Genomic DNA, 53980 nt, shown 5'->3' with positions numbered 1-53980 from the left:
TGTCGGCTCCGCGAGAAACCGCCGCAATGCAACGACGTATTCGTCATCGGTGTTGAGCGACTGGCGCAGCGGTCGGGGGTACGCCGTCTGACGGCCCAGTAGCTCCTCTGCGAGACGGGCCTCCAGTCGTGCTGTACCGGTCGTCGCGATGAGCGTCCCGATCAGTATCGGGATGCCAACAATCGTGAACGCGAGCCCCACCCCGAGAGAGGATACAGTGGTGAACGCGACGAAGTACACCATCGCCTGTACCGTAATGGCACGATTGTCGTCGACAACGGGGTGATCCAGACGGTGCGGCCGTCCGGACCCGAGGACGCCGATAAAGCCGCCGAGACTGTCACCGACGGAAGCGGTCGGCTCGTCATGCCAGGGCTGGTCAACGCCCACACGCCAACAGTTCATCACGTACAAAGCCGAGCGCGCTGGTATCCGTGTCGAGACGGTCGATGCGTACCATACCAGCCAGCGGTGTTCGGCCTGTGGTTCGATGGGAACCCGTGATGGCGACCACTTTGTGTGTTCGGAGTGCGGTCGTGGGCGACACTTCGATCTGAACGCTTCGGAGAATATCTCACAACGGGAGGGAGAACCATGTACGGCGTAACAGTTCGGCTGACGCGACCCGTGTACCTCACGGGCTGAAGAACCGGTCGTCGTTGACGCCCGCTGTATGCGGGGAGGAAGGCCCCATTGACAGGGCTACATGCGGTTTAAAACACATCGTTGGTCACAACTCGGTGGCGACCTTCGACGTTCCACGCGAAAGCGTACCTGAGAACCGAGGAAACGCGCAACCTGAATATCCCGTTCGGAATCCTCGCGCTTTAGCGTGGGGAGGATGAAACCGAGTATAGCTATCGCTGGGAGATCGAAAGTGGCTACAAATCAATCAAGCGATTCATAGTCGCAACGACGTTGAGGAACCGGGCGCGTTGCTCGGGTCGGACGACGACTACGCCCGACGACACGCGGGCTCGCTCCGTCCCGACGAGACGATTCCGTATCGCGATGAGGACGTCTGAACAGTGCGTATCGGACCGACCCCGCGCTCTCTCAACTGAACAATTACACTCGTCGTGGAACATGCCCTGAGCCACGGCTTCGATTCAGGGATGAGAAGCGGGGACGTCGAAACGAGGTGCACGCGTTCGTACCGGGAGCCCTCGTCAAACTCCCCGCTTCGGCAGTGCCGGGGCGGAACCCGTCACCGACTGACTTAGACGGCTCCTCCCGGGCGGAACCGACCCATCTGAACCCACCGACTTAGCTCCCATTCCCGCTCCGTTCTCTGAGCGTCTCGTCCCACTCCTCAAACAGCCCGCGTTCGCGCATCTCTGTCATTCCGGCGAGCGCAAGCCGAAGCTGAATACCGATGAGCGGCACTTCAGCGACGGTCACGATAACGTCGGCCGCGAGGACGGCCCCATCGCGAAGGAGCACGTCCACGAGCTCCACCACTTGCCCGGGTGATTTCGTCGGTTCCATACTACTCGGTGAACTCTGGGGTGAAGGAGTATGGCGGCCATGGACCGGTAAATTCGACGGCAATACCCGGTTCCGAGGCGATATCGTCGAGCTTCGCCCCGATGGACTCCTCGTCGGCGTTGCTCGCTAACAACGCCATCCGTGCCACCCACTCCTTCTGTTCATCGCCGCGCTGATCGATCGCCTGTACGCTCGGCGCTGCGGCATGCTGTTCTATCTCGCGTACGGCGTCGCGTAACTCCGTCCGCAGTCGGTCCCGCAGATCGGTTTTACGCGCGTGTAGCACGTCGTCTAAACGCTGCTCATAGCGCTTATCGAGTAAGAACTGTGTCCCTTCACCGCTTTCGTTTCGCTGCGCTTCTATCTCCGCCAATCGCTCGTCGGCCGCGCTGGCGACCGACTCGATAGCCGACCGGTCCCACGTAACGTGGGCTCGGTACTCCCACAGTCCGCGAAACCTATCGAGCGCTTCCCGGATTCGCGTCTCGTTGTCGGCGATCCACTGCTTGACGGTCTCCTCGCCGCCCCGTAAAATCACGTCGAACTGAAACGGCAGCGGCGTACCGAACGCCGATCCAACGACGTCAACTACCTGCTGATGCGTGACGAGCCACTGTCGTATCTGCGTGGCCTCCTCGGAATCGTACAACTGGTCACACTCATGAGTAACTGCTCCGATGTCGTCATATGTAATAAATGAGATTTGATTATTATCGATTCCATCGACCGCCAGTTCCGGGTCGGTGTCCTCTGAAACATCAACGAGACAGTAGATGTAGCGGCCATCAGAGAGAGTCTCGTCCTGCCCCGACGGACTCGCGTTACTCATCTGTATAAGCCGTATGCTGGAGTTGAGTGAGCGCGTCCGCGACGAGGTCGTCGAGTTCACCTCGGAACGCATTCACGTTTTCATCAATTCCCTCTTCTCGTTTGAGCCGGTCTATCTCCTCGTTAAGCCGTTTGAGTTGCTTGCCGAGCCGCTCTACCTCTTCGTCACTGAGATTTCCAGACTGCATCCGCCTGACCGCTTCCTGTTCAAGCGCATCGTCGACGATCTCAACGAGCGAGACGGCGAGCGTGAGTAGTCCCTCGTGGACACCGCCTCCCTCATCGTCTAAGTTAATCTCTGTGCTCATTATTCCGTATGCTCGCCGGCGTTTACCGATTCATGTTCTGTCGCCGCCTGTCTGCTCTCTTTTTCAGCTTCAGGCGGCGTCGGACGGTCGCTCGCGCGCGTCGTTTCCCCGCCAGTCGTAGCAGGTGTCACTCCGGCCTCCTCATTCACCATTTCCATGTCCGTGCCCGAGGGAAACTCCAATCCGTACTGTGCGGCGGTTTCGAATGACGCCAGTGCCGCCCTGAGCTTGATCCCGAGCAACTCGGTGTCGCCGACCGTTACTGCGATATCGGCATTGATCACGACGCCCTTGTCAAGCAGCGTCTCCAACAGCTCCGCCAGATCGCCCTGTGATCTAGTTGGTTTAGCATCACTCATCAGTTGACTCCGGTGTTACGTCATCCTGCCGTTGGCTGATATCGTCACTTTGCGACTCCGTCGTCTCTGTTGATGTGGACATGCTATCAGTTGTGACGCGATGGAGCCGCTGACCGTATAGACGATCGGAGGCCACAATAGTCGAATACTTCGGTGTTTCCGGAACTGTTGAGTGCGAATTTCGTACTGCGTTTTGTGCGTTTGACTTTTGTGGCGGCATCGTCGAGTATGCGGTCGGATTCTCTTGGGACTTCATGCTCTCACGCCGCTCCTCCGATTGCTCTCGATTAGCTTTTCGACGCTTAGCTAGCTTCTTCCGCTGTCGAAGCAGCTTCTGTCGCGCTTCGTTCCGATTGATCTGTGCTTTCGTCTGTGCTTGCCTCGCTTTCCGATCATGAGTCGATTGGTTATCATTCATGATTGGCTCCGTCATCTGTTGTTCCTTCGTCTCGTAGCTCCACTCGTAATATGTGATTATTAAAGCTCACGTCGGTGACTTTCATCGATGGGTGTTCGATCGGAACTTGTCTAATCTGCGTCTGTCCCCGCCAGATCGTCAGTTCTCCCGCCTCGGCGTCGAACGTAACGTCGAACTCTGTGTCGGAAACTCTTGGAAGGTCGGCAATCACGACGCGCTCTGTCTCTGACACGTCCCGCACTTCGACCGACCGCGACGGCGTCGTATCGGTTGCCCTGTCCACGTTATCGGCCGTGGGCTTCCCCTCATCTGAAAACACACCGTCGTCCCCATCGAGCACGTCGAGCCCTACCGACACGGAGTATTCGTAATCGACCCGTGTTCGGTCGGTGCTGACGTGTCCCGTTCGCCGTTGTGTCCCGTCGGTGTCCGCGTCGGCGAGCGTTCGAAGCAGGCGCACGAGTCGGGCGATCGCCCCGGTACCTCCCTCGGAGCGGTCATCGCCCGGGAACGAATCGAACGGGTCGTCGTTCGCCGGCATCAGCTTTTCACCTCTATTCGGTCTCCCATCTGGGACTTGATCTGCTCGGCCATCTCGAGTCGGAGCTCCAACTCCTGCTTCCGCTCCTCATACTCCGCCTGCGAGCGTTCACCCACCTCGTATAACAGCTGGTTCTCTTTTAGTTCGTCACGGGTCTCGGCCGTGTCGTACAGTTCGTTGAGCGCCATCGTGTGTAAGATATCGAGAATCGAGGTGAACGGTTTCACGAGGATGTCATCGAGAATAAACATCGATCACCGCCCTCCGCGCTGTTTCTCAGCGCCGATGTGGATGTCAACGAAGTTATACGGCGGCCACGGGCCGGTGTACTGTACGGTGAACCGTTCGTCATAGCTTTCTTGGATCTCATCGATCGCGTCGTCGAATGCCCCCCGCTCCGACCGGGGCACGAGGTACGACTTGTTCAGGATCAGTCTGTCACTGAACAATTCGTTCCCAGTCTCGTTGATACTGACCGCCGAGAGAGTCTCAGTGACATCCGATTGTACGTCCTGGGACCGCCTCTCACCGCCCGTTGAGATCACCTTGACGCCAAGTTCGACCGTCCCCCCGATGTCATTTAGCGTGCTCTGTAGCGCCGGGCGCGCCCCCCGAAGGACCCCCTTGAGCGTTCGCGTATTCTTGAACGCCATCCCAAAACTCATCGGGATTATCGTTCGTCCGCCGTCGTACTCGAGGACCCGCTGGAGAACGTCATTGTGCGCCTCGACGTCCTCGTCGGTTCGGTCCGGATCGGTGGTGTCGATATCCGAGACCACGGCCGCGAGCGAGCGATACTCGACGGTATAAACCTCGGTGGCGTCTTTGACACCAGCGACGTCGAGCGTGATGTCTTCCTGTTCAACGATGCCGTACGTGTAAACGTTCTCACTCATATGTATCGTCCGTTGCTCTGTCGCTTTTCCCACACTCCACTAACAGCGACCGTAACGTCGCTGAAAAGACGAGCAGGCGGTCTATCTTCGACCGGGTCTCGTCGCATATTGCCTCCTCGTCAGATATCGAGTAGACCTTCCGCTTCGGCAGGTTCGATACCTCGAGGATGCCCTCGTCCGCGAGTTCAGACAGTCGCGGGTAGACCGTTCCCGGACTGAACGCGGTTCCGAACATACGATTGAGGTCGTCGCTGAGCTCCTTTCCGATCGCTTCCTCTCGGACGGCGATCAGGAGCAGGAGGATCTCGTCGAGTTCGGCGAGAACGTGGTCGTCGCTGATACTCCGTAACGCGCCGTCGCCGACCCACCCGTCACAGCACCGCGCGGCGCTGTCGTCGATCTCGGTCTCGACGTACTTGTGGGGCGGTTCCGGCTCGGGGCTCTCTGAGCTCGTTCTGTTCTTCATCTCACCCGCCTCTGACGGAGTGATCGTTACTTCGGTATCGACGTCGATCTCCTCGCACACCTGTTCGAGTTCTCTGATCATACCATTTCGATTAGGTTAACGGTCGGGAAGGAGCCCGACCTGTCGATGCCGATTCCCAGTAACGGCGTCAGGGGATTTTCGCCGTACAATACCACCGCCTTGCCTAATCGCTCGAGTTTCATGTGCATATCTGCCACCCGATCGGTTCGTTTTCTGAATTCGGCCCCAGGGTTCGTCAACAACACGGCGAGGTCGTTATACAGGGCGATGTAGTTGGCAAACGCACCGAGGCGTTTCTTGAACGTGCTCCGTATGCTATCCATGTTGATGACGTGCAACAACGGTCCGTCGCTCTGAGCACGGATGCTATCGCAGTGCGCTATATACTGATCGTATTCGAGGTCCCTGATCGGAACCGGCGGCCGGAGCGTTCGAGCGTCGTCTTCCCCTCCACGCTCGCTCCGCGTGCCGACCCGCGGATTGGAGCGCTGACCTGGTGGCAGTCGGTCCGTCCGCGTCGAGAGGGGCTGCCACGCGTCTCCATCGCCCGCGTCTCCATCGCCCGCGTCTCCGTCGCCCTCGAACTCGGTTCGGTCGTCCTGGCGCGTGCGAACCTGTTCTTTCGCGCCTAGCACGTGACTGTACTCCTCGACGTTATCGGTGTCCACGACCGACGTGAGATCGCTCTGAATCAGTCCGGGACTTCCACCTTTCGGCGGAATAACCGTCGCGCACATCTCGTTCGCCACGAAGTTCCGGATCGTCGGGAGCGTCAAGACGCTCCAGACGTCGCGCGACAGGTCGCTTCCGAGGTCTAAGTGCACGACGCTCCCGCGGTCATACCCGCCATCGAGTATCGGGTCGAAGTCGCCGATTCCGGTCGAAAAGGTCGTCTTCGAGTTCGGTAACGGGTCCCACGCTGCCTTCGTTTCGGTCGTCTGCGCCGACGTGAGTTCGATCGACGGGATCGCTTGGAACGTCCCGTCGGTGAGGGTGAACGGCTGTAGCCGATTTTCGATCCGAACACCGCGCAGCTTCTCAAGCTTCAGATTCCGCCGCGTTCGACCCCGCTGATCCGTGGACACCTGCGGAGAGACGACCCCGTCGACGGTGTATTTCAACGCGGATGGGTCCCGCTTTTCCGAGACTAGTAACACCTCGATCTGGTCTTCACGAGCGAGGGCCGCGAGTTGAGTGGTCATCGCCGTAATGCTCTGCGGATTCTCGTGTTGCGCGGCGAGATACCGGTGGACGAGGTCCCAACTGTCGAACGCAATGGTCAGGTTATCGGTCACCCTGTTGATCGACTGAATCCACTCGAGCAGCGAGTCGAGGTTCAGCTTCGGGAACGGGATGTCGATGGTGACCGGGAGTTCGTACGGACCCTGCGAGAGGTCGACGATGTTCGTCTCATCGAGCGACGAGGCGTCGTCGAGATACATCCCGCAGACGGTGCTCTGATCGATACGAGAAGAAACGTACAGCACCTCGCTCTGCGGCCGCACGACGTCGAGTACCCGGAGGGTAAATAGCGTCTTTCCGGTCCCGGGGGCGCCTTGTACCAGTAACGTATGTCCCGCGTCCTCGGCGAAGAACCGACTGATCTCGCGAGGAAATAACGATAACACGTGTTGTCTCATGTCAGTGCGTCGGAGTTGGCCTCCGCTGATACCCCTTGGTCATTGCCTGCGACTGAACTACAGCATCTAATAGGGTACATGATGAACCAAGCTGTTCATTGGAGACCGGATTGTTATTTAATCAACAAATATAAAATAGTTTGCTATAGTACATTTGATAATCTGTGACACAATTACTTACAACCCGGCACTCATCTTCAATTGCATTCCGCCAATGGCACAACCAGATTCCTCAAGCTTGGCAGAAGTGTTGGACCGTGTACTTGACAAAGGCGTCGTCGTCGACGCCTTCGCGCGAATCTCGCTCGTCGGAATCGAGATTCTCACCGTTGAGGCGCGCGTCGTCGTCGCGTCGGTGGATACCTTCCTCCACTACGCGGAAGAGATCGCGAAAATCGAACAGGCAGAGCTTACCGCCGGGACTGAGGCCGCGCCTGCGCCCGAAGCGTAAGGCGTCCGCAGTTCCGACCCAAGCACTGTCGCGCGATCAGATGCCAACACACTTTATCCATAACACATGAGCGTTAACCAGAAAGTCGAGGCAATGAGAGAGGCACGTGGACAGTTTTCCGACAAGCAGGCCGAGTTCGAGGCGTACGCCGCCGAGTTCGCCGCAGGTGTCGATGCGAAGCGGGACACCAGTGAGCTCTCCGAGGCGAGAGCCTCATTCCAGGCGGAGCTGGAGCGGACGGACGGCGAGTTCCGCGCGTACGCCGACGAGTTCGACGACGAACTCGCTCGGTTCGACGCTGCCGTCGACGAGCGAGTTGAGGCAATCGACGCCGTTCGCGATCGCTTCGCGGCGTACTCCGAGACGTTCGAGTCAGACGTTCACGCGATCCAGGACGTCGACGGTCTCCTCGACGCGATCGCCGAACTCGGCGCCGAGATGGCCGCGACCGAGACGATGTTCGACGAGTACGCGGACCGCTTCGCCGACGACGTCGTCGCCATACAGGACATCTCCGAGCTGGTGACTGCCATCGAGGCGCTCCGAACGGAGTTCGCGGACGTCAGTGCTGCCTTCGAAGGCTACGCCGAGACGTTCAACGGCAACGTGAGCGATTTTAATGCCGATATCGCTGACCAGAGCGACGCGTTCGCGGCAGCGGCCGAGGCGTTCGCGGAGTACGGCGAATCGTTTCACGAGATGAAGGTGCAGCCGATGGTCGGGGATATTGACGCGTTCTGCGCGGAGTTTTCCGACACGGAGGCCGAGTTCCGGTCGTTCGTCAAGGAGTTCTACGGTGGAGACGAGACGGCGAACGACACTTCCGCCGACACGACCGACGTCGCAGAGACGGGGACGACCGTTCCGGTCAACGACCCGTCCACCGCGTCGGACGACGCAGGCGACACCGACGGCGGGAGCCCGGACGAGGAGAGCGCGGACACTGAGTCCTCGGGTGACGCGGCCGTGCAGACGACGGCGGATTCGGGCGAAGACGACTCCGCCGGCGATTCGACCGCCGTGGACGTCGATCCGGTCTCCGAGGGGATGGTCCGGTGTCTCATCTGCGACGAGTACTACCAGGCGATCACCGAGCCGCACTTACAGACGCACGATATGTCTATCCAAGATTACCGCAAGGAATACGGCGAAGAAGTGCCGCTTCGACCGGAGAACAAAGAATGAGCGACCGCTCGCGCGAACGGAAAGTCCGCGGTTCGCGAATCCAGTCGTCACGCGATGAGAAGCGGGAGACACAGCACAAAGAGCGCGAGAGCGCCGATACTCGCCAGACGATCCGGACCGGCACGGACGTCTCCGACCAGTTCGTCCCGGACGAGCAAACGTTCGTCGAGACCGACGCCGTCAGACGGATGAAACGGCGACTCGAGCGCTGGATGGACGTCGGGCGTCCGGTGCATCTCATCGGACCTACCGGCTGCGGTAAAACCGCGCTCGCGATGCAAACCGCCAGGGACCGTGATCGACCCGTCGTCTGGATAAACGGCGACGCCGACCTGACGACCAGCGACTTGGTCGGCGAGTACGGCGAGACCGAGCGAATCTCGGAGCGAGATAAGTACATTCATAACGTCGTCAAGAGCAAGGACATCATTCGCGACCGCTGGGTCGACAACCCGCTGACGCTCGCGGTCAAGGAGGGGGCGACGCTCGTGTACAACGAGTTCTCGCGGACCAAACCCATCGCGAACAACGTCTTGCTGTCCGTGCTCGAAGAGGGCATGCTCGAACTCCCGGGCCAGCGCGGCGAGTCGCGATACGTCGACGTCCACCCCGAGTTTCGGGCTATCTTGACGTCGAACTCCGTCGAGTATGCTGGCGTTCATGAGCCGCAGGACGCGCTTTTGGACCGCCTCGTCGGGATCCACATGGACTTCTACGATCACGAGACAGAGGCCGCGATCGTCCGCTCGAACGTCGACGAGGCCGACCAAGCACAGGTCGACCAGACGGTGACGCTGGTGCGACGCCTGCGCGATCGACTCGAGATCAACGTCGGGACGCGCGCGGCGATCATGGCTGTCGAGGGCACGAGACCGGTGGACGAGCTCGACGAGCAGACGTTCGGCGATATCTGCGTCGACGTGTTGGCGTCGAAGGTCTCATCCTTGGACGACATCGCCGGACTCCGCGAGGAAGTCGAGGCCGCGATCCGAGAGACTAAGTTACCGTTTGTCGACCAGTGACCCGTTAGCTACTACAATGCCATCAGACACAGACGAGCACGCTGACGACGACAGTCGGGACCCGCTTTCTGACGACCCAGCGGTAGAGGTCGACGACGCGCCCTCCTCGTCAGAACCGTCTACCGACCGCCCGACGGACCCCTCAGACGGACCATCTACTGTCGGACTACTCACCGTACAAGAAAACGCTCGCGACGCGGCGAAGCAGCTTCTCGACAGCGATTTCGAGGGAATTATCGAGGTATCGATGAAGGACGACGAGGAGTGGCGAGCGCTCGTCGAAGTCGTTGAGCGTCGCGCGGTGCCGGACACGCAAGATATTCTCGGTCGATACGAACTCACGCTGACCGGCGCCGGCGACGTGATAGGGTATGAACTCCGCGAGCGGTACCAACGCAGTGATGTCAAGGAAGAACTGTGAATGTCTGGGAGGCGTCTCGACGCGCCCCGCTCGCCCGTCGGTAAGTGACCACGTTGGAAGTCGAGTCGCGTTCGGTATGGCCGACGGGGGAGCGGACAGTCGCCCGAGATATGGAGGTGCGCCGACCCGCTCCCGTCACGCTCAATGCGAACCACGCCGACGCTACACTTCTTGACGGGCCGACAATCTCCGCTAGGTCGCTTCGTCCGTCACGGGCCACGCCCGGGATGAGCGCGTCACGACGAGCGTGTCGACTCTTGAGGGAAGACCGACGACGCCTCCCCTAGTGCTGTCAGCGATTTCGAGCCAACGATTCCACGCTATTGGGAGTGGCAGGGAAACTGGATTACGAGTTTGAACCGGATGACGACGTAGAGCAGCGAATTCGACAACTCGTCGCAGAACACGGGATCAACGACGACCTGTCCAGTGACTGGGAAATTACTGACCTAACCATGTGAGATTAGAGGTACTCACCTGAGCAAAAAAGATGTATGTCTACTGAATCGACAGAATCGCACATCTCACATCGCAGGAGAGACGCTACGAAGTTTCAAAACGCTTCAAGCCGGGAAAGACAAACCGCCAGAGTGGGTCGAGTTCTCTGGTGCTTCGGAGTATCAGCTAATTTAGCTCTCCCAAATATTTTATTTATAGACCAAAACTATGATGTATCATGGCTTATTCAATAAATGTCCTCCATATCGATACCGAGCCGAACAATGGAGGTCTGACCGCGGCAGCTCTCAACCGCGAAGTTGATCATGTTGTCGTTGAGACGGCTACGAGCGCCACCGAGGGACTTGACATAATCGTGAACCGCTCCCCGGACTGCGTCCTCTCTACCCCCGATATACTCAGTCAAAATGGCACCGATTTTATACAACAGGTCCGTAATGAAGACCCCGAGTTGCCGTTTATTCTGCTCACCACTGATGTTGGTACTGAGGTTGTCAACGAGGCTGTCTCCGCCGGTGTAACCGATTACTTCCAGACAACGTCCGAGCCTGAGCAGTATCAGCTCCTCATAAATCGTATCGAAAATATCGTTCAATCGCGACAATCAACAGAAAGACTCGCTCATCAAAAAGGGTTGGTGGAGCTGACTGAGCTTACCGCCAGCGTTGGTGGCTGGGAACTTGATCTCGAATCCGACGAACTGAATATAACTACCGGTGCCAGTCAGATCACTGGTCTCCCACAAGATGCCGACCTTTCGCAAGCCGAATCAGTTGGTATCTACCACCCAGATGACCGACCTGAAGTCCAAGCTGCTGTTGACCGCAGCGCTCAGACCGGACAGCAGGTCCAAGACACTTGGCGAATCCAACCAGCAAGTGGGAGCCAACGTGTTATAGATGTGACTATTACTCCCGACATATCCAACGGTGAGGTGACGACACTTCGAGGCACTATTCAAGACGTTACCGAGCGCTATGAGCGCCGCCGAGAGCTAGAGCAGATTGAGACGCTATTCCAGCACACTCAGGGGCCGTTATTCTTAATCGGTGTTGGCGACGAATTCACAGTCAGGCGGGTCAATCAGGCTTGGGAAGACGCGACAGGGGTACCAGCTGATTCAGCTCCCGGACAGACACTGGGTGAGTTACTCGGTGAAGACCAGGGGAGCGAAGTGGAACAACGATACCGGACCTGTGTCCAGCGTGAAGAACCGCTTGAATATGAAGAGCAACTTCAGTTCGACGACGCCCCGACTTACTGGAAGACCAGAATTGCGCCGGTAATGCTCGATGGAGATGTGAAGTATATCGCCGGGTCAACTCAAAACATCACTGAGATTCGAAAGCAGCAGCGAGAGCTCCGCATTTTCCAGCAGGCTATTAACAACACTGAGGTGCCAATCACACTTTCGGACCCGTCACAAGAGGATAATCCACTCGTCTACGTCAACGACGCCTACGAACAATTGACCGGATATTCCGAAAAAGAGGCCCTTGGGCGGAACTGTCGGTTTCTTCAGGGCAAGGATACTGACCCAGAACCAGTTACCGCTCTCCGAACGTCGATTGATGCTCAGGATCCGAACACCGTCGAGTTCCGCAATTATCGTAAGGACGACACCGAATTTTGGAACCGCTTGACCGTCGTCCCAATCTACAACGATGATGGGACTCTTATCAGATATCTCGGCACCCAACAGGACATCACTGAGCGCAAAAAACGCGAAAAGCACTTAGAGCTACTTGAGCGGGTATGGCGGCACAATTTGCGTAATATAATGAACATGGTTCGGGGGTGGGCTGAGGTAATCTGTGCGGAGGCATCAAAATCAGTTACAACGAACGGCAAAAAAATCGTAGAGATGAGCAATGAACTGCTTGAATTGACGGAGAAAGAACGCAAACTGGCCGATGTGCTACGGGGAGAGCCGATTCAAAAACCGCTTGACATTGAGGCAGTTTTAGAGCGGGTCGTCTCGAAGACAACATCTGAATATCCGGAGGCCACGATTGCGACGAAGTGCCCCACTAAAATGACCGTTCGAACGACGGTAGACTTGGAACAAGCGCTCAATGAGCTTGTGACAAACGCCATCGTCCACAATGACTCTGAATCATCTGAGGTTGATGTTACTGCCACTCGGGGTGAGATAGGAGTTCGTATTGAGATTGCTGACAACGGGCCGCAAATCCCGGAGATGGAACGGGGCATACTCACAGACGGGGTGAAAGAGGAGCCACTACGCCACGGAAGCGGGCTGGGGATGTGGCTCGTCAGGGAGAGCATAGTTCAAGTAGGCGGTAGTATTACTGCTGAGACGAGGTCACCGACCGGAAATATCATTACGGTTGTACTTCCGCAGTGAAATCACGTCTGATTCGCTGAATACCCGCTTTCTATCCCACACATTGATTAGTGACAGTATCACACAGCCGATAGCTGATTTATTAAGTCAACTGAGAGCGCCCGGATTAATTGGTCGCGTCACAAAGCGGTCTAAAGTGCTCTGTTGAATAGCGGTGCTTGGGTGGTGAAGGTAGATATGAATCGGTCCGTGAGGTGATGAGCCGCATGGTCCCAAATTCGGTGCCGATAGACAGGTTCTCAACAACCGCTATTCAACAGAGCAATCGAGATCGACACGAAGGACAATCGCGTTCGCTTTCACGTTCGCGCACGGAATTCAGACGACTGCGAATTAGTTGTCTACGGTCTCCGCCGACACCTCGATAAACTACCATCGGATGTAGAACCCCAGATACACCGCGCACTCTCAAACCACAAAATCAAACGATACCCCGAAGGTAGCTATATCGGTGTCTTCGCATCATACGATTTGACCAGTGGCGAGATTCGTGAGCCAGCCGAAGTCCTTTCCGACCCGTACCCACGCAACCTCGAACTTAGCGAATTCCCGCCTGACTCAGGCCAACTCTATAAGTGGTAATGTATCGTCTTTTTTCATAAACAAGTGGATTGTAGCGACTTCGACAGAGCGGCTGGCGTTGAAACATATATTGACCGATCTTGATCCAGATATGTGATTGTTCTATGGCACCGCGCACGATGGCTACTCACGGCCTGCCGTCACCCTGCTGTCCCAGAATAGTACTTTCGCCCCGCTCGCCCGAAGTATAAGTCACAGAGTCTCAAATGTTGAGGAGAGGGAGCACCGCTGAGTCGGTTCCAACAACCAGATCAGCTCCAAAACAGTGTCACACGCTCCCTCTCCCCCTCGAAGGAGCCCGTGAACTCGTGAGAATGACTTCTAATGACCCAGAGACGGTCCGTGGCGACTGCTCGTTCTGCGGCGAGACAGTCACGGATCGGCACGCGATCATCCACTATGAGACCACTGGCGGCGACACAGGCGTGTGGGCTGAATGCCCTCGCTGTGGCGAAATCGTTGACCCCACCGATGCTCAGTAAACAGTTCATCCAGCAGATCGTCAGGCTCGAACCGTCATCGACAACGCACCACGAGTGCCGTCACTGTGGGTACAGCGTGGAGAAAGACGTCGATGAGTGTCCACAGTGTGGCTCTCAAGAAATTGCGGCCTACGATCTCGAGTAATTGCTGAAGTGGTCACGGTAGGTAGAGAAGGTTCGAAACCTTATGTAGCACCCAAACAATAACATGGCTCGGCTTGTTACATAAGGCATGGAGCAGCCGTCACCACCCACCTCGCTCCCGAAGTATCTCGTAGAGGGGCTCCCGAAACAGGATACGGAGACACTCCATGAGATACAGAACTACGTTGAGGCGCTCATCGAGTATCGCGACCAGTCGGTAGACACCGACGAGCTTCCCGAGACCGCCGAACCCGTTGACGGGTCCGATAGCGCAGGAAGCGGGACCGTCGTCAAAGAGAAAGTCACCTGTGGCGACGACAGCTGTAAGTGCGCAAGCGGGAATGCCGCGCATATGCACGGTCCGTATCTCTATCGCTACTATCGTGAGAACGGGACGATGAAATCGGAGTACGTCGGGAAGCCAAAAAGTGAGTAGTGGTGAGTCGGGACTACCAGAACTTCACCGACGTCGACCAACAGAGATCGGCGATAAATCGACGCTACACCACCAGTGAGTCGCGTTCGACGATACTAGCAAACGCGACGTTCTCTTTGACTTGCTCGATCTCGACCGACAGCTCATCACCTGGTTGTCCACCGGGGACGATCACGACGTAGCCGCGTTCAACCTTCGCAATGCCGTCACCTTGATCACCAGTCGTCTCGATCGTCACGTCGCGGACTTCACCTTCATTTACGGGAGGACCGTCCGAGGTCGGAGTTGGTTCTTGAGCAGTCGACTGGGATTGCTCTTCCTGAGTCTCTTGGCTGGTCGAGGATGCTGATGCCAAGATCGCGACGCGATACGTTTCGTCGGCAGCAAGCGCGTCGTGTTCGATTTCACTCACGGGGACGTCCACAATATATGACCCGTCGCGTTCTTCGATTTGAGCACTAAACACAGAGCGAAGCGAATCAGAAATTTCGATCATCAGGTATCACGAGTGTAGCTAGTCAACGTATCTAAATCTCGCGTTTTGCGCACTCTGAGGTGGTAACCTAGTGTATGCTGAAGAGAACACGAAAATCCCGAACAGAAGCTCCTCGAAAGGCTAGCAGGCCAGATCGCTCAATACAGATGAAGTACGGATGGGTCAGTACAAATCAACAGTAGTTGGTAATACGATCTCGGTACTCAGGCGTATTCATGAAAGCAAATCGTTCGGGAGGTACTGTGAGCAATCAACCGGGATCGCTTTCCATGCTGCCTGAATCGCTTGGTACCCTGTCCAGCCTTCCCCTCGAAGCATCTCGCCACAGGCGTGACAAAACTCCGCTATAGTACACTTCTCCTTGTCTAGTAATAGATACAACAAAAACGTGGGAGCAACTGCCTTCCCAGTTATCTCTTCTGCGTCATCGAATACTCGATTAATAGCCCGACGCCCGTGCGTATCCATCAAAATAGCAAACCGATACAGCTCTGTATGCTGTTCGATCTCCATCTTCACGGACGTCTCCCCAGCATCCTCTCCATGCGGTCGAGGAACACACGGAACCGTCGTAAACGACGTCTCCTCGTCGTCGAACGACTCAAGTGCCTTCTTGCTCCCATCGTGAACCCACCGCTCTCTCGTTCCCTCAGGGGCATACTCAGACATCTCCCGAACGTGACGCTTGAGTTCGTGATAACAGACGTTCGTCGTCGTCAGCTGGATATTGTCCGTAATTCGAGACCAGAGACTCGTGTTCGCGACAGCGATTAGTGCGTCTGTATCGACAATAACTGGGTGGCGGACATCATCGTCCACCATCTTCACTCCTGGAAAACGCCGGTCGTATCAAGCTCTGCAGCCTCCTCAAAAGCCTCTTGCTCCCGCTCAATTTCTTCTAAAGCATCACCAAGAAGGATCTCTACAACGTCTTCAGAAAGCTCTCCCTGCTTGTATCGCTGGTGGAGGGTGATCTTCTCCTCATCCGAGAGAACCTCTCGGAGTTTCTCTTGAAGACCCTGTCGAGCAAGCTCACTGATATTGATCCCACCAAGACGCATCTGATCAACAATCTGAGTCGCCTCCTTCTCAGTTTCTCCCCGGAACTGGATTTTATCGTTGTTTGTGGCCATCTTACTCTTCATTCTCTCTCCACCGCAATAGCTGTTGTGACGTGCCATCCGTGTCAGTACAAATTCTCAGTGGTCAATACGCAAGCGCGTTCTATCGGCTAATTCGGCTGTAGATACACGAAATAAACGTCGCGGCAACTCTTTTACGGCGCCCTGTCCGGATACACTATCTAGCCAGTTCTCGTGGCTAGTCTCTCCTTTCCCATTGGGTACTGTCAGAGAGTTTTCTCTCAGTTTCAGCTGTGACAGTATTCTTCCAAACTCTGGCTATCCACCAGTTGAACGAGTATGATACGATGTCCCGGAGTCAAAACTGGTGAGTTCAGTGATACGCTGCTCCAGTTCTTCGATCTCGGCTTGGAGCTCGGTTGTGTCTTCGTCGGCTCCAGCCAACTGGTCTTTGAGCCCTTGGAGACAGGTTTCTTTCATCCCTTCGTCGATGTCTGCCTGATTGAGATGGTAATATGCTCACCACTTTCGGAGATTTCACGCGAGGCAGACAATCACGCACCACACGTGTTATCGGGAAGAATTCACGAAATGGTGGTGTCCTTAAACGAGCAAAGGCGGTCGCTATGTATCCTGAAATTGCTGAAACGGTGGGGGGGTGTTTATAAATAGACGGAGAGTCGGAAATCACCCACAACAAGACTACGCGTTCAGTCGATCAGCACTGATATGCTCGAAATCGATATCTGTAAATCGAGCCGTATCCTTGAGAACTTCGACAGCGATCTCGGTATCAACTTGGAGCTGATACTCCCAAGCAGGACCACCGATTGAACCCGCCGTCACCTTTTCGCCTTCGGCGATACCTTGCATGTCGAGTTCACGGAGATGATCTTTGAACCGTCGCTGACCGAGTTTGTCGACATCGATTCGTGAGGCGACACTCTTGTACACGCCGTAGATCGGTTTGGCTCGGACGGGAGCATCCCCGGAAAGTTCCAGGGCAGTAAGCGCAGCAAGGGCAAGATGGGCTTGTGTCGTCATTTCACGCATAGCCTCAACGACGGCTTCTCGCTCAACGAGTGCCTGGGCTTCACGGGCGTGCTCCGCACCAACTTGGTCGTCACCGTGCTTATCCGCTAATTCGCCGGCTTTGCGGAGGTATTTGATCGCTTGACGAGCGTCGCCCGTATCTTGTGCCGAGAGTACAGCGACGAGTGGGATCACGTCATCCGTCAGTACACCACTCTGAAACAGATACTCCTGACCGGATTGGTCAATTTCGACGACAGTTCCCTCCGGAACTCCATCGGCGTCGACTTCGTCGATCGGAGTCAGTTTGGTATCACGGAACGCTTTCGCTGCGCGCCGGCGGAGGATCTGCTGGAGCTGCGTCGCATCATATGGTGAGAATAGGACGGAATCATCGTAGAGCGAACTCTTCACCTTCGGACTGAGATTATCCCGCCACTGGAGGTCGTTACTGATGCCGATGATGCTGGGGAAGACGTGGTCCTCAACGTAATCCTGCGCTCGAGCTCGGGGGAGACTGTAGAGAATCCGGTCGTCGTCTCCGAGTGTATCGATTTCGTCGAGGACGATGATGATCGTACCACCGATCTCGTTCATCGCCTCGAACATCATGTCCATCACGACGTCGGTTGCGTAACCAGTCGGCCGGCTGTTGCCGGTAAGTTCCTGATAGATGCGGGAAGCGGCCTTGTATGACGTTGAGAGATCATGCGATTCACAGGAGACATATGCTGTCGTGAGGTCCAGATGATCGGATTCTTCTTCGGCATGTGCCTGTAGTTCAGAGAGTTTGGCTTTCGCAGCGGCAGTTTTCCCTTGACCGGCCTTTCCGTGGAGGAACACGTTGTTGGCACCGACTCCGCGAGCTGCGGGAGCCAGCGACATATGAAGATCTTCCATCTCGTCAGTTCGTTCGGGGAGATTGTCGGGATGATACTCTTCACGAAGGACCTCTTCTCGTTGGAAAATAGGAGAGGTATTCGAGAACTGGGTCATATGCGGGACCATCTGGGCAGGAGACAATAAAACCCCGGTTACAGCAATGTCTTGAATGTCGTCAACCAGTGGTACCAAACAAAATAGACAGACCACACCCCCACCACTGTTTCAGCAATTCTCGCGCCAAAGAGTGGGAACGATCGGTTCTGACGGAAACAGACGTTGTACTACGAAGACGCGGTTCTCAGCCACTTATACTTCTATTTTAGCCGGATCAAGTACACAGCGACTGTACTCATATTATATATCCTTTTCCTTTAGTAGTAGTAAGTGTAGTAGTAAAAGCGTAGATAGAGCAGTTTAAGCAAGTATAGTAACCTATATTTGACGAGTTTATACCAGATATCCTCCGGCGGGACTCGTCTGCGCATTTGACCCGACCTCTAATTCGGGTAAATTGCTGAAACGGTGGTGGGTGTCCTAACGACATCCGTTACTTCATAAGGAGTTCTTGAGAGACGTGTCTAGTCTCTATTCTCCCGAGTTGAAGCTTCTCACGTCTCCAAGTCGAGTTTTAACTACTTTCTTGTTTCGAGTAACGTACTCACTCGAACTTCAGGGAATAGTGTTCGTCCAGCTGAATTAATTCCTGAAACACTGGTGGGTGTCAAGCAGATTTATCTGAGTTCGTGTCTCTCTTGCCCCAGAGCACAACTCGTGAATCTACTTTCTCCAGATTGGTTTACCACTCTCATTCTCCGATACTCTCGCTAAATTCGTGAAACGGTGGTGGGTGTGTCTCCGATAACGGTTACTCAGACTCTTACCAAACGCTTAGAACAGCTTTGTTCGCGACCGCGTCGATGGTTACACTCGAACTAATGGTGAGAGAGTGGCTGGAGCTCAGCGTCGATCTACTAGTGTACAGTCCGATATGTTCTGATATATCCGATGACTGTACGGGGGTCGCGGTCTCTGAAAGGGTGATTATTTTGTTCTTTGCCCTCAGGAGTTGGATCGATCAAACTAGAGACCTCGATCTTTCTCTCTATCAAGAGTCCATCTCTACAGTCTCTCGGTAGCGGTCCTAGACAAAATCTAGACTGACCCGCTCACAATGCTTTCGCGGATTACACAACAGAATGGATAGGCCATGGCCGAGGTCAACTACGACGCAATGGCTCCAGAACCGTTGATTAACGCTGGGCTACAACCTTATGTAGCATTCAATCGCGTTTCACCACCAGTTCGATACATAAGAAATTGACCCCGGTGTGGATTGACTCGAAAAACGCCCGTTGCGGGTTTGTCGTGCTACCGAGTGAGAGAATTAGCGCAATAATCACGGTCAATGTCATAACGAGTGTTAGCGACAAATAGAACGATTATAATGGATACACGTTAGCTGTTGGAACATGAGTGCGTCACAGGGTAAAACCGATCTATCGGCGGACGAGCGTGCGGGTCTTGAATTAGTCCGTGAGACGGGTGGGATTCACCAGAGCGACTTTTGGAAAGAGCTGGATGTCTCTTCGCGAAAAGGAAGCCGAATAGTCGAAGCACTTGAAAATGCCGAGCTGATTCAGCGTGAAGAAGCGGTGTACAAAGGCCAACGGACGTACTATCTCGAACCAACAGCATCTGATCTTGACTTTTCACTGGTGATGGCGGGTGACATGCTCTCGCCATTTATTGGTGAGGAAGACGTCGATCCGCAGTCAGACGCCTTCTCTCAATGGCTGATGAACCTCGCGTACGAGGAAGAGTGACTCTGTTCTTGAGGGCTTCTGACGGCTCTTAGTCACCAAATCTCATACTTTTGTATCAGGGCCTCATAGAATAGTTGGCATACCTCTCTTTTCCCTCTCGAATCATTACAGGAATGTATCTATCGGATAGAGCCAACCTAGTCCACAATTCTCCGTAGTATGTGTTCGACAATCGAATAAGAACTATACAGGTGAGAGCGAATCGAGCAATATGGCTTACCTATCCTCTCTCACTCAGGATCTGACTAAGAAAGACAAGCGGAAGATCGCTACTATCGTTCTGGTTATGACCATCGGACTCCCAGTCTACGTAGCGTTCATGTCTCTCACCGGTGTGATTAATGTGCCAATGACCACGTTCTTTTTCGGACTTACTCCTATTGTCGGGTTTATGATGTCACTGCTCGCGATTATACCAGCCTATCTACTAGGGAACAAAATGACTCCCTGATTGTCTTGAGCTAGGCACGGACACGTTGATCATACGTGCGCTGTGTATCTCGCACAGCTATCGAGTTATCTCCCTGATCTGGCAGAATCCTCGGCACTCAATACGCATGCTCGTCCTGACAGCTAATTCATCGAATCCCAGATGAAATGATACCCTTGCGAATAGTTCTATGGTACCTGTTAATATTCAAATGTAAATATGCTCTCCGCTTCTGTCTCGAACTTTCTATGAGAATCGAATACCCAGAGACGCTGCTCAGTTATCCAGAATTTGTCATCCCACCATCAACGTATAGCGACTCCCCATTAACGTAGGACGCGAGATCGCTCGCTAGATAGAGTGCGGCATCAGCAACATCCTCTGGTTGACCGAGTCGACGTAGCGGGATCGTCTGGCGATAACCCTCTTCGGCTTCCGTCCCGACAATCTCGACGTCGTCTTTGAGCATTGCCGTCTCGATAGCGCCCGGATGAATCGCGTTCACTCGGATGTTCTCAGGCCCCAACTCGTCGGCGAGCGCGTACGTCATCAGTCGGACCGCACCTTTTGACGTACAGTAGGTGACGAAGCCCGCACTTCCTTCAAGACCGGCGTTACTCGACATATTGATAATGCTCCCACCGCCGTTCTCAACCATTTTGCGGGCAGCGTACTGCGCGCCAAAGTAGACTCCCTTGACGTTGATGTCCATCATCTGGTCGAAAGCATCTTCGTCGGTATCGGTGAACGTCTCTTGGCGAAAGATGCCTGCGTTGTTCACCATCACGTCAATGCCACCGAACTCGTCTGCAGCATCGACGGCAGCTTCGAGATCGTCAAGGTTTGTCACGTTACATTCCACATACGTCGCGTCGACATCGTACTCGTCGATAACGAGTTCGTGAGTTGGCGTGCCACCCTCTCGTGGTGCTTCCTGAATATCGGCGACAACGATATTTGCACCCTCCGCGGCGTATGTCTCCGCGATAGAGCGTCCATTGCCGCTCGAACCACCAGTGATCACGGCCGTCTTCCCGTCAATCAGGGGACCAGACATGGTGTACCCAACATGTTCGCCTTTGTGAATAAATGTTCGTGACATACGCTTTTATGATTGGGTTATCTAAATCGAGGGGGATTCTTACGAGACGATATATGACCTATTGCTATCGACACAAGTTTGAATTGATCACAATCGGAGGAACATGTATCGACCACAATTCCTCTATCAAGTGATCGGTCTATTTCTAGAGTCTGATGAGTCCAGTCCAGAGAATCACCAACAGCCATCGTCTCGGACCGTCAAATCTCATGTGGAAAGATAGTTTCACACGCTCTTTCCACCCAATTCAGTAAGTGATTTCTCGTTAAATGGTGTATACCTTGACCACAAATTCGCACGAGTTAGCAAGTCCTAGACTTCCCCGCGAAGGGTGTCATCAACGACATCAGCGAACGCAACGTTCTCACGCACCTGTTGCATCTCGACGGTGACTCGGTCTCCGACGCTCGTTTCGGGAACGATCACGACGTAACCGTGCTCAACTTTCGCGATCCCGTCACCTTGGTCACCGAGGTTCTCGATTTCAACGTCTCGCTGTTCACCTTCCTCGACAGGCGGGCCGTCGGATTCAGCTGACTGGTCGATCTCAGTCGTGTTCGTGGCTTCGGTATCTGACGTCGACATCGAAATAAGCGCAACACGGTATGTCGATCCCTCACTGACTGCCCCAGTCGCTATCTCGCGTTCCGGCACACTGATCTGGTAGGTACCGTTGTCTTGCTCAACGGTCGCAGTATACAGTGTTTGGAGCGTATCAGAAAGTTCCATAAAATACGTATCGGGTCAATTCGTGCCAGCTGACTTGTTTCTAGCGTTTCTAGCGCTCTCAACTAATTATCGTGGTTCTGACTGAAGTACCCGGTGGGGCACTTCAGGACTTCTCACCATCATCAAACACGGCGGCAAATTCCTCGAGAAGTTCTTTTTGTGACCGTTCATCACCATGAGAGGGAAGTGGTGCTTCCCAGCATTCGATTTGGAGTGTGTCCGCACTCGATACCGACTCCGGCTCAGTTACCACATTGAAAATGCCCGTCCGATAGATTGCCAGAAGTCGCTGGTCATGAACAGTGACATAATCGATTCCAGCCCGACTCAGAGCAGCAGGAATGTCGATCGGCTCAGATAGCGAGACAGAGGCGCTTGGAGACGCCGAATCGCTCATACCTGAGTTTAGTCGATAGCACCGATAAATGCCCTGAATAGAAAGGCACTCTACTGTTGACTAGCCAGACCACCATTGTCCCGGGCTGAGGAAGGTTAAATGGGATTTATTAGCAGACTCGAGAATCACTTTCCCGTCGTAGCGATCAGATCTCTGGATTCGTGGGCTGTGTTGGTTAACACGAGAGCAGCCGATAGCCTGCGAATCCCCGACCCTCCCAGTAAACCTCCTGACGAATATTGTCGACGCCCTCAACGAAGCCACACCAGAGCATCTTCGAAACGCTCGAGGACGACCGATTCGGACAGAAACGCGTCTTCATGGGCGTCCGGGCCGCTGAGGGAGCTGTCGCGTTTGACAAGACCACGCTCCTCACGGAGCAGGTTATGACAGACGAACTGAACGGAATCCCCATTGTCGCGGTCGCCGACCAGCGACTTGATACCGGGTACATCTATCTGAATCCGGAGGAACAGACAGTCACTGCCGACGGGTCCACGATACTAGTCGGAGGGTCCTCCTATGAACCGGATTCGTTACCGCTCACGAGCGTCTACACGTTCGATGCGATGTGGTTCGCCTGGCACGGGTATTATCCCGATACCAATGTATAAGCGTAATGAGACCTCGCTGATTCGGCTCAGAGTAGCCGTCTCCAGATCAAAAGCAGCCTCCAGAGCGGTGTTCCGACGCCCGGACGCGACACTCGTTGTCCTTGGGACAGCAGTCGGATATCTGCTACTCTATCTGTACGCACTCGGGCATCTTGGGCCTGGAATCAGCGGTTTCGACGTAGTGATCGTCTCCGATGCTCTTGTGAAGTTCTTTCAGCCAGAGCTCGGTCCGTTTTCATTCACGCCTGTCGCTCGCGTCTCAGCCGGCCCGATTACGTACCTATTCTCGCTCAACACGATTTTAGGGCTCGGGATTGCCCTTTTGATCGGATTGAACCTCGGGCTCACATATCTCGCATGGCGCCAGCCTGCCGCGTGTGGGGTCGGATCCTCATCTTCGGGGATCCTTGCGAGCTTTCTTGCACTTCTGTCAGGGGCCGCCTGCTGTGGGCCCGTCGTCCTCATTGTTCTCGGGTTTCAGGCATCCGGGATCATCATCACGGCGTTTCAGTTCCTGTTACCGGTCGCTGTCGTGCTCTTGCTCGGGAGTCTTGTTCTCGTCGGCCGCCAGGTTGATACAACGCGGCTCTAAGCGGGGTTTCGTTTAGCCCCGATAGACACGTGATCTGAGGGGTTCACGGGAGGTAGAACGCATCGGGGCCGTGGTCATCCTGCCACGCGAACGCGAAGAGGCGACGAGTTGGAATCCGCTGTAACCGCCGCCCATCATTGCTCTCACCCGTGGCGGGAGTCCACGTCGCGCCATCCCCACGGAGCCTTCCATCTTCGAGTCCGAGCCCGAAGTCGGGCCGCCGAAAGGCATGGAGACCGGCGTCGGTGGCGAGTACGACGGCGTCGGTTTCGCCGACAGTCGCCTCCACGACGCCCCCGGCTGCTTCGACGACCGGCAGCGGAAAGCCGAGCGCCCCACCCTCAGCTGGGGTCACTCCGAGAATGATAGTCTTTGGGTCAAGATCCTCGCGGTCCCACTCACGCTCCGGCCCCTCTCCTCGCATTCCGCGGAGGCCAAACGCCTCGCGCTCTGCGTAGGCCTTGTATGCCGAATCGTCGTACTCGCTTGCGGCAGCCGATCCACTGGATTCAGGCTGAAGCACCACGCCGTCATGGTAGGCATCACGGAAGGCAGCGTACGTCGTCATCGGTCCTGACCGGACCCGGAGTTGCTCACCGGTGAGCTCGCCTGCGATACACTCACCGGTCGACTGTTTCCACTCGGATTCGGTCTCGCGGTCGTATAACACGAGATCATCATCTGCTAGCTTCCCTGAGACGCCGAAAGTGAGGTGCTGGCGGTTAATATTCGCATCGTAAACCACGCCGCTACCACAAATGGGACACCACGTGACAGCGATCGGGTCATCTCCCTCGTCGCCGACGGCGTCGTTAACGACTTCGTGGTAATTGAGGATCCGGGTCGGGTAGGCGCGAGCAGGTATCGCGTCATCCGCCGACTCGACGACCAACACTTCGTCATCCGGATCGCCAAAGTACTCGTCGCCGAACGTCGGGTCGTCGATGCTCGGGATCGCATCTTTCGGGAGGACAGAGATGACGTCCATGGCCGCATCGGTGGAATCGCTCATTGGTCCGCCGGAGCGGTGAGATGTTCGCGGCCCCAGTCACGCATAGCGATGATGACCGGCTCGAGCGACTGCCCTCGGTCGGTCAGAGAGTATTCCACGCGAAATGGCTTTTCGCTGACGACAGTCCGGTCAACGAACCCGTGTTCTTCGAGGTCTTCGAGAACGTCGGTCTGGACCTTCGCCGAAATACCATCGACTTCCTCTTTGAGCGCGTTGAACCCCAACGGGCCGTTCTCCAACAGTCGATGGATGACGACGGGGTGCCACTTCTTGCCGATCAGCGTCGCAGTCGTCGTGATGGGACACCAGTCGCTGCCCGCACACCACACTTCCAACGGTTCCGAATCGGTACTCATACCGGATCCTCACTCCGGAGAAAAATAAAGGTACGTTTGGTAAGTAGGTGAGGAAATGAAACCGGGCTGCTTTGTCGAAAGACCGCAGAGTAAGTGTGCGACGGGTCAGAGGATTTTTCCGACGCATCATCCCACACTGTCAACATCGGGACTGTTTCAGATTCTAACTGATCTGGCGATATCGCACGGATCCGCGTGTCTAGGAGTAGAGTGTGGAGGCTCGGCAACGGGTCCGTCGTCCAAGAACTCGAGACGACCACGTCGTCTGCCTTGTGGATCCGCTGTGAACGCCCCCTTCGAAACGACACGGTATGTTGCTGGATGAGCGGTTTCGGCACACAACCGGTATACTACTTTAAAATCGTACAGTAATCGCACGTATGGACCGATCGTCTCCAAGCGACCGTCTCGCGTTCAAACCGGAGGGCGTCGCGATAGCGGTCATCGCGTTCGTCCTGACACGTGGGGCGGTTGCGAGCCTATTGGTGACGGACAGCGGCTTGCTGCTGGAGGCGAGTGCGATACTGGTGTTGATCATCGGGTTCGGGATCGTATTGTACGGGATCAACGTCGCAGTGAGTGCCCGCGATAGCGCGTACACCCGAACCATTCTGATCTGGTTCGTGACCGGCGTTGCGGCAGTCGGACTCGTTCTCGGGCCGCTGATGACCGCATCGTCATCAGGAGGTGCCACCGCGGCAGTGGCGTCCATCGGGATCGTAGGCGGCGGTGCGGGACTGTTGGTCGGCATCCGTGGGGCGGAAGCGGACCGGCGGCAGGCTACCGTAGACCGCCAGATCGAACAGGCGCGGCTCCTCAATCGGATCCTCAGACACGAGGTCCGGAACTCGGTCACGATCCTTCAGGGTCACTCGGAGCTCTTGTTCGAGGCAGGCGGAGAGACCACAGACCGGAGTAAGTCAGCGATCACCGACGCGATCGCTCGAATCGAACGAGCGGTAGACGAAACGCGGTTTCTCACCGTCGGTACCGTTGACGGCGGCAGCGCGCTTGAACCGGTCCAGCTCGACGAGGCGATTCGGAGACACGCGGAGCGCACCGGGCGTACAGAGCCGGAGGCGTCGGTACCATCGGTGACGGTCAGGGCAGACAGATATCTGGATCGGTTACTCGACGAACTCGTCGCACTTCCCGACTGGGCGGACGCCGACGCCGACTCCCTCGCGGTCGAGGTTGAGGACCGCGGCGTGGCGCTATCCGTTACCGCGCCGGGCGCGTGGCTCAGCGCTCGCGAATGTGAGGTACTCGTCGAGGGAATCCCTGAACAGGAGCGTAACGACGTTGATTACGGCGTCCCAGTCTTGCGTCTCCTCACGGCCAGATACGGCGGGAATGTCGACGTCGACGCGACCGACGACGCGACGACCGTCCGGGTGCGCCTCCCACGGTCCCGCCGCACCGGCGCAGGCAGCGACACACCGGGAATCGCTAGCGGAACACTGTGGCAGACACTCGGCATCGGACTCGCTGCTGGGATCGCGATGGGAGCGTTCTTTCAGGCAACAACGGGAACGCTACCGGTGATTGGCGCGCTGTACGGGGCGTCGGTCTCGTCGGTTGGATGGATCGCGCACCTGTTTCACAGCGCCGTGTTCGCGACCGTGTTCACCGTTGTACAGTCGGAAAGTGCCGATCGCTTCGGCGACTCTATCAGCACCACCGTCACCGCAGGCGTTCTGTACGGCCTCTTCTTGTGGTTCGGCATGGCAGGGGTCGTTATGAGCCTCTGGTTGAACGCCGTGGGAGTCTCGACCCCGCTCCCGAACCTTGATCCAGCCTCGCTCATCGGTCATCTCTTATGGGGAGCTCTCGTTGGTGCGCTCTCGGCGACACTCCCGCCGCTGCCGAGCCGGCGAGCGGTTCGGAGCCGGCTGTTAGCCGCTATTGATTGGTGACGCAAGAAGTACACCTCACCGCTCAGACGACTCCCAAGCCGCCGAGGATCAGCCGGACACCGATTACCGTCAACAACCCGAGAACGAGCGCGCGCCTGAGCCGCTCGCTCACGCGCTCGCGGAGACGCTTTCCGACCGTGACACCGGCTACTGCGGGGACCGCAGCGGCAACCGAGGCGAGGGCGAGCCCGATGTCGGGATAAAGACCGAGTGCGCCCGCTGCGACGACTCGGAGGCCGTTGATCCCGACGAAGACGAGCGCGACGACGCCGACGAACAGTCCGTGAGAGAGGTCGAAGCTCCGGACGAACGCGACGAGTTGTACCCCGACGTTCGTCGCGCCGAACAGGACGCCGGAGACGGCCCCGACGACCGCCATAACGAGCGGCGCGTCGGCGACTGCTCGGTCGGTCGTGATAGATGAAGTTGGAAGTGTGATGATGCGTTGGTTCGTCGCGACGAACCCCAGCGAGACGAACCCGAGGAGGATCCGGAGCGGAGGCCCAGGAAGTCTGTCGAGCAGCGCCATCCCCAGAATGGTACCGACAAGGGCGGCGACGAGTAACGGTGCGAATCGAATGCCACAGGTCCGGAGCTCCTCACGGGTGAGATCACCGACAAGCGCGACGTTGACGGCGAACATCGGAATAATCATGAATGCGACGGCTGTCGCGGGGTCGAGCGTCGCGGCGAGTACCATCGTTCCGACGACGGCGAAACCGAATCCCGCGACCCCGTTGACGGCGCCCGCGACGCCAACAACGACGACGATCGTCGCCACCAATTCGACGGAGAGCGCGAGGGTCATACGCTATGGACGGGCCGGTGAGTTAAAAACGAGAGTTGCTTGTGCGGTGTCAAAACACGCACGGGAGGTCGACGATGTTTCAGTAGCCATATCGAGTGCCGTGTCACGAGCGACTGAGTGTGTGATAAATTCGCACGGGCGGCCGAGACTCATATCATTCAGTCGCCGTATTTTACACAAATTCAAAGAGAATACCTGACGCTTTAGGGTCAAGATGAATCCGACAATACTCTACATGAACCACGTCTGGTGGCATTCTTGAGTTTCTAAAATCCGTAGTTTCAAATATTTCTACTTCGTAACAAGAGCAAGGTCAGGTCGGAACGGAGCGATTCCGAACGGCCTTCGGAGGCGGTCTAGCCGCCACTAATGAGATAGTATCCGGAACACCAACACGGTGAACACGAACGCTGAAACGTTTGTCTTGTGCCAGTTGGTTGAGCAAGCACTAAGGTAACTCCGAATCCGTCAAAGCGACGTTGACTCCCTGCTGGCAAAAACAACAGATGGGAATCGGATGGCGTGGAGGATAGGAGTAACGGCGGTTTGGCACCGCCAGTCAGCCGCTGACCACGATGACTGGGTTAAACGGGTTCCCGCTAAGTGGCAGAGTCATGGTTGCGAACCTGAAACTCCCACCGCTCGGGATTCCTGCGTCTTCACGCCCAGGAGGATGTCAAATATGCTTCAAACTGGACAGACTGCGCCGACATTTGAGTTGCCCGGTGCGAGTGGAGGACGGATCGACACACATGGGCTGGCCGAGTACGCCGACAACGGATGGGCGGTCGTACTGGTGTCCTACCCCTTCGACTTCCATCCCGTCTGTACCACGCAGATGTGTACCTTACGCGACAGCGAGACGCTCTCACTGCTAGAGAACACTGTCGTCCTCGGGATTTCGACGGACAGCGTCTACAGCCATCGTGCGTTCGCACAAAAACACCGGATCGATTTTCCACTCCTATCGGACAGTGGCGGCCATGTCGCCGAAGCGTACGGTGTGCGCGCCGAGGAGCTGGACGACCATCGCGGCGTAGCACGCTCGACGATCTTCGTAGTGGACCCCGACAGAACCGTCCAGTTCGCGTGGCAGAGCGAGGAGACCGCCGACGAACCCGATCTCGAAGCCGTCGAGAACGCGGCGCGGTGTCACGGTGACGAATGTGAACTGCCGGATGGGAAGTCATATCTATAGAGTCGCCGGCCGGTAGTCGTTACCGGGGTGTAACCCGGTTACCGGTCCGTTCGCTCGCTTTTATCCGGTAGTCTCACAACTAGGTTACTAGAGGTAACCTGCGTCGGCTCGCCGGCGCGGAGGACACACAGATGGTAAGCATACTCACCGGACTGATCGCTGGACTGATCGCGACCGTCTTCATGACGATGTTCATGATGGCGATGGGAGACGACTCACCGCCGCCGACTGCTGCCCTCTGGGCGAAGTACGTCGGTAATAAGGGACCTGACGCGTACATGAAACAAGGAATGCTGCTCCACATGCTATACGGGGTCGGCGCTGGGGTCGCCTTCACAGTTGGGGCGACCGCACTTGCGCTTGATGTCGGCGCAGGCGTCCTCGTCGGCAGTGTGCTTTGGGGACTCGCCTTCGGACTCGTGCTGATGATCGGGGGCATGATGTTCTGGATGCGAGTCGTCCTCGCGATGGAGCCCGACCCGAAGACGATGGGCACGTTCGGCTTCTTCCACATCGTTTACGGCGTCGTGCTGGGAGCAGGAATCGCGCTACTCCCGGTGTAACACGTGGGGACGAACACCAATACGGACGGTCGCCGCCCGGGGTGCCTGCGTGACGACCGTCCTGTGCGTAGTTGTACTGCGGCGGCCGGGTCGGCGGTTGGTCGCGGAGTAGAGGCGACGGTTCGACGCATTGCGTTTTGGACATCGATTGCGTTCCCGGCAGTCTACGTCGTTAGCGCGGTCGAGCCCGTCGCAACGGAGCTGCCGGTCGGTTGGCTCCCGCTCGGCATCGCCACCCACCTGCTACTACTGTGGGTCGGACACGGCGCTCATCACCCGGAGTGAGCGATGGTCGGTGTGTTTGTGCCGGCGATTTGGATCGACCCGTTGCCGTTGCTCTCGGCGGTTCCGGTCGATCAGATCCTGGAACATTGGTGGGTGTTTCCCGCGTCCGTGCTGTTCTCGATGGTGGCTATCGCCGCCGGTGTCTCGGGTGCGCTCTTCTTCAGCCCATTCTTCCTGTTAGCCGTCGGGCTGGGGCCGGCACAGGCGGTCGGTGCGGGCCTGATGACCGAGGTGTTCGGCATGGGGAACGGGCTTCGGTCGTACGTCAAACAGGGTGTCGTCGACTACGCGACGGCTAAGTGGCTGTTGGTCGGTGCGCTTCCGGCGATCGTGATCGGCTCCTTCGCAGCGCATTACGTCCCCGACACGCTGTTGCGCGGTGGGTTCGGCGTCGGGTTATTCGTGCTCGGTGGGTTCTTGCTGTATTCCGACTCTCCGGAAGAGACCGAACCCGGTGAACGCGAAGGAGAGTTCCTCGAAAAAAAGAACGCAGAGTGTGGCACCACCGTCGTCGAAGCTGCCGACGGCGATCGCTTCGTTTACCCGACCTGCTGGCGCCCACCAGGCGTCACGCTTGCGGCGCTCGGCGGCGCAATAACAGGGTTGATCAGCGCCGGACTTCCGGAGATCGTGACGACCCAGCTCGTGGCGCGGTGTCGGATGCCGCCGCGGGTCGCCGTCGCCACGTCTGTCTTCGTGCTCGCAATCGCCGCAGTCGCCGGAGCTGCTGTCCACGTGCTGGCCGCGACACCCGTCTGGTACGTGGTCGTCTGGTCAATCCCAGGTGTCATCGTTGGCGGGACGATTGGCGCACGTGTTGGCAAACACGTTCCGAGCGGACTCATGGAACGTGGGCTGGGTGTCGTCTTCGGGATTGTCGGGGGTATCGTCCTCGTGACGACGTTCAGCCTCTGAAACCACTGAAATGTCGGCCACTCCACCTGACTTATTGACTACCTCACTCGTCGGGTGCCATCCCCTTCTCAGCGAGTTCCGCGACTGCGGCCGACGATTTTTCAAGATCAGTTAGTCCCATCCCGTGGCGCACGTGGTCGGCCTTCGTAAACTGGATGTCCTCGTACGCGACGATTTGGATCCGGTTCCCCCATGGATCGTGGAAGTCGAGGCCGTTCGTGGGGAGGGTCTCGACCCCATGCGCGTCTAGGCCGCGTTCGACGGCGTCCCGGTCGTCGACCACGAGTCCAATGTGGCGGTGGTCGTCAGCTGCTGTCTCAGCGTCGCTCGTCTCGTCAGCCGTCTCGATGAGTGCGAGGAACTGGTCGCCCATATCGAGGAAGGCGGCTGTGTCGGTGCGACCGCGGACATGGAACTCGAATAGTGATTCGTGAACTGCCTCGGGGTCAAGCCCCGAGGCTTCCCGTGGGTTAGTCTGACACTCCCACCCGACCATCAGCCTGATAGCCTCGGGCGGTCGGGTGGGTCACGGTCGGGGCGTCCACAGCCCCCGATGCTTGCCGTCGCACCTTCCGAACTTGGGGAAGGCTGTTGAGAGCAGGCACATTCCAATCGAGTTTCTTCACGCCTTTCACGGCGATGTTAACGCTTGCACCACGGTCGCTGTGGTCTTGATGCCCACAGCCTTTACACTTGAACCGCTTCTTATGACGGTTCGCACGTTCCGTATGTCCGCACATCGGACACCGCTGGCTCGTGTACGCAGGGTCAATCCACGAGGTCGGAATCCCCTCGAACGACGCCTTGTACGACGTATAGAACTGGAGGGCGCGGAAGGGAAGGTGGTGCAAGCGTCGGTTCATTCGCGTACCGTAGTCGATACTGTCGCGCATCTCTTTGAGGTCTTCAAAGACGATGCACGGCTTCTCGAACTGTTGGCTCCACTCCACGATGTGACGGCTCACCTTGTGGAGCCGATCGCCGACAAACCGTTCTTCGCGCCCTTCCAGTGTGTCGTGGATACTCTTTTTCCCCGCGTTCTGGACGCGCTTTCGCATCGTGAAGTAGCGGTGGCGCTCAAACTTGATCTCGGGGAAGTCAATGACCAAGGTATCCTCGACACCACCCTCGGAGAGTGCGGTGAGCGCCACGTTGTCCTCGTTCACGTCAACGCCGATGACCGTCCGTGAGTTGTGCTTGTCCCGAACGGTCTGCTCGGTATTAGTGACGTTCACGTGTAACTTGGCGTTCTCGTCGTGGAACAGGGCTTCCGCCGTCCCAATCTTCCACTCGTCACTTTCGAGTGCGCTCTTGAGAATATCGAAGTGAGCGTCACTCCCTTCGAGGACGCCTTTGACGTGGTTGTACGGTTTCGCGCTAATGCGGAACGCAACGTCGCCGTCATCGGTGAGCGACAGGTTGTACCCCTCCTCGTAGTTCGCACGAAGCGGGTACGTTCCGTCCTTGGCGTGGCTCGGGAGTCCGAAGTCGTCGTACTCGTAGTAGTTTTCCATCGATCCGAGAGCCTTGGCGACAACGCGCTGAGTCGTGTTCTTCACGAGATCGGCGTCATCGGCTACACGGTCGGGAATAGCGCCCCAGTCCACGCCTTCTTTGGCGAGACGGATGGTTTCGTTGTACACTTGTCGGGCTTCGAGCGTGGCGTCATACAACAGGCTCTTGTTGTCACTCTGGATGTCGAGTTGGAAGTCCAGCGTCTTGATGAGAGCCTGTGAGTTGGTCATTCTTCGCCTTGTTCGGTTGGTTCTGAGGTTCGGACGACTTTGACGTCGGCCCCACGCCAGCGTTTAGGAACGGTGACGTGAGCACTGTTCCCGAACGGTTTGACCTCGCCGTCAAGAACCTCTTCGCCGTCGATTTTGAAGCGATTCACCACACCTACGTATATCCTTTAGATATACATAACTGTGTTGGTGGAGTGCGTTCGATATGGGTGAGAAGCGGTCGAATCACACGGTGTACAACGTCAACTACCACTTCGTATGGTGTCCGAAGTACCGCCACTCGATTCTCGAACCCATCGAAGATTCGCTGGAAGCGAGTTTTCGCAACGTGTGCGACGAGTACAATTACGAGATGCTGTCGCTCCACATCTCACCTGACCACGTACACCTGTTCTTGTCAGCCCATCCGAAACACGCCCCGAGCGAGATTGTGCGAACTGTCAAGAGCATCACGGCGCGGGAGATGTGAGAACAGCACGAGTCGTTCTTGGAGGAGTATCTGTGGGGTGGTGGATTCTGGGAACAGTCGTACTACATCGGAACGGCAGGAACAGTCTCAACAGAAACGATTGAGCGATACATCGAGCGGACAGAACACGTCTAAGTGTCGGCTTCACCCTCGGGGTCAAGCTCCGAGGCACTCGCCTTGTTTTCTCTGTAGAATTCGATCGCCGCTTCGGCGTCGTCAACCGGTAACGCGACGTGGTTGATGCCGACGAGACGGGCAGCTTCGTTTTCGGACATGCCAACGAGTTGTGTCCGATACGTATCACCCCATCGCCGAGGGTTGAGCACTGATAACTCCCGGAAGTCTCCCGGCCCATCCGATACTCGTCGGTCGTGTGTCGCGCGCACCATGGCGGACTGGTCTTGATGACCGTGGGCCGCAACAACCCGCCTATGCAGGAATTCGATTTCCTCGTGATCGGGTCTGGATCGGGGCTGGATGTGGCGAACGCGATGGCCGGTCGCGGGAACTCGGTCGCCGTCGTCGAGGAGGGACGGCTCGGCGGAACCTGTCTCAACCGCGGCTGTATTCCATCGAAACAGCTCCTCTACCACGCAGACGTACTGGAGACGATCGAAACCGCCGACGCGTTCGAGATCGACGCTGAGGTGACCGATGTCGACTTTGCGGAGATCGTCCGAAAGGTGAATGATGATGTCGCCGGAAGTTCAGAGTCGATCCGCCGTGGATTAGAATCCTCGAACAGCCACGATCTGTTCTCGGGAACCGGACGGTTCGTCGATGACCACACGGTCGAGGTAGTCGACGGCGACGACGAGGGCGCGACGCTCCGGGCGGACACGGTTCTCGTCGCCACCGGTACCCACCCCTCGATACCCCCGATTGACGGAATCGACGGTGTCGACTATCTTACGAGCACTGAGGCGCTCCAGTTGGAGACGGCGCCGGACCGCCTCGTGATCGTCGGGGGCGGGTACATCGCGGCCGAACTCGGGCACTTCTTCGGGACGTTCGGCACCGACGTGACAATCGTCGGCCGGCGCGAGCACCTCCTCCCGGAGGCCGACGCCGAGGTCGGCGAGGCGTTCACCGATCGCTACGCCGACCGGTTCGACGTGTACACGGGCTACGAGGCCGTCGAAGCCGACGCGGCCGAGGGCGAGGTGACGATCGAGGCGCGCCCGTACCCTGAGGCTGACTCAGTTCGCGCCGGTGGTGAGACTGTCGGCGAGCCCGACGATGCGGAGAACGTGACTGTTACCGGCGACGAACTGCTCGTCGCAGCGGGCCGCCGCCCGAACACCGACTCGCTGAACCTCGACGCGACCGGCGTTGAGACCGACGCGGACGGCTTCGTCGAGACGGACGAGTACCTCCAGACCGACGCGGAGGGCGTGTGGGCACTCGGCGATGTGGTCGGTGAGTACCTACTCAAACACAGCGCGAATCACGAGGCAAGAGCGGTCGTTCGGAACCTGCTTGGCGACGAGCCGGAGCCGGTCGACTACTCAGCGATGCCGTTCGCGGTGTTCGCATCGCCCGAGGTGGCCGGCGTTGGCGCCCGGGAGCAGGACCTCCGCGAGGCCGACATCGAGTACGCAACGAACACGTACGCGTACGACGAGACGGCACGCGGCAGCGCGATGGGGGCGGACGGGTTCGTGAAAGTGCTTATCGACTTGGACGGGAACATCCAGGGTTGTCATATCATCGGTCCCGAAGCATCGAATCTGATCGAGGAGGTCGTTGTCGCCATGACCGCCGGCTCTGGGACAGTCGCGGACATCCGCGACGCCGTCCATATCCACCCTGCGCTCTCTGAGGTCGTCGATCGTGCCTTCTCGGGACAGTTCTCTCGTGGTGGAGATCACGACCACGGGCACCGCCACAGCTAATTGCCGAAGCGATGTTGCGGTCGAACACGACGACTTCTCGGTCGGCCGAGCGGTTTTGTCGCTCCTCACCGAACTATCCGTATGAACGAGCGCGGTCACCTCTCTCGGCGTCGTCTGTTGGCCGGCATCGCGAGCGGCGGCGGGATGGCTGCGCTGGCCGGCTGTGCCGAGAGCGACACCGGTCCCGAGGCCGACGCGGAGTCCGGAAGCGACGACGACGCTGGCACCGAGAGCGACAAAACCGGAGCCGGATCGGAACCGCCTGCTGCCGCCGATCTCGACCTCCGAGAGGCGAACGTCGTCGACGTCGAATTCGAGCCGACGGACGACGGCTACGCGTTCGATGTGACGCTCCACCACGACGACAACGGCGAGGTGGGCTACGCGAACTGGTGGCAAGTCGAGCGACTCGACGGGACGCGTCTCGGTCGGCGTGAGCTACTACACGCACACTCCGAGCAGCCGTTCACGCGGTCTATAACGGTGACAGTTCCTGACGATGACACCAGTCGCGTCGTCATCCGGGGTCACGACCAGACGCACGGATACGGTGGTGTGGCGGCCATCGTAACTCTCGGCGATGGGTCGATACGGTTCGTCGACCAGGGGACCGACCCCCGGCCGTTCGACGCCGAGGCTCCTTCGTAACGCATCCCGACGCCTATAATATAATAAACCGTGTCGAGAAGACGCTCCAAACACACACCCGCGGACGGGTTTTGTACAACTGTGTTTTATAACGGAGCACGATGGCAAAAGCAGCAATCGTGATTCTCGCCGGCAACGAATCGCACGCTGATTACGGTCGGCTCGCGAACGGGCTGGAAGCAGCCAAGGAGTTCGCTGAGACCGAGGGTGACGAGCTAGAACTGATCTTCGATGGTGCCGGGACCCAATGGATTCCGGAGCTCGAAGACGAGGAGAGCGACTACCACGAACTCTACCAAGCGGTCCGCGATGACGCGGCGGTTTGCGACTTCTGTTCCGGTGCGTTCGGCGTCGAAGACGCCGTCGCCGACTCCGGGCTCGTCACGCTTGACGAATACGACGGGCATCCGAGCATCCGTTCGCTCGTCGACGATGACTACGAGATTATCACGTTCTGAGCCGCAGACGAGGCCACACCGCCTCGAAGACGACCACCGTTTTTTGATATCCGTTTCGAACAGCGACGCATGAACAGCTCAACGTTCGTCGATCAGGACGGCCGCCCGGTCACGGCGGTCACGGCCGAGGAGATGCGAGCGATCGACCGCGTCGCCGTGGAAAAGATTGGTCTCGATCTCCCTCGGATGATGGAACACGCCGGACGTGGCCTCGCTGACGCCGTCCTCCGGGATGGGCTGACCGGTCAGAGCGACCTTCCCGTCACGGTGCTCGCCGGGAACGGCGGAAACGGCGGCGGTGGACTGGCGTGTGCTCGGCACTTGGCGAATCGGAGCTTACCCGTCGAAGTCGTCCTTGACCGGGCCCGGACCGAAGTCGACGGTGTCACGGCGGAACAACTCCGGATATTGGAAGCGATGGAAGTTCCGATTAAATCGGTCGACAGCGGCGCAGACCTCGACATCGATACCGCGCTTGAGGGCGTCGTCGTCGACGCACTGATCGGCTACGGGCTGACGGGGGCGCCCCGCGGCGCCGCCGCGGAACTGATCGAGGCCGCGAACGACAAGCCCGGAACGGTAGTGTCACTGGATGTCCCATCGGGTGTGAACGCGACGACCGGGGAGGCATCGGGCGCCGCGATCGCCCCCGACCTCACGGCGACGCTGGCGCTTCCGAAGACCGGACTGGCCGCGGTCGGCGGCGACCTGCTCCTCTTCGACCTCTCGATCCCGCCAGCGGTGTACGACCGCCTCGACATCGACGGCGGCCGGCCGTTCGGGGACAAGTTTGAGATCCCAGTATCGAGGGCCTGAGCGGCGAGAACGGTCCTGCGGACGCCACGGCACTGACCCGGTCTCATTCTCCGCCCATTTCGTGTGCTAACCGGTGCGGCATCAGCGCCAGCGTCCGGACGATCGCCGCGAGGGCGATGAATATCCCCACGAGAACGTGCGCGACGCCGCCAAGCTTCAGCCAGAGCAGCACGGACGGAAACGAGTGAATCGTCGCCAGCTGGCTATTCAGCGCCGCCTCCCCGGCTCGGTCAGCTCCGCCGCCGGCGAGGCTCCACCCCGTGTGAGTCGCGAAGAACTCCTCTAAGAGCGGGTGGAACGCACTTATTTCCAGGAACAGCGCGAATCCGACGAGCAGATAGCCGACGACGGCGAACGCGGCGCCGATCTTGAGCATGCGCTTGATCCCCGTCATCGTCGATTCCATCTCGGCCGTCGTGAGCGGCTCTGACGCGACCGCTTTGGTATCAGTTGACACGCTGTTCCCGACGCGCCCCTCTATTTAATCGTTGTTTGATGGACAGGTCACCGGGTAACGTCCACGTGACGTGTTTACGTCTCGTTGGCACTCGGCCTCGATCGGGGTTACCTCCGGCTCACCGGAGCGTTATACACTTCTGAGGGATGTGTACGAGTATCGATGACGACAGCGATCGGCGGGAGCGGAGCGAGGGGCGTCAGCGCGGAGACAGATCCGACAACGGAGTCGGTTGACCGACCGAACGGGCGATCAAATCGATGAGCGCTCCCGACCAGCGGGACGGCGAGCGGATCGCGACGTGGAGCGATCTCGGAGACCGCGAACCGACTCATGCTCGCGCCGCCGGCGTCGATCTCGTCGTGGTCAAGTACGACGATGCGGTATCGGTGCTGTACGGCCGGTGTCTCCACCGCGGTGTGCTCCTCGGTGACGGCCACGTGGAAGGCGAAGATCTCATCTGTGGCGTTCACGGCTGGGATTACCGATACGACACCGGGGTCAGCGAGTACGACAACTCCGAGCGATTGGAGAAGTTCCCGGCGTGGGTCGAAGCCGACGACGACGGCGAGGAGGCGGTGTTTGTCGACGCCACCGCGGTCGCCGAGTGGGCCGAGGAACACCCAGAACCGTACGAACTGCCGGACGGCACTAAGGAGGCAGACGACGTCGACGCCGCGGTGAATCCCGAGTTCTACGGCGAACCGGAAGCCGAGACGGAGCCACAGACCCATTACATCCAGAAGCTCGCACGCGAAGGGCCCGAGGGCATCGGCGAACACGGGAGCGTCTCCGCGATGGGTGTCCCGCGGACGGAACTGCCGAGCTGGGACGACCTACAGATTCTCACCGCGCAACTCGACCGCACTCCCCGCGACGACGAGGCCCCGGTAGACACCGAACTCATGATCGGACCGAACGCCGAGAACCCGCTTCGGCTGGAAATCCCGGTGTTCGTGAGCGACATGAGCTTCGGCGCGTTGAGCGAGGAGGCGAAGGTCGCGATATCGAAGGGGGCCGACGCCGCGGGGACCGGCGTCTGCTCTGGCGAGGGCGGGATGCTTCCAGAGGAACAGGCTGTCAACTCCCGGTACTTCTACGAGTACGCGACCGGGAAGTTCGGCTGGGACATCGAGAAGGTCGCGGACGTCCAGGCGTTCCATTTCAAGGCCGGGCAGGGCGCGAAGACCGGCACCGGGGGACACCTCCCGGGCGAGAAGGTCCAAGGAAAGATCGCAGAGGTCCGCGGCCTCGAACCGGGGACCGACGCCGTCAGTCCCGCTCGGTTCGACAATCTAGAGTCGGCTGACGACTTCGCGGCGATGGCCGATCGCGTCCGCGAAGCGGGGGGCGGCATCCCGGTCGGGTTCAAACTCTCCGCCCAGCACGTCGAGGACGACATCGACTTTGCGCTGGACGCGGGGGCCGACTACCTGATCTTAGACGGCCGCGGCGGCGGCACGGGCGCCGCCCCGGACGTGTTCAAAAACAACATTTCCGTGCCGACGATCGCGGCGATCCCGCGGGCACGTCGGCATCTCGATGCGCGAGGGGCCGACGACGTGACGCTGATCGCCACCGGTGGCCTCCGCACCGAATCGGACTTCATCAAAGCATTGGCGCTCGGCGCAGACGGCGTCGCCGTCGCAAACGCCGCGATGCAGGCGATCGGCTGTCTCGGAATGCGCGCCTGTGACTCGAACAACTGCCCGGTCGGGATCGCGACCCAGAAAGAGGGGCTGCGAAGCCGACTCGTGGTCGACTCGGCCGCCGAAGGACTCGCGAACTACTTCGCCGCGACGGTGAAGCTGATGAAGGTGATGGCTCGGGCGTGCGGCCACGAGGCGCTGACCGACTTCGAACGGCGCGACCTGACGACGTGGAAGCGAGACATCGCGGACCTCACCGGCGTCGAGTACGGCGGTGTCGGCGAGGAAGGGCGTCACCGGTGAGCGACCGGTCCGCCTAAGCCACCCGGTGTGGCAAGCCGAACCTGATCAGTCCAGAGAAGCGGGTCGGTGGAATGCGTCGGGGCCGTGGTCGTCTATCCAAGCGAACGCGTAGAGCCGTCGAGATGGGAGCCGGTCAAGTTGGCGGCCGTCCGCCGCGGCCCCTGTATTTGGGTCCCACGTCGTTCCGTCGCCGACAACGCCGGCGTCGGTCAACTCGAACTCGTGACGAGGAGCTGCGTACGCGTGAATGCCGCTTTCTGTCGCGAACACGACGGTCTCCCGCTCGCCGACCGTCGCCCGCACCACACCGCCGGCCGCTCGCACCCGCGAGACCGGAAACCCGAGCGCGTCGTCGCCAGACTCGACGCCCAACACGACCGTCTTCGGGTCGAGATCCGGGGGGCCGGTCCACTCTCTCCGACTCGCCTCGCCACGGTGGGCGGCGAGGCCGAACCCGTCACCCGAAGCGTACGCTCCGTACGGCGCGGCGTCATAATCGATCGGCACGGGCTCGTCGTCGTCGCTCGCGGCCTCACTCTCTCCGCCTGGCGGGTCGAGAACGACACCGTCGGGGTACGACTCGCGGAACTCTCTGACCGACAGCATGGCCGCCGAGCGGACGGAGAGCGATTCCCCCTCGAACGCACCGGCGATACACTCGCCGGTCGACTGCTTCCACTCGCTCTCTGTCTCCCGGTCGTACATCACGAGGTTGTCGTCTGCGAGTTTCCCGGAGACGCCGAATTCGAGCGTCCGTCCCGCGTGAGATCTGTCGTATACGATCCCGCTCCCGCAGAGGGGGCACCACGTGACGGCGATCGGGTCACCGCCCGACGCATCGCCCAAGGCGTCGTTGACGATCTCGTGGAACTGAAGGTACCGAACCGGATACGCGCGCGGTGGGTCGGCGAACGCCACCGCGATTACCATGTCGTCGCCGTCTCCGTCGTAGGCGTCACTGAACCGCGGCTCGTCGACGCTCGGAATCGCGTCTCGCGGGAGGACTCGTCGGACGTTCACGATGGCGGCTGGCACTGGTCGGACATAGTTCGCTCGGCCGCGGACGGGAGGCGCCGCCGCACAGCGCCGCGTCGTTTATTCGGGTGGCTCGATACGAGCGGGTATGAAACGCGTCCGCGTCGACGACATCGAGAACTCACTCCAACCGGCCGCGGTGATGCGACCGCTCACGGACGCGCTCGGGCTCACCGACCTGGCGCTGAATTACTATGAGCTGGAGCCGGGTGACAGCTTCGCGTTCGCGTACCATAGCCACGAGGTACAAGAAGAGGCCTTCTACGTCATCTCAGGCACGGCGACGTTCGAGACGGAGGACGGCCCCGTCGAGGTGGGGCCCGACGAGGTCGTTCGGTTCGACCGCGACGAGTTCCAGCGCGGCTGGAACCGCGGCGACGAGTCGGTCCGCGCGCTCGCACTCGGCGCACCACTAGAGTACGGGAATCAGCAGAAGTTGCGATACTGTGCGACCTGCGACGCCGATACCGATACCGACCTACGCGCCGCCGCGGACGAGGAAGATGCCGTCGTCGCAGAGTGCGTCGAGTGCGGGGCTGAGACCGGCCGTTGGTACCGGGGATCGATGGACGGCGAGGTGCCGTGAGTCAATGCCATCGCCGACGGAACCTGTTAGCGCGTATCTGAAAGAACACCGTGAGTCGCTTATCTCTGATGTGGAGACACTTCTCGGGCACGACACGTCGAACCCGCCGGGCCACACCACGACCGCTGCTACGTGGATCGCGTCGCGGTTAGAGGCTGCCGGCGTCGACATCGAGCGGGTCGCCGTCGACCCGGAGAAGCCGAACCTCGTCGGGTCGATACCCGGCGCCGCCGACCAGACGCTGTGTTTCGTCGGTCATCTCGACACGGTTCCGTTCGACGCCGCAGCGTGGTCACACAATCCGCTGGGCGAGCGCGACGGCGACCGGCTCTACGGACGCGGCGCGATCGATATGAAAGGCGCGGTCGCCGCGATGGTCCACGTTGCGCTCGCGTACGCCGAGACCAACACCGAGCCGCCGCTCGACCTCCAGTTCGCGTTCGTGAGCGACGAGGAGACGGGCGGCGACGCCGGCCTACCGAGCGTCAGGGAGTCGACAGAGTTCGCACCAGACGCCTGCGTCATCGGTGAGACCACCTCTCGGGACGGCCGCTGTGCGGTCTCTATCGCCGACCGCGGAGCTATTTGGCTGACACTGGAGGCGACCGGTGAGGCCGCACACGGTTCACGGCCGATGCTCGGGGTCAACGCTATCGACCGACTGACGGCTGCGATCGACCAGCTAGAACGTGAATTTGGAACGCGTAAATTGGATGTTGCCCCGGAGATGGCACCGATCGTCGAGGAGTCTGTCGGATTCCACGAGGGTGAACTGGATGCGGAGGCCGTTCGGGACCTGTTCCGATACCCGACGATCAATCTCGGCACCATCGAGGGCGGGAGCGCGGTCAATTCCGTCCCGGCGTCGGCTCGCGCCGAAGTCGACGTGCGACTAACCGCGACCGTCGAGACTCGAGACGCACTCACCTCGATCCGAAGCTGTCTGGGCGGGATCGAGGGGGTCACGGTCGCGGACGTCTCGTGGAGTCGCGGGAGCTACGAGCCGATCGATTCACCGCTCGTAGCGGCGAGCGCGGCCGCAGCGGAGTCGGTCGTCGATGGTCAGGTGTATCGTCGGAGTGCGACCGGCGGTGGCGACGCCAAGAACTTGCGTCACGACGGAATTCCGACCGTGGAGTTCGGCTTCGGGACCGACACTGCCCACGCGGTCGACGAGTACACGACTGTCGACGCCCTCGTGCGGAACGCTGCGGCCTACGCACGGCTGGTGGGAGAATACACCGGCCGGATCGAAGATGCGAACACTGACCCGGGCCCGAGCTAATCCCCCTCAGTCGCCGCCGTAGGTGTGGAAGTCGACCGCTTGTTCGAGCAGCTCGTCGGGGATACCGGGGACCTCCTCGTCGCGGACGGGGCCGGCCTCTCGTAGCGCTTCCGGCGTTCGCGGGAACTCTCGGAGGGCGAAGTGGATCGAAATCCCGGCCTTCGCGCCGTCGGCGAGCGCGATCGGGAGTTGGTTATGGCCCGGGGTCACGTCGCCGACCGCATAGACGCCGTCGACCGACGTCTCGCCGTGGTCGCCGACGTCGACCGTCCCGTCGTCGTTGAGTTCACAGCCCAGTTCGCGCGCCAACCCGTTGTTGTACTCAGAGCCGTACATGGCGAAACCGCCCTTGTACTGGCGGGTCGTCCCATCTTCGAACTCTAACGCCTTTAGCCAGCCGTCCTCGCCGTTCTGGACGCCAGAGACGTCCGAGCGAACCACGTCGATCGGGTGGTTATCGAGCATCTCGGCGGTGTCGTCGCTCCACTCGGGTTCGTGCCCGCGCGTGAGGATATCGACGTCGTCGGTGAAATTGAGCATGATACCGGCGACGTGAGCGGTACTCTCTGCGTGTCCCATCACGTACACGGGCTTGTCGACGAACATGTGGGCGTCGCAGTGGAGGCAGTAGTGGAGCCCACGTCCAGTTCGGGGTAGCGGCGGATCGGGTCGGACATCGTTGAAACCGGTCGCGAGGACGACGGCGTCGGTCTCGTAGACGGCGCTGTTCCCTTCTAGGGCGATGGGGGCATCGTCGCTCGCGCGGTTACACGACGCGATCACGTCTCGGTGGAGATCACAGCCGTACTCTTCGAGCTGTTCTTTTCCGACACCGAGCAGTTCGTTTCCGCTCGTCTCTTCCCGCGTTCCGATCAGGTTATGCACCTCCTGCATCATCGCCGCTCGGCCGCCGCCCCGGTCGACCAAGGCAGTTCGGTGTCCCAATCTGGTACTGTACAGCGCCGCGGTCTGGCCGGCGGGACCCCCGCCCACGACGACCACGTCGTACGACTCCGTGTCGAGTGAGTCAGACATACGGATATCCACACAGGGGTCGAATAAAAACCCGTGTTGTAGCCGATCCGCACAGACGCGGCTGGAGTGTGTGAGTCGAAACGGGAAACGCGACTAGGCGCGTCGACTCGCATCAGTAGATTAGAGCTATATTGCCGGCATCAAGCGCGAGCAAGGGATCCGTTCCCCACCGCGGGCTACGGCCGGGAGATTCCGAGTGGCTTCCGGCAGTTCTTACAGAGGAACAGGTCGTGATTCTCGTAGAGCTGAAACGAGCCGTCGCTCTCCGGTTCGACTTCGGCGACTTCGCCCTCGGTTTCGAGGTCGTCGGTTGAATCGATGCTGGCTCCGCATTCCGAGCACTCAAGTGTGTCAGACATACTCATACAGACAGATCGCTGAGTAAAAACTGTATCCCATTGATGCGACACCGACACACAAACGGTCTCGGTGTAGCAGTTCAAATCTCCAAAAACGGCAGTCCAGTGGATCCGTACCGCCGCAGTCTTCGGATTTCACTCTCGATACGCACAGTGAAACCCGGCTGCGTGCCGGTAGAACGCCGGGATCACAGTCCCGCGCAGGTCAGCGTCGGGATCGTCGCTGAACTCTACGGCGACCCAGGCCCGGGCGTCATCAACTGCGGCGGCGACGTGCGGGGGGAGTTCGTACGCGTCAGTTGCCGTGAGATACGCTCGAGTAAACGCGTCCGCGAGGCGGTCGAGGAACCGGTCAGTCGGTTCGAACGTGTCGTCACCGTCGGCAACGAGCCGGTAGTACGTGCGTCGGATCAGGTCCGAACCGTCGTCGATCCCGTGGTCGTCGAACGACGCCGTCGTCGTACAGTCGTCGGTCGCGTCGTCAGCGTTCGTGTAGTCTGTGTGCTCGTCCATACAGTACAGACACACGGTTACTATATGTAACCACTACAGCCGTGTGTGACTGTCGCACACGCGGGCTAATTTCATTCCCAGCGCGACTGTTCGCTGCTCCGATCCCCGCCGAAGCGCCGTGGTCGGCAGGGGAGCCCTCCACAAGATGCGATGGTGCCGTCAGTGACCGGTCACAGTTCGTCGTTCTCCGGGAGAAGAAAGCCGACGGAATTGTCGGCGTGACCGGGGATTGCTAACTTTCGAGTGCGGGGAGCATCGAGAAGAGACGATGAGGACCCGTAGCCGTCCGCTTTCGCTTTGGATTCTGTTGTTGGCACTCGGGCAGCTGTCAGTTCGCGCACTCATCGGTGGCACGGCATTGCTGGTGGCCCCGTCTGGCGAGCTCGTCGGGCTATCAGTCAGGCCGCTTGACAGCACGCCGGTCGAGAACTTCTTTCTGCCCGGTCTCGTCTTGGTCGTGTTGTTCGGCCTGACGTCGTCGTTCGTGTGTTACGGCCTCCTCACACGGCGACGATGGGCGTGGCCGGGAGCGATCGGCGTCGCACTAGCACTTCTCGTGTGGGTGGTTGTTGAGGTGGTCGTCGGCTTCTCTCGGCCGACGATCTACCTGAACGTCGGGACCGCGGTCGGGATCGTCGGAGTGGCTCTATACCCGGCGGTCCGCAGCGACCTCCGGGACTCTTGAATTCCGATCGAACTGTCTCTCCGATCGTCGCGAAGCGAGCCAGTTCGATGCTGATTGATCTTCGAGAAGTCTGTACACCGTACAGAGCACGGTTCTACGCGCGTTTCGAAAGCTAAGTTGATAACTGACATGAATCATCGTGTGAAGACACGTCGACGCTCGCCGCGTTACAGCGACGGCCTAGACATCCCGTCGCTCTCCGGCCTCACTTCAGCGCCGCACGGATCTTGTCGGCGCTCGTGACGCCGACGAACCGCTCGATCTCCTCGCCACCTCGGTAGATCGCGACCGTCGGGATGGATCGGACGCCTGCTTCCGCCGCGAGTCCGTTGAACTCGTCGATGTCGACGCCGAGGACCGGCGCGTCGATCGTGCCGGACAACTCCTCGAGGATAGGCGTTTGCTGTTTACAGGGGCCACACCAGTCCGCGAAGTAATCGACGATAACCTGATCGTTCTCCGCGACCGCCTCGTTGAATGACGCTGCGCTATCAACGTCGATGATTCCACCCACTCGTGCGTCGTCGCCGGAAGCCGAGTCTGATGACATACATGAACGAACGTCTCGCACCGTCATATCCCTTCCCGAACCGCACGGTAAGCGGGTTACCGACGGCTCACCTACCGCAAAGCGAGACGCACTTGTGCCATGGTAACGTGGCTACATTTCCGCCGCAGGCTTATCGACTGACCCGTCGTTCACCAACCATGCCAGTCGAGTCAAACGCGCCGTCGGTCCCGAGCGACAAGGACGCGATCCTCAGCGCGCCGCGCGAGGAAGGCGCGAACGTGCTGCTAACGGCGAATCGATACGACGATCCCGAACGCGGGCGTCACGGGGCAATCATCGAAGAGACCTCGGCGTTCCGGTCGGACGTCGAGCTGTTCTACGATCTCCATACGCTCGCGTGGAACGCCGACGAGGGGCAGACGCTCGACGCCCGCGACGACGCCGTCGAGAGCGATGTCTCGTACGCGTCGAGCCGCGTCCCCGAGATCATCCTCGAAAATCGCTTCGAGGAACCGGGGTCGACCGGGACCCTCGCGCAGCGGGTCGTCGCGAGCGTCGACACTTGCGGGCTGTTAATCTCGACTGACGCCTCGTTCGAGACCGTTGCGGAGCGCACCTTCTACACCGTCGCCGACCTCGGAATCCACGGCCACGACCACGAGGATCCCAACGCGGTCCAAGAGGCGTTCGTCACGGAGCGAGAGGGCACGGAACTGATCGTTGCGACCGACGGCGACCGGTGGCTCGCGCTCGCACAGGACCACGACGGGGAACGAACGTTCGACGGCCGCCGGATCGGCCACACTGGCATCCAAGAGGGGACGGATCGCAGCGCGTGGGCGGATATCTACGAGGGCAACGACGGGTTCATCGATGACCGTGAGCGCGCCGAGGGGAACCTCGACCTCGGTGTGGGGCTGTACGTCGGCGAGACCGACACGGCGTCTTGGCTCACCGGCGTCGGCTTCGGCTACAGTGAGGACGCCGCTGTCGAACACGCGCTGCGGCTCCTTGACAGAGGCTACGAGTCAGAGCGGGAGTCGTTCCAAACGGCGTGGGAGGAGTGGCACGAGACGGTCTCGGACGGACCTACCGACGACCCCGCGGTCAACGACCTGTACGAGCGCTCGCTGACGGCGATGAAGTGCGCTCAGGACGGGTGTTGCGGCGTCATCGCGGGCGCGTTCAAGCCCAGCGACATGACGTATAAATTCATCTGGCCCCGCGACCAAGTAATCATCACGCAGGCGTTGATCGCGGCCGGGGCGGAGCGCGAAGCCCGACTCGCGCTCCGGTGGTTCGAAGAGAGCCAGATCACCGGTGATGTCGTCGACGACCGCGGGATCGACCGGCACGGAACATGGTGGCAGAACTACTACGTCACCGGCGAGGCCCACTGGCGGGCGCTCCAGCTGGACCAGGTGGGCGGCCCGATATACGCGCACTGGCTCGTCTGGCGGGAGACTGGCGACGATGACCTCCTCGACGAACACTACGACATGTCCCGACGCGCCGCGGAGTTCCTGCTCTCATACGACAACGGGTACGGCTTCCCCGAGAAACACCAAGATCCGTGGGAAGAGATCTGGGGTCACAGCACCGAGGGCACCGCGGCAGCGATTGCCGGGCTGCGCTCGATGGGGGAACTGGCCGACGCACGCGGCGAGGACGCGTTCGCAACGGAGTGTCGCGAGCGGGCGGCAGTGTGGGCAGACAACTTCCAAAAATACTGTTTCAAGCCCACGCCGTACGGCGACGCCCTCGTCACGGCCGACAGCCCGGAGACGCCGTCCGACCCACCCGCCGACGCCCGGCCCGATGCGGCGGCGTTCATGTCCGTCTGGCCGTGGAACGTCGTCGACGCAGACGATGACGCCGTTGCCGCCACCCTAGAGATCGCCGGTGACGAGCGGTGGGTCGCCGGCGACTCGCCCTGTCTCGGCCGGTACCCGGGCGACTGCTACACGCCGACTGGGACCGTCGAGGACGGCGGGTGGCCGCTCTGTGAGGCGTACGCCGACGCCGCCCGCTGGCTCGGCGGTGGTGACCCGGACGCGGTCGCGGATCACGTGTTCGAAGACGCCCACGAGTGGACGACCACTGCCGGTCTCCTCCCCGAGCGCGTCGACGGGCGCGGGCGAGTCAGGTGGAACGCGAATCTCCAGTGGAGCCAAGCGACCTACCTGCTTCTCGTCGAGAATTACGTTCGCGACGAAGCGTTCGGGCTCGCGCCCAAGAGCTAGACCGGCTGGCGGAGCCAGATAAAAATCCGATGCTACTCGGAGGCGATCGCGTCGAGCGCAGCCGACCGCCACCGATCAACCGCCTGAGCCATGGGGTCTCCGGACTCTGTATCGGCCGTGTAATACTGGTACACGTGGCCCCCCTCGTCGAGCAGTCGGCGACTCCGCGTTACCAGACCGGTCTCGCGGAGCCGCTTCAGCGACCGGTTCACGTTGCTGCGGTCGCGGTCGAGGTGATCGCCTAGTTCACTGGTCGTCGCCCCGGTTTCCTCGGCGACGGCGTCGTACGTTCGGATATCCTGTTCTCCGAGACTGAAAACAGTCCGAAGCACCTCTTCGCGGGTCGGGCTCGTCACCGAGAGTTCCGGTTCGTCGGCCGCCACTCCCCGGCGGCTCAGTTCGCGTTCTGTCCGCCCGCTGGCTGAGAGGTCCGCCTGAGACTCGGTTCGACTACTCATCGTCTACCACCTCTCTGCCAGGGCGGTCAGGAAGACGCGGACCGGTCGGTTGCTGTGTGGTGTCGACCCTGCCGTCGGCCAAGTGTTCCCGACCCCACTTGAGCATCGGTTCGAGGACCGTCTCTAACTCCCGTCCCCGGCGAGTCAGCGTGTACTTGACTCGAACCGGCTTTTCGTTTACCACTTCACGGTCGACGAGGCCCTCCGATTCGAGCGTCGAGAGGCTGTCTGAGAGCATCTTGTTGGAGACATCGTTGATGGCTGTGCCGAGTTCGCTGAACGTGTGTTCCCCGTTCAGTAACTGGGTGAGAATGACCGGGTGCCACTTGTGACTCAAGATGTCGGCTACCTCGATGAGGAGGCGTTGCGTCCGCTCGTTAGAGTTGTCGAGTCGGGACAACGGGATCGGCTCTGTGCTCATACATCTGAGATCACCGTCCAGTAGTATGATCACCCACGCTATGTGTCTCGGGAGGGGGATACCGAGATACGTAGGTCTGGACCTCACTCTCGCTTGTCGTCGACGAAAGAAGAGACCAAAGCGTGCTCCGCTGCGCGCAGGTGCTGGTGGAGCGTCGAAGAGGCGATATCGAGGCTCTCCGCGACTTCCTCTGCCGTGTGACCGCGGGGCCAGTCGTAGTATCCCTTCTCGTAAGCCGTCTCAAGCACAGTCCGCTGTCTGTCAGTGAGGCCTCTTGCGCCGTCGGCCGGAAGCGCGAGGTCGGCTCCGCGCGTTGGGGTCTGTCGCTTGGCGACCAGTTCTACGTCGTCCCAGAACTCTCCGAGCGTGTCGAGTACGTGCGTGACATCCTCATCACTCGGGACTTCGGCGATTAATCTCGTGTCGCCGTCGCTCGCGTACAGCGACACCAAGCTGAATCCGGCCTCGGCAAGCAGTCCGGGCGGTGCGCCCGCTACCGTTATTTCGACGACGCACGTCTCGCCGCGACAGTCGACGAGTTCGCACCCCCGGACTGCGGGATAATCGTCGAGAAACGCGTTGATATCACCGAACTCTCCATGAGTAATCTGCGTCTTGTAGGCGTGGGCATCACCCGCGTCGGTGACTCCCCCGAGGTGATCACACCGACAATCGAACGCGGCCGACAAGTCCCCGAGCGGGCTTGTGAACGAGAACTCCAGTTCGACGGCATCGCTCTCGATCAGCGTGTTCCGGCGCCGGTCGGCAATGATCGCGAACCCGAGCGTCTCCCCGAGCAATTCAAGCCCGCTTTGCGTCGTCTCGGCGAACCCGCTCTCTTCAGTCCCAGCCACAGCGAGCACACCGAAGCGCTGTCGGCCACAGGCCACGGGGACCGCAGCGGCGATGGACTCGTCAGCCGCGTCGGCCTCGCTGCCGCCTTCAGGCTCAAAACGCCGACGCTGGACGACCGCGGAGTCGGCGTCGTGAGCGTTCCGGACCAGACGGCGCGCGAACGGGGACGTTACGAAAGACGTCTCGTCGTCCTCAGCGAACGATTCCGTGGCGACCGAACTGGAGTCTATCGTCACGGCCTCAAGACCGTCTTCGGGGCCGACAGAGGCGATCCACGCGGCCTCATACAACGACGACTCGGTCAATTCCTCGCAGACGCTCCGCTTGACCTCTCCGCTGCTCGTTGCTCTCAACACGGACCGTATCACCGCGGTGACGAGAGTGTTGAACCGGTCGGCCGCCGCGAGCTCCTCGCGACGACGCTCTAGTTCGGTGCGGCGAGACCGGAGTCGCTCGTCGCGTTCAGCGCGGGTCAACGCCGAGCGGACGACGCCGGCGAACAGCTCGATCAACTGAACGTCTACCTCTGTCAGCGGCTCCTCGCGGCCAAAGACGCTCAGCACGCCGAACTCCCCGAGTGGGACGTGGACTTCTGCTCGGCAGGGGTCATCGGTGTACGCGTCGTCGGCTGCCGACTCGTTTCTGACCGTCTCGCCGCTCCGGTACGCCGTCCCGGCGTTCGACGACTTGAGGTCGTAGGCGACCGCCGAGCGGACGAGTTCCGCCGCCGCGTCTGACGTTGCGCGCCGCACGAGCTCGTTGGCGTCAGCGTCGTACAGTCGAAGACAGGCGATTTCGTGCCCGAGCACGTCGACGACAGTCCGAATCGCGATCCGACCGACATCCTCCCGATCGGCGGCACCGAGCAGTTCGCGGCTCGACTCCGCGAGCCCCGTGAGACGGCGTTCTTGCCGACGTTCTGCGCTTACGTCACGGGCGACACAGACGAACTCGTCGTCTTCGAACCCCGTCACCGATGCTTGAACGGGTACGTCCGCACCGTTTTCCCGTGACGCTGTCAGTTCTCCGCGCCACTCACCGGACTCGATGACGGTGGGCCGACAGTCGAGCTCGAACCGGTCCGGGGTCGCGTATAGCTCATCCCAAGTTGCGCCGGCGATCGCATCTGTATCATCGTACCCGAACAGCGTCGCGTACGCGGCGTTCGCATAGACGACACTACCGTCGGAATCGAGGACAGCGATCCCATCATCGGCCGCCGCCATCGCCGCCGACCGACGGCGTAGCTCACGTTCGCGTTCCGTACGCGTCGACGCGTCCCGCAGGATCGCGAGTATCCGATCATGCCCCGCATATCGGACAGTGGTCGCGGTGACATCTACTGGGACAATCTCGCCGTCTTGCGTGTGACACGACAGTTCGGCGGTGAATCCGCTTCCTCTGTCGTGGACACGCTCGACGAACGCTTCGAATACATCATAATCGTGTGGATGGATGTCGGCTGGTCCCAGTGACAGAAGCCGGTCCCGGTCGTACCCGAGTAGTTCACAGGCGCGATCGTTACAGCGCAGGATTTGGTTCGCCGCGGCGTCGAGGATGAGAACCGCATCGGGCGTGTGCTCGAACAGTCGTTCGAAGACGATCGGCGTCGATCCGTCGTCCATCTCTGGCCCGGACTCGGGTATATCACTCATAACGCCGGGCGGGACGCAGTGTATCGGTCAAGCATTTAATTGCCCTCTCAAGCGGGTGTTTGGTATACAGCACTAAGAAACCAACCGCAGGGAGAGCCGCCGTGGCACCACCCCGCTGTGTCTCGGAGCGTTAGGACATCGTGAGCAGCTCGTAGCCGTCGCTGACGAGGGCCGCGACGTCCGGGCCGTGTTCCTCTCCTGCCGTTCCGAGGAGTGGGATCCCCTCTGTGCGACAGCCCCCCGTCGCGTCAAACGCGGCCGCACAGTACGCACAGGCGACGACGTCGACAGCCCCAGCCGCCGCCCGGTCAAGCCCGTCGCGAAGCGGGTGATCGGCTCGCGTCGCCAGCTCACCGGGCCATCGCGTCGCCGCTCCGTCGAGAAACACCCGCACATCATGGCCGTCGTCTGCGAGCTGGAGCGCGTACTCCACTCCGTTGAGCGCGCTCCCGGTTCGTTCCGGACCCGCACTAAGCAACATCGCGTACTTTCCCATACGGGACCAGTCGCGGGAAGGTAGATAAACGCTATCGGGGAGGCAGTCACGTCGTTACGCTTCAGTTACTTACGGCGATCGAGGCGACAGGAGCCAAAGTTTGCGAGGACGACTGAGCCGCGTCAGTCGTCGGCTGCTGACGCCGTGTTGTTCGTGCCGTCCCCGATCTCAGTCATCTCTGTCCGGTCGCGGGTGTCGAACGTCGCGAGCGACTCGCGGAGACGGGTCGTCCGTTCCGCCAGCCCCTCCACTTTTTCCGAGACACGGTCCGAAGAGACGGCCTGCTCCTCCGCCGCGGCCGCGACCGACGAGGCGTTCGTCGAGGTGCGCTGGCTGATCTCGGCGACATCGTCGACCGACGTCGTCACGTCGTTGACCGCACGGGCTTGCTCGTCCATCGCATCGGAGATCTCCTTGACCCCGTCATCAGCCTCAGTAATGCGGTCGTCGATGTCAGCGAGTGCGGCCTCCGCCGCCTCCACCGTATCAACGCCTGCGTCGATCCGCTCGCGGATCGCCGTCATCTCCGTCACGCTCTCGTCGGTTCGATCTTCGAGTTCGGCGATGAGCGACTCAACCTCGGCGGCGGCATCGCTCGTCTCCTCAGCTAAGCTCTTTACTTCGTCAGCGACCACGCCGAACCCGGATCCCGCCTCGCCGGCCCGCGCTGCCTCGATCGAGGCGTTCAACGCGAGCAGGTTCGTTTGGTCGGCGATCTCCGTGATCGTGTCGACGATGACGCCGATCCGCTCCATTCCGTCCTCGAGCTGGCTGACGGCCTCCGTCGCGGACCGAGACCGCTCCTCGACCGCGTGGAGCTCCTCGACGGCACGTCGCGTCGCCGACCGTCCCTCGTCGCTGAGTTCGGTCGCGCGCTCGGATGTCGCCGCAACCTGTTCGGCCGACACAGCGACTTCTTCGGTCGTCGACGACATAGTCTCCATCTCGTTTGCGATCTCTACTAGGCGGTCGTTCTGCTGTTCCGCGCCGGCGGAGATTTCGTCTATCGACCCGCTCGTCTCTCGGGCGGCCGCGGCGACCTCATCGGCGCTCGTCGTCATCGCGTCGCCGGCGTCCGCCACTTCGTCAGCAAAGCGACGCACATCAGCGACTGTGGCTTCCAATTCGGACAGCGCTCCGTTGAACGCGTCCGCGATCTCGTGGAGCGCCTCCGGGTCATCAGCCTCGACCGAGAGCCGAGCGGTCAGGTCCCCATCCGCGGCCTCCCCCATCGTTCCTGCGAAGGCCTCGGCACGCGTTTCGAGCGTGTTCGCGAACTGTTCCGTCTCCCGTTTGGCCTCGCGGGCGCGCTCTCGCTCCGCTTCTACGTCCTCAATTCTGGACTTCAGCGCGGTCCGCATCGCGTCGAACGACTCGTAGAGCCGGCCGATTTCGTCGTCCGTTTTCGGTTCGAGATCGACGTCGAGATCGCCTTCCTCTAACGCTTCTGCCCGGCGACCCAGCTCGTCGAGTTCGCGGATCGTCGGGCGTGCGAGCCCAATCCCCACGGCCCCGAGACCGACGACGGCGACGCCGATGATCAGGAGGATGTTTCGCGTCACGGCCGCGTGAGCGGCCGGGTCGACGACCCCTGCCGTCTGTCGGATTGTAAAGAGGCCCGTGACCGCGATCGCCGCGATGACGAAGGCGATCGAGAGCCCGAACTTGACGAGTCGATTCTGTTCTACCACCGTAGGGACGAGTCGGCTGCGCACCACTCCGAGGCGGCTTCGGTCCGAGGTCACGCTCTCCACCTCCGCTGCGGGTCTCGCGGAGTACGAGAACTGATCTGTCGCAAATCCATGTGCGTCGCTGCGACAGTCTTCAATTTAGTTCGTTGGGACCGATTATCACACGCGGGTCTCACGGGTAACGGCGGCGTAACGTGGTTTCACGCGGCTCGTATCGCTGTTTTCATCGCCCCTATGAGCTCGTCTACCCGAGCTGAACACCCTTCAGGCGGGGGTTTATTCGTCATAGCCAATGAAGGAGAATCGCATGATAGTGTTACACGCCGTATTTCCTCTCAACCCCGAGAAGCGTGACGAGGCACTCGATCTGATCGCTGACCTCGCCGAGAAGTCCCAGGCCGAGCCAGGTATTATTGAGTACCGACCGACGACAGATGTGGAGGATCCGAACACAGTCCGGTTCTTTGAACAGTACGAGGACGAGGCCGCGTTCGAGGCGCACTCACAAACCGACCACTTCCAAGAGTTCGAGGCAGCACTGCCAGACTTGCTCGCCGGCGAGCCAGAGGTTACCCGGTTCGAGGTCGACTCGGCGACAGAGATGGAGCTCTGAGGCGACCGTCGCAGGCTCTTCCACGCCGGATCGAATCACTATTCCGTGGAACTCTCCGTTCGTTCGTTAATCTCGTTCGCCTGACTGATTGCGTCAATCACGTTCCGAGCGATGTCATCGAGGTCGTCCGCGTACGCCTGTGTCGTTTCGGACACCTCATCGACGTTCTCCGAGGTTCGAACCGCACTGTCGGCGATCCCGTCAAGGTCGTCAACTGCGTCGGTGATCGACGCCGCCGCGGTATCTGTGCGTGTGTCGACCGTTTCGATCTGATCGATCGTCTCGTCCGCAGTCGATCGTACCTCCTCAACGGTCGCTTCGATCTCTGTCGCGCGTTCTTGTGCCTGTT

Annotated in this window: 62 protein-coding genes and 3 pseudogenes (1 of these 65 cut by a window edge); 27 read left to right on the top strand and 38 right to left on the bottom strand. The window is 59.5% G+C overall.

Annotated features, from left to right (window positions below; translation table 11 throughout):
* Window positions 1–390 carry the 5' portion of a sensor domain-containing protein gene (locus tag ABNG04_RS13750; RefSeq protein WP_371162971.1) on the bottom strand. 303 nt of this gene lie to the left of the window's left edge, so 390 of the gene's 693 nt are visible here — the first part of the coding sequence; the start codon lies at window positions 388–390; its stop codon lies beyond the left edge, outside the window.
* A 1-nt stretch (window position 391) separates the two neighbouring features.
* On the opposite strand from ABNG04_RS13750, the pseudogene ABNG04_RS13745 reads away from it, so the two are divergent.
* Window positions 392–607, top strand: a pseudogene (locus tag ABNG04_RS13745) (zinc ribbon domain-containing protein); the annotation flags it as partial.
* A 659-nt stretch (window positions 608–1266) separates the two neighbouring features.
* On the opposite strand, the gene ABNG04_RS13740 reads toward ABNG04_RS13745, so the two are convergent.
* Genes ABNG04_RS13740 through ABNG04_RS13695 form a run of 10 tightly spaced genes read right to left on the bottom strand, consistent with a single transcriptional unit; the run spans window position 1267 to window position 6965 of the window.
* Window positions 1267–1488: a gas vesicle protein gene (locus ABNG04_RS13740; RefSeq protein WP_371162970.1), complete on the bottom strand. Its 222-nt coding sequence runs from the start codon at window positions 1486–1488 to the stop codon at window positions 1267–1269.
* Between the two features lies 1 nt (window position 1489).
* Entirely contained in the window at window positions 1490–2317 is an 828-nt protein-coding gene (gene gvpL, locus ABNG04_RS13735) for a gas vesicle protein GvpL (RefSeq protein WP_371162969.1), read from the bottom strand.
* Window positions 2310–2624 (bottom strand): gas vesicle protein K, encoded by a 315-nt coding sequence (locus tag ABNG04_RS13730; protein WP_371162968.1) that lies wholly within the window; start codon window positions 2622–2624, stop codon window positions 2310–2312. Before ABNG04_RS13730 ends, gvpL begins: the two co-directional genes overlap by 8 nt.
* Window positions 2624–2983, bottom strand: a complete 360-nt coding sequence (gene gvpJ, locus ABNG04_RS13725; RefSeq protein ID WP_371162967.1) for a gas vesicle protein GvpJ — start codon at window positions 2981–2983, stop codon at window positions 2624–2626. The genes ABNG04_RS13730 and gvpJ overlap by 1 nt, the downstream gene beginning before the upstream one ends.
* Complete coding sequence (locus ABNG04_RS13720) at window positions 2976–3401, bottom strand: protein gvpI (RefSeq protein ID WP_371163107.1); 426 nt, start codon at window positions 3399–3401, stop codon at window positions 2976–2978. Before ABNG04_RS13720 ends, gvpJ begins: the two co-directional genes overlap by 8 nt.
* Entirely contained in the window at window positions 3394–3942 is a 549-nt protein-coding gene (gene gvpH / locus ABNG04_RS13715; protein WP_371162966.1) for a gas vesicle protein GvpH, read from the bottom strand. The genes ABNG04_RS13720 and gvpH overlap by 8 nt, the downstream gene beginning before the upstream one ends.
* Complete coding sequence (gene gvpG, locus ABNG04_RS13710; RefSeq protein ID WP_371162965.1) at window positions 3942–4193, bottom strand: gas vesicle protein GvpG; 252 nt, start codon at window positions 4191–4193, stop codon at window positions 3942–3944. Before gvpG ends, gvpH begins: the two co-directional genes overlap by 1 nt.
* 3 nt (window positions 4194–4196) lie before the next feature.
* The gene (gene gvpF / locus ABNG04_RS13705; protein ID WP_371162964.1) at window positions 4197–4838 is read right to left on the bottom strand and encodes a gas vesicle protein GvpF; all 642 of its coding nucleotides are present in this window, start codon (window positions 4836–4838) and stop codon (window positions 4197–4199) included.
* Window positions 4831–5385, bottom strand: a complete 555-nt coding sequence (locus tag ABNG04_RS13700; protein ID WP_371162963.1) for a PadR family transcriptional regulator — start codon at window positions 5383–5385, stop codon at window positions 4831–4833. The genes gvpF and ABNG04_RS13700 overlap by 8 nt, the downstream gene beginning before the upstream one ends.
* The gene (locus ABNG04_RS13695; protein ID WP_371162962.1) at window positions 5382–6965 is read right to left on the bottom strand and encodes a gas vesicle protein GvpD basic region 2 domain-containing protein; all 1584 of its coding nucleotides are present in this window, start codon (window positions 6963–6965) and stop codon (window positions 5382–5384) included. Before ABNG04_RS13695 ends, ABNG04_RS13700 begins: the two co-directional genes overlap by 4 nt.
* A 214-nt stretch (window positions 6966–7179) precedes the next feature.
* On the opposite strand from ABNG04_RS13695, the gene gvpA reads away from it, so the two are divergent.
* The 8 genes from gvpA (at window position 7180) to ABNG04_RS13665 (ending at window position 14515) form a co-directional block, all read left to right on the top strand.
* Window positions 7180–7416, top strand: a complete 237-nt coding sequence (gvpA, locus tag ABNG04_RS13690) for a gas vesicle protein GvpA (protein ID WP_267662982.1) — start codon at window positions 7180–7182, stop codon at window positions 7414–7416.
* A gap of 66 nt (window positions 7417–7482) precedes the next feature.
* A complete protein-coding gene (locus tag ABNG04_RS13685; RefSeq protein ID WP_371162961.1) occupies window positions 7483–8601 on the top strand; it encodes a gas vesicle protein GvpC in 1119 nt (372 codons plus the stop codon).
* Window positions 8598–9623: a gas vesicle protein GvpN gene (gvpN, locus tag ABNG04_RS13680; RefSeq protein WP_371162960.1), complete on the top strand. Its 1026-nt coding sequence runs from the start codon at window positions 8598–8600 to the stop codon at window positions 9621–9623. The genes ABNG04_RS13685 and gvpN overlap by 4 nt, the downstream gene beginning before the upstream one ends.
* 16 nt (window positions 9624–9639) lie before the next feature.
* Window positions 9640–10044, top strand: a complete 405-nt coding sequence (locus tag ABNG04_RS13675; RefSeq protein ID WP_371162959.1) for a gas vesicle protein GvpO — start codon at window positions 9640–9642, stop codon at window positions 10042–10044.
* 329 nt (window positions 10045–10373) lie between these two features.
* Window positions 10374–10505 carry a DUF8137 family protein gene (locus tag ABNG04_RS18165; protein WP_510952318.1) on the top strand — a complete coding sequence of 44 codons (132 nt, stop codon included), beginning with the start codon at window positions 10374–10376 and terminating at the stop codon, window positions 10503–10505.
* Between the two features lie 215 nt (window positions 10506–10720).
* Window positions 10721–12871 carry a PAS domain S-box protein gene (locus ABNG04_RS13670; protein ID WP_371162958.1) on the top strand — a complete coding sequence of 717 codons (2151 nt, stop codon included), beginning with the start codon at window positions 10721–10723 and terminating at the stop codon, window positions 12869–12871.
* Window positions 12872–13659: 788 nt separating this feature from the next.
* The gene (locus tag ABNG04_RS18050) at window positions 13660–13935 is read left to right on the top strand and encodes a DUF7837 family putative zinc-binding protein (protein ID WP_445972119.1); all 276 of its coding nucleotides are present in this window, start codon (window positions 13660–13662) and stop codon (window positions 13933–13935) included.
* Between the two features lie 232 nt (window positions 13936–14167).
* Window positions 14168–14515 (top strand): DUF6788 family protein, encoded by a 348-nt coding sequence (locus ABNG04_RS13665; protein WP_371162957.1) that lies wholly within the window; start codon window positions 14168–14170, stop codon window positions 14513–14515.
* Window positions 14516–14579: 64 nt separating this feature from the next.
* Here ABNG04_RS13665 and ABNG04_RS13660 read toward each other — a convergent pair whose 3' ends face one another.
* From ABNG04_RS13660 to ABNG04_RS13640, 5 genes and pseudogenes are all read right to left on the bottom strand, one after another.
* Window positions 14580–15011 (bottom strand): TRAM domain-containing protein, encoded by a 432-nt coding sequence (locus ABNG04_RS13660; protein WP_371162956.1) that lies wholly within the window; start codon window positions 15009–15011, stop codon window positions 14580–14582.
* A gap of 213 nt (window positions 15012–15224) precedes the next feature.
* On the bottom strand, window positions 15225–15833 hold the full coding sequence (locus tag ABNG04_RS13655) for a hypothetical protein (RefSeq protein ID WP_371162955.1): 609 nt from the start codon (window positions 15831–15833) through the stop codon (window positions 15225–15227).
* 2 nt (window positions 15834–15835) lie between these two features.
* The gene (locus tag ABNG04_RS13650) at window positions 15836–16156 is read right to left on the bottom strand and encodes a DUF8065 family protein (protein WP_371162954.1); all 321 of its coding nucleotides are present in this window, start codon (window positions 16154–16156) and stop codon (window positions 15836–15838) included.
* Between the two features lie 255 nt (window positions 16157–16411).
* Window positions 16412–16591, bottom strand: a pseudogene (locus tag ABNG04_RS13645) (DUF7983 family protein); the annotation flags it as partial.
* Window positions 16592–16795: 204 nt separating this feature from the next.
* Window positions 16796–18121 (bottom strand): Cdc6/Cdc18 family protein, encoded by a 1326-nt coding sequence (locus ABNG04_RS13640; RefSeq protein ID WP_371162953.1) that lies wholly within the window; start codon window positions 18119–18121, stop codon window positions 16796–16798.
* A gap of 1358 nt (window positions 18122–19479) precedes the next feature.
* Here ABNG04_RS13640 and ABNG04_RS13635 point away from each other — a divergent pair.
* Window positions 19480–19833 (top strand): helix-turn-helix transcriptional regulator, encoded by a 354-nt coding sequence (locus tag ABNG04_RS13635; RefSeq protein WP_371162952.1) that lies wholly within the window; start codon window positions 19480–19482, stop codon window positions 19831–19833.
* 710 nt (window positions 19834–20543) lie between these two features.
* Here ABNG04_RS13635 and ABNG04_RS13630 read toward each other — a convergent pair.
* The 3 genes from ABNG04_RS13630 to ABNG04_RS13620 form a co-directional block, all read right to left on the bottom strand.
* The gene (locus ABNG04_RS13630) at window positions 20544–21320 is read right to left on the bottom strand and encodes an SDR family oxidoreductase (RefSeq protein WP_371162951.1); all 777 of its coding nucleotides are present in this window, start codon (window positions 21318–21320) and stop codon (window positions 20544–20546) included.
* A 357-nt stretch (window positions 21321–21677) separates the two neighbouring features.
* Window positions 21678–22094, bottom strand: coding sequence for a TRAM domain-containing protein (locus ABNG04_RS13625; RefSeq protein ID WP_371162950.1), 417 nt, complete (start codon window positions 22092–22094; stop codon window positions 21678–21680).
* A 103-nt stretch (window positions 22095–22197) separates the two neighbouring features.
* Entirely contained in the window at window positions 22198–22491 is a 294-nt protein-coding gene (locus ABNG04_RS13620) for a hypothetical protein (protein ID WP_371162949.1), read from the bottom strand.
* A gap of 239 nt (window positions 22492–22730) precedes the next feature.
* Here ABNG04_RS13620 and ABNG04_RS13615 point away from each other — a divergent pair, with 239 nt between their 5' ends.
* Window positions 22731–23105 carry a DUF3179 domain-containing (seleno)protein gene (locus ABNG04_RS13615; protein ID WP_371162948.1) on the top strand — a complete coding sequence of 125 codons (375 nt, stop codon included), beginning with the start codon at window positions 22731–22733 and terminating at the stop codon, window positions 23103–23105.
* On the top strand, window positions 23098–23697 hold the full coding sequence (locus ABNG04_RS13610) for a hypothetical protein (protein ID WP_371162947.1): 600 nt from the start codon (window positions 23098–23100) through the stop codon (window positions 23695–23697). The genes ABNG04_RS13615 and ABNG04_RS13610 overlap by 8 nt, the downstream gene beginning before the upstream one ends.
* A gap of 43 nt (window positions 23698–23740) precedes the next feature.
* On the opposite strand, the gene ABNG04_RS13605 is transcribed toward ABNG04_RS13610, so the two are convergent.
* Together ABNG04_RS13605 and ABNG04_RS13600 are read right to left on the bottom strand one after the other, a co-directional pair.
* A complete protein-coding gene (locus ABNG04_RS13605; protein ID WP_371162946.1) occupies window positions 23741–24709 on the bottom strand; it encodes a DUF3179 domain-containing (seleno)protein in 969 nt (322 codons plus the stop codon).
* Complete coding sequence (locus ABNG04_RS13600; RefSeq protein ID WP_371162945.1) at window positions 24706–25065, bottom strand: winged helix-turn-helix transcriptional regulator; 360 nt, start codon at window positions 25063–25065, stop codon at window positions 24706–24708. The genes ABNG04_RS13605 and ABNG04_RS13600 overlap by 4 nt, the downstream gene beginning before the upstream one ends.
* A 380-nt stretch (window positions 25066–25445) precedes the next feature.
* Here ABNG04_RS13600 and ABNG04_RS13595 point away from each other — a divergent pair, with 380 nt between their 5' ends.
* The gene (locus tag ABNG04_RS13595; protein ID WP_371162944.1) at window positions 25446–26981 is read left to right on the top strand and encodes a histidine kinase; all 1536 of its coding nucleotides are present in this window, start codon (window positions 25446–25448) and stop codon (window positions 26979–26981) included.
* Between the two features lie 22 nt (window positions 26982–27003).
* Here the strand turns inward: ABNG04_RS13595 and ABNG04_RS13590 are convergent, their stop codons facing one another.
* On the bottom strand, window positions 27004–27789 hold the full coding sequence (locus ABNG04_RS13590) for a TSUP family transporter (RefSeq protein WP_371162943.1): 786 nt from the start codon (window positions 27787–27789) through the stop codon (window positions 27004–27006).
* A gap of 682 nt (window positions 27790–28471) precedes the next feature.
* Between ABNG04_RS13590 and ABNG04_RS13585 the strand changes: the two genes are divergently transcribed.
* The 3 genes from ABNG04_RS13585 (at window position 28472) to ABNG04_RS13575 (ending at window position 30750) form a co-directional block, all read left to right on the top strand.
* Window positions 28472–28987, top strand: a complete 516-nt coding sequence (locus ABNG04_RS13585) for a redoxin domain-containing protein (protein WP_371162942.1) — start codon at window positions 28472–28474, stop codon at window positions 28985–28987.
* A 131-nt stretch (window positions 28988–29118) separates the two neighbouring features.
* Window positions 29119–29550: a hypothetical protein gene (locus ABNG04_RS13580; RefSeq protein ID WP_371162941.1), complete on the top strand. Its 432-nt coding sequence runs from the start codon at window positions 29119–29121 to the stop codon at window positions 29548–29550.
* Window positions 29551–29838: 288 nt separating this feature from the next.
* A complete protein-coding gene (locus tag ABNG04_RS13575) occupies window positions 29839–30750 on the top strand; it encodes a sulfite exporter TauE/SafE family protein (RefSeq protein WP_371162940.1) in 912 nt (303 codons plus the stop codon).
* 43 nt (window positions 30751–30793) lie between these two features.
* Here ABNG04_RS13575 and ABNG04_RS13570 read toward each other — a convergent pair whose 3' ends face one another.
* The 3 genes from ABNG04_RS13570 to ABNG04_RS13560 are packed head-to-tail and all read right to left on the bottom strand — an operon-like array spanning window position 30794 to window position 32647.
* A complete protein-coding gene (locus tag ABNG04_RS13570; protein WP_371162939.1) occupies window positions 30794–31246 on the bottom strand; it encodes a VOC family protein in 453 nt (150 codons plus the stop codon).
* Window positions 31221–32495, bottom strand: coding sequence for an RNA-guided endonuclease InsQ/TnpB family protein (locus tag ABNG04_RS13565; protein ID WP_371162938.1), 1275 nt, complete (start codon window positions 32493–32495; stop codon window positions 31221–31223). The genes ABNG04_RS13570 and ABNG04_RS13565 overlap by 26 nt, the downstream gene beginning before the upstream one ends.
* Complete coding sequence (locus ABNG04_RS13560) at window positions 32492–32647, bottom strand: DUF2080 family transposase-associated protein (RefSeq protein ID WP_371162937.1); 156 nt, start codon at window positions 32645–32647, stop codon at window positions 32492–32494. The genes ABNG04_RS13565 and ABNG04_RS13560 overlap by 4 nt, the downstream gene beginning before the upstream one ends.
* A gap of 53 nt (window positions 32648–32700) precedes the next feature.
* On the opposite strand from ABNG04_RS13560, the pseudogene tnpA reads away from it, so the two are divergent.
* Window positions 32701–33099: pseudogene (tnpA, locus tag ABNG04_RS13555) on the top strand (IS200/IS605 family transposase).
* On the opposite strand, the gene ABNG04_RS13550 reads toward tnpA, so the two are convergent.
* Window positions 33096–33239 carry a VOC family protein gene (locus ABNG04_RS13550; protein WP_371162936.1) on the bottom strand — a complete coding sequence of 48 codons (144 nt, stop codon included), beginning with the start codon at window positions 33237–33239 and terminating at the stop codon, window positions 33096–33098. The pseudogene tnpA and the gene ABNG04_RS13550 sit on opposite strands and share 4 nt — an antisense overlap.
* Window positions 33240–33395: 156 nt before the next feature.
* Between ABNG04_RS13550 and ABNG04_RS13545 the strand changes: the two genes are divergently transcribed.
* The 4 genes from ABNG04_RS13545 (at window position 33396) to ABNG04_RS13530 (ending at window position 36781) form a co-directional block, all read left to right on the top strand.
* Window positions 33396–34859, top strand: coding sequence for a dihydrolipoyl dehydrogenase (locus ABNG04_RS13545; RefSeq protein ID WP_371162935.1), 1464 nt, complete (start codon window positions 33396–33398; stop codon window positions 34857–34859).
* A gap of 81 nt (window positions 34860–34940) precedes the next feature.
* Window positions 34941–35507: a hypothetical protein gene (locus tag ABNG04_RS13540; RefSeq protein ID WP_371162934.1), complete on the top strand. Its 567-nt coding sequence runs from the start codon at window positions 34941–34943 to the stop codon at window positions 35505–35507.
* 101 nt (window positions 35508–35608) lie between these two features.
* Window positions 35609–35965, top strand: a complete 357-nt coding sequence (locus tag ABNG04_RS13535; RefSeq protein ID WP_371162933.1) for a hypothetical protein — start codon at window positions 35609–35611, stop codon at window positions 35963–35965.
* 69 nt (window positions 35966–36034) lie between these two features.
* The gene (locus ABNG04_RS13530) at window positions 36035–36781 is read left to right on the top strand and encodes an NAD(P)H-hydrate epimerase (protein ID WP_371162932.1); all 747 of its coding nucleotides are present in this window, start codon (window positions 36035–36037) and stop codon (window positions 36779–36781) included.
* Window positions 36782–36824: 43 nt separating this feature from the next.
* Here ABNG04_RS13530 and ABNG04_RS13525 read toward each other — a convergent pair whose 3' ends face one another.
* The gene (locus ABNG04_RS13525; RefSeq protein ID WP_371162931.1) at window positions 36825–37238 is read right to left on the bottom strand and encodes a hypothetical protein; all 414 of its coding nucleotides are present in this window, start codon (window positions 37236–37238) and stop codon (window positions 36825–36827) included.
* 260 nt (window positions 37239–37498) lie between these two features.
* Here ABNG04_RS13525 and ABNG04_RS13520 point away from each other — a divergent pair, with 260 nt between their 5' ends.
* On the top strand, window positions 37499–39190 hold the full coding sequence (locus ABNG04_RS13520) for a glutamate synthase-related protein (RefSeq protein WP_371162930.1): 1692 nt from the start codon (window positions 37499–37501) through the stop codon (window positions 39188–39190).
* A 45-nt stretch (window positions 39191–39235) separates the two neighbouring features.
* Here the strand turns inward: ABNG04_RS13520 and ABNG04_RS13515 are convergent, their stop codons facing one another.
* Window positions 39236–40210, bottom strand: a complete 975-nt coding sequence (locus tag ABNG04_RS13515) for a DUF3179 domain-containing protein (RefSeq protein ID WP_371162929.1) — start codon at window positions 40208–40210, stop codon at window positions 39236–39238.
* Window positions 40211–40313: 103 nt separating this feature from the next.
* Between ABNG04_RS13515 and ABNG04_RS13510 the strand changes: the two genes are divergently transcribed.
* Together ABNG04_RS13510 and ABNG04_RS13505 are read left to right on the top strand one after the other, a co-directional pair.
* Window positions 40314–40811 carry a cupin domain-containing protein gene (locus ABNG04_RS13510; RefSeq protein WP_371162928.1) on the top strand — a complete coding sequence of 166 codons (498 nt, stop codon included), beginning with the start codon at window positions 40314–40316 and terminating at the stop codon, window positions 40809–40811.
* 4 nt (window positions 40812–40815) lie between these two features.
* Window positions 40816–42096 carry a M20 family metallopeptidase gene (locus tag ABNG04_RS13505; RefSeq protein ID WP_371162927.1) on the top strand — a complete coding sequence of 427 codons (1281 nt, stop codon included), beginning with the start codon at window positions 40816–40818 and terminating at the stop codon, window positions 42094–42096.
* 6 nt (window positions 42097–42102) lie between these two features.
* Here the strand turns inward: ABNG04_RS13505 and ABNG04_RS13500 are convergent, their stop codons facing one another.
* The 3 genes from ABNG04_RS13500 to ABNG04_RS13490 all read right to left on the bottom strand — a co-directional run bounded on the left by ABNG04_RS13500 (window position 42103) and on the right by ABNG04_RS13490 (window position 44003).
* Window positions 42103–43131 (bottom strand): NAD(P)/FAD-dependent oxidoreductase, encoded by a 1029-nt coding sequence (locus ABNG04_RS13500; protein WP_371162926.1) that lies wholly within the window; start codon window positions 43129–43131, stop codon window positions 42103–42105.
* Between the two features lie 176 nt (window positions 43132–43307).
* Window positions 43308–43490, bottom strand: a complete 183-nt coding sequence (locus ABNG04_RS13495; protein ID WP_371162925.1) for a hypothetical protein — start codon at window positions 43488–43490, stop codon at window positions 43308–43310.
* Window positions 43491–43625: 135 nt separating this feature from the next.
* The gene (locus ABNG04_RS13490; RefSeq protein WP_371162924.1) at window positions 43626–44003 is read right to left on the bottom strand and encodes a hypothetical protein; all 378 of its coding nucleotides are present in this window, start codon (window positions 44001–44003) and stop codon (window positions 43626–43628) included.
* A 358-nt stretch (window positions 44004–44361) separates the two neighbouring features.
* On the opposite strand from ABNG04_RS13490, the gene ABNG04_RS13485 reads away from it, so the two are divergent.
* Window positions 44362–44688, top strand: a complete 327-nt coding sequence (locus ABNG04_RS13485; RefSeq protein WP_371162923.1) for a hypothetical protein — start codon at window positions 44362–44364, stop codon at window positions 44686–44688.
* 205 nt (window positions 44689–44893) lie between these two features.
* Here the strand turns inward: ABNG04_RS13485 and ABNG04_RS13480 are convergent, their stop codons facing one another.
* Window positions 44894–45238, bottom strand: coding sequence for a thioredoxin family protein (locus ABNG04_RS13480; RefSeq protein WP_371162922.1), 345 nt, complete (start codon window positions 45236–45238; stop codon window positions 44894–44896).
* A 158-nt stretch (window positions 45239–45396) separates the two neighbouring features.
* Between ABNG04_RS13480 and ABNG04_RS13475 the strand changes: the two genes are divergently transcribed.
* The gene (locus ABNG04_RS13475; RefSeq protein WP_371162921.1) at window positions 45397–47442 is read left to right on the top strand and encodes a glycoside hydrolase family 15 protein; all 2046 of its coding nucleotides are present in this window, start codon (window positions 45397–45399) and stop codon (window positions 47440–47442) included.
* 32 nt (window positions 47443–47474) lie between these two features.
* Here the strand turns inward: ABNG04_RS13475 and ABNG04_RS13470 are convergent, their stop codons facing one another.
* The 5 genes from ABNG04_RS13470 to ABNG04_RS13450 form a co-directional block, all read right to left on the bottom strand.
* Window positions 47475–47900, bottom strand: coding sequence for a helix-turn-helix domain-containing protein (locus ABNG04_RS13470; protein WP_371162920.1), 426 nt, complete (start codon window positions 47898–47900; stop codon window positions 47475–47477).
* Entirely contained in the window at window positions 47893–48321 is a 429-nt protein-coding gene (locus ABNG04_RS13465; RefSeq protein ID WP_371162919.1) for a winged helix-turn-helix transcriptional regulator, read from the bottom strand. The genes ABNG04_RS13470 and ABNG04_RS13465 overlap by 8 nt, the downstream gene beginning before the upstream one ends.
* A gap of 83 nt (window positions 48322–48404) precedes the next feature.
* Window positions 48405–50801: a PAS domain S-box protein gene (locus ABNG04_RS13460; RefSeq protein ID WP_371162918.1), complete on the bottom strand. Its 2397-nt coding sequence runs from the start codon at window positions 50799–50801 to the stop codon at window positions 48405–48407.
* A 160-nt stretch (window positions 50802–50961) separates the two neighbouring features.
* On the bottom strand, window positions 50962–51327 hold the full coding sequence (locus ABNG04_RS13455) for a DsrE family protein (RefSeq protein ID WP_371162917.1): 366 nt from the start codon (window positions 51325–51327) through the stop codon (window positions 50962–50964).
* Window positions 51328–51449: 122 nt separating this feature from the next.
* Entirely contained in the window at window positions 51450–53018 is a 1569-nt protein-coding gene (locus ABNG04_RS13450; RefSeq protein WP_371162916.1) for a methyl-accepting chemotaxis protein, read from the bottom strand.
* 307 nt (window positions 53019–53325) lie between these two features.
* On the opposite strand from ABNG04_RS13450, the gene ABNG04_RS13445 reads away from it, so the two are divergent.
* A complete protein-coding gene (locus ABNG04_RS13445; protein WP_371163106.1) occupies window positions 53326–53631 on the top strand; it encodes a putative quinol monooxygenase in 306 nt (101 codons plus the stop codon).
* A gap of 38 nt (window positions 53632–53669) precedes the next feature.
* Here ABNG04_RS13445 and ABNG04_RS13440 read toward each other — a convergent pair.
* Window positions 53670–53980, bottom strand: a 311-nt coding sequence (locus ABNG04_RS13440) for a methyl-accepting chemotaxis protein (protein WP_510963763.1), incomplete at its 5' end; no start/stop codon positions are given.

Source organism: Halorubrum miltondacostae (assembly GCF_041379815.1).
GTDB classification, from domain to species: Archaea; Halobacteriota; Halobacteria; order Halobacteriales; family Haloferacaceae; genus Halorubrum; species Halorubrum miltondacostae.
Note: the sequence above shows the minus strand (reverse complement) of the source record. Positions and strands in the feature narration are given on the sequence as shown.

What these genes read in the sequence shown, in the direction of transcription:
- ABNG04_RS13740 (WP_371162970.1), bottom strand. Translation starts at nt 1,488, where the DNA reads ATGGAACCGACGAAATCACCCGGGCAAGTGGTGGAGCTCGTGGACGTG.
- gvpL (WP_371162969.1), bottom strand. Translation starts at nt 2,317, where the DNA reads ATGAGTAACGCGAGTCCGTCGGGGCAGGACGAGACTCTCTCTGATGGC.
- ABNG04_RS13730 (WP_371162968.1), bottom strand. Translation starts at nt 2,624, where the DNA reads ATGAGCACAGAGATTAACTTAGACGATGAGGGAGGCGGTGTCCACGAG.
- gvpJ (WP_371162967.1), bottom strand. Translation starts at nt 2,983, where the DNA reads ATGAGTGATGCTAAACCAACTAGATCACAGGGCGATCTGGCGGAGCTG.
- ABNG04_RS13720 (WP_371163107.1), bottom strand. Translation starts at nt 3,401, where the DNA reads ATGAATGATAACCAATCGACTCATGATCGGAAAGCGAGGCAAGCACAG.
- gvpH (WP_371162966.1), bottom strand. Translation starts at nt 3,942, where the DNA reads ATGCCGGCGAACGACGACCCGTTCGATTCGTTCCCGGGCGATGACCGC.
- gvpG (WP_371162965.1), bottom strand. Translation starts at nt 4,193, where the DNA reads ATGTTTATTCTCGATGACATCCTCGTGAAACCGTTCACCTCGATTCTC.
- gvpF (WP_371162964.1), bottom strand. Translation starts at nt 4,838, where the DNA reads ATGAGTGAGAACGTTTACACGTACGGCATCGTTGAACAGGAAGACATC.
- ABNG04_RS13700 (WP_371162963.1), bottom strand. Translation starts at nt 5,385, where the DNA reads ATGATCAGAGAACTCGAACAGGTGTGCGAGGAGATCGACGTCGATACC.
- ABNG04_RS13695 (WP_371162962.1), bottom strand. Translation starts at nt 6,965, where the DNA reads ATGAGACAACACGTGTTATCGTTATTTCCTCGCGAGATCAGTCGGTTC.
- gvpA (WP_267662982.1), top strand. Translation starts at nt 7,180, where the DNA reads ATGGCACAACCAGATTCCTCAAGCTTGGCAGAAGTGTTGGACCGTGTA.
- ABNG04_RS13685 (WP_371162961.1), top strand. Translation starts at nt 7,483, where the DNA reads ATGAGCGTTAACCAGAAAGTCGAGGCAATGAGAGAGGCACGTGGACAG.
- gvpN (WP_371162960.1), top strand. Translation starts at nt 8,598, where the DNA reads ATGAGCGACCGCTCGCGCGAACGGAAAGTCCGCGGTTCGCGAATCCAG.
- ABNG04_RS13675 (WP_371162959.1), top strand. Translation starts at nt 9,640, where the DNA reads ATGCCATCAGACACAGACGAGCACGCTGACGACGACAGTCGGGACCCG.
- ABNG04_RS13670 (WP_371162958.1), top strand. Translation starts at nt 10,721, where the DNA reads ATGGCTTATTCAATAAATGTCCTCCATATCGATACCGAGCCGAACAAT.
- ABNG04_RS18050 (WP_445972119.1), top strand. Translation starts at nt 13,660, where the DNA reads ATGTTGAGGAGAGGGAGCACCGCTGAGTCGGTTCCAACAACCAGATCA.
- ABNG04_RS13665 (WP_371162957.1), top strand. Translation starts at nt 14,168, where the DNA reads ATGGAGCAGCCGTCACCACCCACCTCGCTCCCGAAGTATCTCGTAGAG.
- ABNG04_RS13660 (WP_371162956.1), bottom strand. Translation starts at nt 15,011, where the DNA reads ATGATCGAAATTTCTGATTCGCTTCGCTCTGTGTTTAGTGCTCAAATC.
- ABNG04_RS13655 (WP_371162955.1), bottom strand. Translation starts at nt 15,833, where the DNA reads ATGGTGGACGATGATGTCCGCCACCCAGTTATTGTCGATACAGACGCA.
- ABNG04_RS13650 (WP_371162954.1), bottom strand. Translation starts at nt 16,156, where the DNA reads ATGAAGAGTAAGATGGCCACAAACAACGATAAAATCCAGTTCCGGGGA.
- ABNG04_RS13640 (WP_371162953.1), bottom strand. Translation starts at nt 18,121, where the DNA reads ATGACCCAGTTCTCGAATACCTCTCCTATTTTCCAACGAGAAGAGGTC.
- ABNG04_RS13635 (WP_371162952.1), top strand. Translation starts at nt 19,480, where the DNA reads ATGAGTGCGTCACAGGGTAAAACCGATCTATCGGCGGACGAGCGTGCG.
- ABNG04_RS13630 (WP_371162951.1), bottom strand. Translation starts at nt 21,320, where the DNA reads ATGTCTGGTCCCCTGATTGACGGGAAGACGGCCGTGATCACTGGTGGT.
- ABNG04_RS13625 (WP_371162950.1), bottom strand. Translation starts at nt 22,094, where the DNA reads ATGGAACTTTCTGATACGCTCCAAACACTGTATACTGCGACCGTTGAG.
- ABNG04_RS13620 (WP_371162949.1), bottom strand. Translation starts at nt 22,491, where the DNA reads ATGAGCGATTCGGCGTCTCCAAGCGCCTCTGTCTCGCTATCTGAGCCG.
- ABNG04_RS13610 (WP_371162947.1), top strand. Translation starts at nt 23,098, where the DNA reads ATGTATAAGCGTAATGAGACCTCGCTGATTCGGCTCAGAGTAGCCGTC.
- ABNG04_RS13605 (WP_371162946.1), bottom strand. Translation starts at nt 24,709, where the DNA reads ATGAGCGATTCCACCGATGCGGCCATGGACGTCATCTCTGTCCTCCCG.
- ABNG04_RS13600 (WP_371162945.1), bottom strand. Translation starts at nt 25,065, where the DNA reads ATGAGTACCGATTCGGAACCGTTGGAAGTGTGGTGTGCGGGCAGCGAC.
- ABNG04_RS13595 (WP_371162944.1), top strand. Translation starts at nt 25,446, where the DNA reads ATGGACCGATCGTCTCCAAGCGACCGTCTCGCGTTCAAACCGGAGGGC.
- ABNG04_RS13590 (WP_371162943.1), bottom strand. Translation starts at nt 27,789, where the DNA reads ATGACCCTCGCGCTCTCCGTCGAATTGGTGGCGACGATCGTCGTCGTT.
- ABNG04_RS13585 (WP_371162942.1), top strand. Translation starts at nt 28,472, where the DNA reads ATGCTTCAAACTGGACAGACTGCGCCGACATTTGAGTTGCCCGGTGCG.
- ABNG04_RS13580 (WP_371162941.1), top strand. Translation starts at nt 29,119, where the DNA reads ATGGTAAGCATACTCACCGGACTGATCGCTGGACTGATCGCGACCGTC.
- ABNG04_RS13575 (WP_371162940.1), top strand. Translation starts at nt 29,839, where the DNA reads ATGGTCGGTGTGTTTGTGCCGGCGATTTGGATCGACCCGTTGCCGTTG.
- ABNG04_RS13570 (WP_371162939.1), bottom strand. Translation starts at nt 31,246, where the DNA reads ATGGTCGGGTGGGAGTGTCAGACTAACCCACGGGAAGCCTCGGGGCTT.
- ABNG04_RS13565 (WP_371162938.1), bottom strand. Translation starts at nt 32,495, where the DNA reads ATGACCAACTCACAGGCTCTCATCAAGACGCTGGACTTCCAACTCGAC.
- ABNG04_RS13550 (WP_371162936.1), bottom strand. Translation starts at nt 33,239, where the DNA reads ATGTCCGAAAACGAAGCTGCCCGTCTCGTCGGCATCAACCACGTCGCG.
- ABNG04_RS13545 (WP_371162935.1), top strand. Translation starts at nt 33,396, where the DNA reads ATGCAGGAATTCGATTTCCTCGTGATCGGGTCTGGATCGGGGCTGGAT.
- ABNG04_RS13540 (WP_371162934.1), top strand. Translation starts at nt 34,941, where the DNA reads ATGAACGAGCGCGGTCACCTCTCTCGGCGTCGTCTGTTGGCCGGCATC.
- ABNG04_RS13535 (WP_371162933.1), top strand. Translation starts at nt 35,609, where the DNA reads ATGGCAAAAGCAGCAATCGTGATTCTCGCCGGCAACGAATCGCACGCT.
- ABNG04_RS13530 (WP_371162932.1), top strand. Translation starts at nt 36,035, where the DNA reads ATGAACAGCTCAACGTTCGTCGATCAGGACGGCCGCCCGGTCACGGCG.
- ABNG04_RS13520 (WP_371162930.1), top strand. Translation starts at nt 37,499, where the DNA reads ATGAGCGCTCCCGACCAGCGGGACGGCGAGCGGATCGCGACGTGGAGC.
- ABNG04_RS13510 (WP_371162928.1), top strand. Translation starts at nt 40,314, where the DNA reads ATGAAACGCGTCCGCGTCGACGACATCGAGAACTCACTCCAACCGGCC.
- ABNG04_RS13505 (WP_371162927.1), top strand. Translation starts at nt 40,816, where the DNA reads ATGCCATCGCCGACGGAACCTGTTAGCGCGTATCTGAAAGAACACCGT.
- ABNG04_RS13500 (WP_371162926.1), bottom strand. Translation starts at nt 43,131, where the DNA reads ATGTCTGACTCACTCGACACGGAGTCGTACGACGTGGTCGTCGTGGGC.
- ABNG04_RS13495 (WP_371162925.1), bottom strand. Translation starts at nt 43,490, where the DNA reads ATGTCTGACACACTTGAGTGCTCGGAATGCGGAGCCAGCATCGATTCA.
- ABNG04_RS13490 (WP_371162924.1), bottom strand. Translation starts at nt 44,003, where the DNA reads ATGGACGAGCACACAGACTACACGAACGCTGACGACGCGACCGACGAC.
- ABNG04_RS13480 (WP_371162922.1), bottom strand. Translation starts at nt 45,238, where the DNA reads ATGTCATCAGACTCGGCTTCCGGCGACGACGCACGAGTGGGTGGAATC.
- ABNG04_RS13475 (WP_371162921.1), top strand. Translation starts at nt 45,397, where the DNA reads ATGCCAGTCGAGTCAAACGCGCCGTCGGTCCCGAGCGACAAGGACGCG.
- ABNG04_RS13470 (WP_371162920.1), bottom strand. Translation starts at nt 47,900, where the DNA reads ATGAGTAGTCGAACCGAGTCTCAGGCGGACCTCTCAGCCAGCGGGCGG.
- ABNG04_RS13465 (WP_371162919.1), bottom strand. Translation starts at nt 48,321, where the DNA reads ATGAGCACAGAGCCGATCCCGTTGTCCCGACTCGACAACTCTAACGAG.
- ABNG04_RS13460 (WP_371162918.1), bottom strand. Translation starts at nt 50,801, where the DNA reads ATGGACGACGGATCGACGCCGATCGTCTTCGAACGACTGTTCGAGCAC.
- ABNG04_RS13455 (WP_371162917.1), bottom strand. Translation starts at nt 51,327, where the DNA reads ATGGGAAAGTACGCGATGTTGCTTAGTGCGGGTCCGGAACGAACCGGG.
- ABNG04_RS13445 (WP_371163106.1), top strand. Translation starts at nt 53,326, where the DNA reads ATGATAGTGTTACACGCCGTATTTCCTCTCAACCCCGAGAAGCGTGAC.